This is a genomic window from Gorillibacterium massiliense, assembly GCF_000455485.1.
In the GTDB taxonomy this organism is placed as follows: Bacteria; Bacillota; Bacilli; order Paenibacillales; family NBRC-103111; genus Gorillibacterium; species Gorillibacterium massiliense.
Genome location: NZ_CBQR020000140.1, coordinates 1 through 57,671, shown reverse-complemented (window position 1 = coordinate 57,671; position 57,671 = coordinate 1). Strand labels below are relative to the sequence as shown.

52 protein-coding genes are annotated in these 57,671 nt (G+C 50.6%); 13 read left to right on the top strand and 39 right to left on the bottom strand.

All coding sequences use genetic code 11. The features are described from left to right. Positions 1–45: 45 nt before the first annotated feature. Positions 46–1,545 carry an LCP family glycopolymer transferase gene (locus TJ79_RS18430; RefSeq protein WP_052339731.1) on the top strand — a complete coding sequence of 500 codons (1,500 nt, stop codon included), beginning with the start codon at positions 46–48 and terminating at the stop codon, positions 1,543–1,545. A 62-nt stretch (positions 1,546–1,607) separates the two neighbouring features. Here TJ79_RS18430 and TJ79_RS18425 read toward each other — a convergent pair whose 3' ends face one another. The 19 genes from TJ79_RS18425 to TJ79_RS18340 all read right to left on the bottom strand — a co-directional run bounded on the left by TJ79_RS18425 (position 1,608) and on the right by TJ79_RS18340 (position 21,242). Continuing rightward, entirely contained in the window at positions 1,608–3,908 is a 2,301-nt protein-coding gene (locus TJ79_RS18425) for a GH36-type glycosyl hydrolase domain-containing protein (protein WP_040951810.1), read from the bottom strand. Between the two features lie 271 nt (positions 3,909–4,179). Continuing rightward, positions 4,180–4,845 (bottom strand): nitroreductase family protein, encoded by a 666-nt coding sequence (locus TJ79_RS18420; RefSeq protein WP_040951809.1) that lies wholly within the window; start codon positions 4,843–4,845, stop codon positions 4,180–4,182. 222 nt (positions 4,846–5,067) lie between these two features. Further along, complete coding sequence (locus tag TJ79_RS18415) at positions 5,068–5,514, bottom strand: RrF2 family transcriptional regulator (RefSeq protein ID WP_040951808.1); 447 nt, start codon at positions 5,512–5,514, stop codon at positions 5,068–5,070. Positions 5,515–5,672: 158 nt separating this feature from the next. Then, a complete protein-coding gene (locus TJ79_RS27335; RefSeq protein ID WP_155987950.1) occupies positions 5,673–5,771 on the bottom strand; it encodes a sporulation protein YjcZ in 99 nt (32 codons plus the stop codon). Between the two features lie 157 nt (positions 5,772–5,928). Continuing rightward, on the bottom strand, positions 5,929–7,032 hold the full coding sequence (locus TJ79_RS18410) for a phosphodiester glycosidase family protein (RefSeq protein WP_040951807.1): 1,104 nt from the start codon (positions 7,030–7,032) through the stop codon (positions 5,929–5,931). After that, positions 7,022–7,507, bottom strand: coding sequence for a hypothetical protein (locus TJ79_RS18405; RefSeq protein WP_040951806.1), 486 nt, complete (start codon positions 7,505–7,507; stop codon positions 7,022–7,024). Before TJ79_RS18405 ends, TJ79_RS18410 begins: the two co-directional genes overlap by 11 nt. A gap of 156 nt (positions 7,508–7,663) precedes the next feature. Further along, complete coding sequence (locus TJ79_RS18400; protein WP_040951805.1) at positions 7,664–8,644, bottom strand: ABC transporter permease; 981 nt, start codon at positions 8,642–8,644, stop codon at positions 7,664–7,666. Continuing rightward, positions 8,614–9,477, bottom strand: coding sequence for an ABC transporter permease subunit (locus tag TJ79_RS18395; RefSeq protein ID WP_040951804.1), 864 nt, complete (start codon positions 9,475–9,477; stop codon positions 8,614–8,616). The genes TJ79_RS18400 and TJ79_RS18395 overlap by 31 nt, the downstream gene beginning before the upstream one ends. A 165-nt stretch (positions 9,478–9,642) precedes the next feature. Continuing rightward, the gene (locus tag TJ79_RS18390) at positions 9,643–10,548 is read right to left on the bottom strand and encodes an Rpn family recombination-promoting nuclease/putative transposase (RefSeq protein WP_040951803.1); all 906 of its coding nucleotides are present in this window, start codon (positions 10,546–10,548) and stop codon (positions 9,643–9,645) included. Positions 10,549–10,643: 95 nt separating this feature from the next. Next, positions 10,644–11,435 (bottom strand): hypothetical protein, encoded by a 792-nt coding sequence (locus TJ79_RS18385; RefSeq protein WP_040951802.1) that lies wholly within the window; start codon positions 11,433–11,435, stop codon positions 10,644–10,646. Positions 11,436–11,587: 152 nt separating this feature from the next. Next, complete coding sequence (gene opp4C, locus TJ79_RS18380; RefSeq protein WP_081756993.1) at positions 11,588–12,502, bottom strand: oligopeptide ABC transporter permease; 915 nt, start codon at positions 12,500–12,502, stop codon at positions 11,588–11,590. Further along, positions 12,499–13,470, bottom strand: a complete 972-nt coding sequence (locus TJ79_RS18375; protein ID WP_040951801.1) for an ABC transporter permease — start codon at positions 13,468–13,470, stop codon at positions 12,499–12,501. Before TJ79_RS18375 ends, opp4C begins: the two co-directional genes overlap by 4 nt. Positions 13,471–13,488: 18 nt before the next feature. Beyond that, the gene (locus TJ79_RS18370) at positions 13,489–14,484 is read right to left on the bottom strand and encodes an ABC transporter ATP-binding protein (protein ID WP_052339730.1); all 996 of its coding nucleotides are present in this window, start codon (positions 14,482–14,484) and stop codon (positions 13,489–13,491) included. Then, entirely contained in the window at positions 14,471–15,490 is a 1,020-nt protein-coding gene (locus TJ79_RS18365; protein ID WP_040951800.1) for an ABC transporter ATP-binding protein, read from the bottom strand. The genes TJ79_RS18370 and TJ79_RS18365 overlap by 14 nt, the downstream gene beginning before the upstream one ends. A 45-nt stretch (positions 15,491–15,535) precedes the next feature. Next, a complete protein-coding gene (locus TJ79_RS18360; protein WP_040951799.1) occupies positions 15,536–17,179 on the bottom strand; it encodes an ABC transporter substrate-binding protein in 1,644 nt (547 codons plus the stop codon). 102 nt (positions 17,180–17,281) lie between these two features. Next, a complete protein-coding gene (locus TJ79_RS18355) occupies positions 17,282–18,085 on the bottom strand; it encodes a DUF1684 domain-containing protein (RefSeq protein WP_040951798.1) in 804 nt (267 codons plus the stop codon). Beyond that, positions 18,085–18,948 carry an alpha/beta fold hydrolase gene (locus TJ79_RS18350; RefSeq protein WP_040951797.1) on the bottom strand — a complete coding sequence of 288 codons (864 nt, stop codon included), beginning with the start codon at positions 18,946–18,948 and terminating at the stop codon, positions 18,085–18,087. Before TJ79_RS18350 ends, TJ79_RS18355 begins: the two co-directional genes overlap by 1 nt. Before the next feature lie 167 nt (positions 18,949–19,115). Beyond that, on the bottom strand, positions 19,116–19,565 hold the full coding sequence (locus TJ79_RS18345; RefSeq protein ID WP_040951796.1) for an SRPBCC family protein: 450 nt from the start codon (positions 19,563–19,565) through the stop codon (positions 19,116–19,118). 39 nt (positions 19,566–19,604) lie between these two features. Beyond that, positions 19,605–21,242 (bottom strand): FAD-binding protein, encoded by a 1,638-nt coding sequence (locus TJ79_RS18340; protein ID WP_040951795.1) that lies wholly within the window; start codon positions 21,240–21,242, stop codon positions 19,605–19,607. 275 nt (positions 21,243–21,517) lie between these two features. Between TJ79_RS18340 and TJ79_RS18335 the strand changes: the two genes are divergently transcribed. Further along, positions 21,518–22,150: a TetR/AcrR family transcriptional regulator gene (locus tag TJ79_RS18335; protein ID WP_040951794.1), complete on the top strand. Its 633-nt coding sequence runs from the start codon at positions 21,518–21,520 to the stop codon at positions 22,148–22,150. A gap of 66 nt (positions 22,151–22,216) precedes the next feature. Here TJ79_RS18335 and TJ79_RS18330 read toward each other — a convergent pair whose 3' ends face one another. The 6 genes from TJ79_RS18330 to TJ79_RS18305 all read right to left on the bottom strand — a co-directional run bounded on the left by TJ79_RS18330 (position 22,217) and on the right by TJ79_RS18305 (position 28,586). Then, positions 22,217–23,962: an SGNH/GDSL hydrolase family protein gene (locus tag TJ79_RS18330; RefSeq protein ID WP_040951793.1), complete on the bottom strand. Its 1,746-nt coding sequence runs from the start codon at positions 23,960–23,962 to the stop codon at positions 22,217–22,219. 99 nt (positions 23,963–24,061) lie between these two features. Further along, positions 24,062–24,253 carry a hypothetical protein gene (locus TJ79_RS18325; protein WP_040951792.1) on the bottom strand — a complete coding sequence of 64 codons (192 nt, stop codon included), beginning with the start codon at positions 24,251–24,253 and terminating at the stop codon, positions 24,062–24,064. A 125-nt stretch (positions 24,254–24,378) separates the two neighbouring features. Next, positions 24,379–25,908, bottom strand: coding sequence for an alkyl hydroperoxide reductase subunit F (gene ahpF / locus TJ79_RS18320; protein ID WP_040951791.1), 1,530 nt, complete (start codon positions 25,906–25,908; stop codon positions 24,379–24,381). A 12-nt stretch (positions 25,909–25,920) separates the two neighbouring features. Further along, entirely contained in the window at positions 25,921–26,484 is a 564-nt protein-coding gene (gene ahpC / locus TJ79_RS18315) for an alkyl hydroperoxide reductase subunit C (RefSeq protein WP_040951790.1), read from the bottom strand. Positions 26,485–26,662: 178 nt separating this feature from the next. Next, the gene (locus tag TJ79_RS18310) at positions 26,663–27,625 is read right to left on the bottom strand and encodes an amidohydrolase family protein (RefSeq protein ID WP_040951789.1); all 963 of its coding nucleotides are present in this window, start codon (positions 27,623–27,625) and stop codon (positions 26,663–26,665) included. 16 nt (positions 27,626–27,641) lie between these two features. Continuing rightward, positions 27,642–28,586, bottom strand: coding sequence for an SDR family NAD(P)-dependent oxidoreductase (locus TJ79_RS18305; protein WP_040951788.1), 945 nt, complete (start codon positions 28,584–28,586; stop codon positions 27,642–27,644). A 142-nt stretch (positions 28,587–28,728) separates the two neighbouring features. On the opposite strand from TJ79_RS18305, the gene TJ79_RS18300 reads away from it, so the two are divergent. Further along, positions 28,729–29,124: a VOC family protein gene (locus TJ79_RS18300; RefSeq protein ID WP_040951787.1), complete on the top strand. Its 396-nt coding sequence runs from the start codon at positions 28,729–28,731 to the stop codon at positions 29,122–29,124. A 71-nt stretch (positions 29,125–29,195) separates the two neighbouring features. On the opposite strand, the gene TJ79_RS26830 is transcribed toward TJ79_RS18300, so the two are convergent. After that, positions 29,196–29,615 carry a DUF1259 domain-containing protein gene (locus TJ79_RS26830; RefSeq protein WP_081756992.1) on the bottom strand — a complete coding sequence of 140 codons (420 nt, stop codon included), beginning with the start codon at positions 29,613–29,615 and terminating at the stop codon, positions 29,196–29,198. 49 nt (positions 29,616–29,664) lie between these two features. After that, positions 29,665–30,084 carry a DUF1259 domain-containing protein gene (locus tag TJ79_RS18295; protein WP_040951786.1) on the bottom strand — a complete coding sequence of 140 codons (420 nt, stop codon included), beginning with the start codon at positions 30,082–30,084 and terminating at the stop codon, positions 29,665–29,667. Between the two features lie 221 nt (positions 30,085–30,305). On the opposite strand from TJ79_RS18295, the gene TJ79_RS18290 reads away from it, so the two are divergent. Beyond that, the gene (locus TJ79_RS18290) at positions 30,306–31,121 is read left to right on the top strand and encodes a DUF2935 domain-containing protein (protein ID WP_040951785.1); all 816 of its coding nucleotides are present in this window, start codon (positions 30,306–30,308) and stop codon (positions 31,119–31,121) included. Positions 31,122–31,479: 358 nt separating this feature from the next. On the opposite strand, the gene TJ79_RS18285 is transcribed toward TJ79_RS18290, so the two are convergent. Genes TJ79_RS18285 through TJ79_RS18270 form a run of 4 tightly spaced genes read right to left on the bottom strand, consistent with a single transcriptional unit; the run spans position 31,480 to position 34,136 of the window. After that, positions 31,480–31,830 (bottom strand): thioredoxin family protein, encoded by a 351-nt coding sequence (locus TJ79_RS18285; RefSeq protein ID WP_040951784.1) that lies wholly within the window; start codon positions 31,828–31,830, stop codon positions 31,480–31,482. Positions 31,831–31,869: 39 nt separating this feature from the next. Next, the gene (locus TJ79_RS18280; RefSeq protein ID WP_040951783.1) at positions 31,870–32,658 is read right to left on the bottom strand and encodes an SDR family oxidoreductase; all 789 of its coding nucleotides are present in this window, start codon (positions 32,656–32,658) and stop codon (positions 31,870–31,872) included. 36 nt (positions 32,659–32,694) lie between these two features. Then, positions 32,695–33,465, bottom strand: coding sequence for a DODA-type extradiol aromatic ring-opening family dioxygenase (locus TJ79_RS18275; protein ID WP_040951782.1), 771 nt, complete (start codon positions 33,463–33,465; stop codon positions 32,695–32,697). Then, a complete protein-coding gene (locus tag TJ79_RS18270; protein WP_040951781.1) occupies positions 33,462–34,136 on the bottom strand; it encodes an alpha/beta hydrolase in 675 nt (224 codons plus the stop codon). Before TJ79_RS18270 ends, TJ79_RS18275 begins: the two co-directional genes overlap by 4 nt. 211 nt (positions 34,137–34,347) lie before the next feature. Between TJ79_RS18270 and TJ79_RS18265 the strand changes: the two genes are divergently transcribed. Further along, positions 34,348–34,899 carry a helix-turn-helix domain-containing protein gene (locus TJ79_RS18265; RefSeq protein ID WP_040951780.1) on the top strand — a complete coding sequence of 184 codons (552 nt, stop codon included), beginning with the start codon at positions 34,348–34,350 and terminating at the stop codon, positions 34,897–34,899. An 81-nt stretch (positions 34,900–34,980) separates the two neighbouring features. On the opposite strand, the gene TJ79_RS18260 is transcribed toward TJ79_RS18265, so the two are convergent. Further along, complete coding sequence (locus tag TJ79_RS18260) at positions 34,981–36,330, bottom strand: purple acid phosphatase family protein (protein WP_040951779.1); 1,350 nt, start codon at positions 36,328–36,330, stop codon at positions 34,981–34,983. 341 nt (positions 36,331–36,671) lie between these two features. Here TJ79_RS18260 and mscL point away from each other — a divergent pair, with 341 nt between their 5' ends. Further along, on the top strand, positions 36,672–37,058 hold the full coding sequence (gene mscL, locus TJ79_RS18255) for a large conductance mechanosensitive channel protein MscL (RefSeq protein WP_040951778.1): 387 nt from the start codon (positions 36,672–36,674) through the stop codon (positions 37,056–37,058). Positions 37,059–37,134: 76 nt separating this feature from the next. On the opposite strand, the gene TJ79_RS18250 is transcribed toward mscL, so the two are convergent. Continuing rightward, a complete protein-coding gene (locus tag TJ79_RS18250) occupies positions 37,135–37,671 on the bottom strand; it encodes a CarD family transcriptional regulator (protein ID WP_040951777.1) in 537 nt (178 codons plus the stop codon). Positions 37,672–38,030: 359 nt separating this feature from the next. Here TJ79_RS18250 and TJ79_RS26115 point away from each other — a divergent pair, with 359 nt between their 5' ends. Then, positions 38,031–39,488 carry a M23 family metallopeptidase gene (locus tag TJ79_RS26115; protein ID WP_052339729.1) on the top strand — a complete coding sequence of 486 codons (1,458 nt, stop codon included), beginning with the start codon at positions 38,031–38,033 and terminating at the stop codon, positions 39,486–39,488. Positions 39,489–39,650: 162 nt separating this feature from the next. Here the strand turns inward: TJ79_RS26115 and TJ79_RS18240 are convergent, their stop codons facing one another. Beyond that, entirely contained in the window at positions 39,651–40,016 is a 366-nt protein-coding gene (locus tag TJ79_RS18240; RefSeq protein WP_040951776.1) for a DUF423 domain-containing protein, read from the bottom strand. Between the two features lie 322 nt (positions 40,017–40,338). Here TJ79_RS18240 and TJ79_RS18235 point away from each other — a divergent pair, with 322 nt between their 5' ends. Continuing rightward, positions 40,339–40,530, top strand: coding sequence for a hypothetical protein (locus TJ79_RS18235; RefSeq protein WP_040951775.1), 192 nt, complete (start codon positions 40,339–40,341; stop codon positions 40,528–40,530). A 10-nt stretch (positions 40,531–40,540) separates the two neighbouring features. On the opposite strand, the gene TJ79_RS18230 is transcribed toward TJ79_RS18235, so the two are convergent. Further along, entirely contained in the window at positions 40,541–40,801 is a 261-nt protein-coding gene (locus TJ79_RS18230; protein ID WP_040951774.1) for a hypothetical protein, read from the bottom strand. 389 nt (positions 40,802–41,190) lie between these two features. Here TJ79_RS18230 and TJ79_RS18225 point away from each other — a divergent pair, with 389 nt between their 5' ends. From TJ79_RS18225 to TJ79_RS18210, 4 genes are all read left to right on the top strand, one after another. Then, entirely contained in the window at positions 41,191–42,102 is a 912-nt protein-coding gene (locus tag TJ79_RS18225; protein WP_040951773.1) for an ABC transporter permease, read from the top strand. 31 nt (positions 42,103–42,133) lie between these two features. Beyond that, the gene (locus TJ79_RS18220; protein ID WP_040951772.1) at positions 42,134–43,009 is read left to right on the top strand and encodes a carbohydrate ABC transporter permease; all 876 of its coding nucleotides are present in this window, start codon (positions 42,134–42,136) and stop codon (positions 43,007–43,009) included. Positions 43,010–43,140: 131 nt separating this feature from the next. Continuing rightward, a complete protein-coding gene (locus tag TJ79_RS18215) occupies positions 43,141–44,733 on the top strand; it encodes an extracellular solute-binding protein (protein ID WP_040951771.1) in 1,593 nt (530 codons plus the stop codon). 127 nt (positions 44,734–44,860) lie between these two features. Next, positions 44,861–47,191, top strand: coding sequence for an AraC family transcriptional regulator (locus TJ79_RS18210; protein WP_040951770.1), 2,331 nt, complete (start codon positions 44,861–44,863; stop codon positions 47,189–47,191). 176 nt (positions 47,192–47,367) lie between these two features. Here TJ79_RS18210 and TJ79_RS18205 read toward each other — a convergent pair whose 3' ends face one another. The 4 genes from TJ79_RS18205 to TJ79_RS26110 form a co-directional block, all read right to left on the bottom strand. Beyond that, complete coding sequence (locus TJ79_RS18205) at positions 47,368–49,140, bottom strand: CocE/NonD family hydrolase (protein ID WP_081756991.1); 1,773 nt, start codon at positions 49,138–49,140, stop codon at positions 47,368–47,370. 23 nt (positions 49,141–49,163) lie between these two features. Beyond that, positions 49,164–51,512 (bottom strand): glycoside hydrolase family 95 protein, encoded by a 2,349-nt coding sequence (locus TJ79_RS18200; protein WP_081756990.1) that lies wholly within the window; start codon positions 51,510–51,512, stop codon positions 49,164–49,166. Between the two features lie 72 nt (positions 51,513–51,584). Next, positions 51,585–54,221: a glycoside hydrolase family 3 protein gene (locus TJ79_RS18195; RefSeq protein ID WP_040951769.1), complete on the bottom strand. Its 2,637-nt coding sequence runs from the start codon at positions 54,219–54,221 to the stop codon at positions 51,585–51,587. Positions 54,222–54,318: 97 nt separating this feature from the next. Beyond that, on the bottom strand, positions 54,319–55,149 hold the full coding sequence (locus TJ79_RS26110) for an AraC family transcriptional regulator (protein WP_052339728.1): 831 nt from the start codon (positions 55,147–55,149) through the stop codon (positions 54,319–54,321). 620 nt (positions 55,150–55,769) lie between these two features. Here TJ79_RS26110 and TJ79_RS18185 point away from each other — a divergent pair. Then, positions 55,770–57,671 (top strand): DUF11 domain-containing protein (locus TJ79_RS18185; RefSeq protein ID WP_040951768.1); only part of this gene is annotated, 1,902 nt, incomplete at its 3' end.

The window sequence follows — 57,671 nt, the reverse complement described above, 5'->3', positions numbered from 1 at the left end:
ATAGCCAATATTCAATACCGTATGCCATTAGCGAAGGAGTCTTTCATGTATTGTACGAATTGCGGATCTTTCATCCAGGACAATCAACGATTTTGCGGAAAATGCGGGGAGCCGGTAAAGCCAAACAGCCAAACCGGATATATTCGGCCGTCGAATCCCCCTGCCCCTAATCTGGCGGAAAATACAATATCCGACAAGGATCTCGCACTCTTTGTCGGGAAGAAATCCGCTCTCTATCTGAACAAATGGAAGAATAACAGCGAGTGGAATTGGCCGGCCTTTTTGTTTGATTTTTACTGGATGCTATACCGGAAGATGTATCTTTACGCGCTTCTTTCCGTACTGATCGTCTCAGCTTGGTCTATGTTTGTCGCTCTCCTGATCAGCGTCATTACACCGTTATATGTGAATATCATTCTTATCCCGGTGCTCATCCTCATCCCCAAGATCGCGACGGGAGTTCTTGCCAACAAGCTGTATCTTCACCATGCCAAAAGAAAAATAGCCGGACTCCGTTCCAACAGGCTTGAGGAAAAGGTTCAAGATAACTTAATCATCATGAAAGGAGGCACCAATATCGTTCTGGTCCTCCTGATCATGATCGGACCGTATCTTTTAGGTTTTCTGCTGGTAGCCCTCATATACTATTTCAACTTTACCAAATCTCTCGATAGCGCTTCATCGACTACCTATCCCCCCATCGCTATGCAAACGCCCGACCCTCAGACGGCAAGTCCCCCTGAGGCACAAAATATAGGAACGTTCAACGTTTTGCTGTTAGGCGGCGATGCAAGGAAAAGCGCGCCTCTGTCCAGTTCGGACAGTATGATCGTTGCATCCATTGCCCCTGCTACGAACCAAGTCCATCTGTTCTCGATCCTCCGTGACACCTATGTGGACATGCCTGGTATATATCAGGGGACTATCGGCGAAGCCATAGCCGCTGGGGACTTCGATCTTACTATCCAAACGGCGGAAAACTTGACGGGTCTCTCCATACCTTATTACCTCTATACAGATTTTGACGGATTCGTTAATCTGATCGATAAGCTCGGAGGCATTGACCTCGAAGTGGAAAAGGACATGGACTATGTCGATTTTCACGACTTACCCGAATACGATATCCAACTGGAAGAAGGCTACCAGCATTTGGACGGAGCGGCGGCTTTGCAATATGTGCGATTCCGCCATGATGCCATGGGCGATTTTGCCCGGGTAGAGCGGCAGCAAAACTTGTTGCATGCGCTAGCGCAAAAGATAATAACGAATACCACAATCATGGATCTGCCGGGAATAATAAACGCCATCAAGCCGTGCTTTCAAACAAACTTCAGCCTCGACGATCTACTATACCTGGCCCAATTCAGCTTGAAAATCGATCCTGACAGCATCAGCAGCACGCAGCTTCCACCCATGGATAACTTGCAGCAACAATCCGTGAATGGAAAAAGTGTCCTGGAGGTCATCGCCCCAGAAGAACTGCAAACGTATGTGAAAACGATATTGGAAACGGTATTGGAAGAGGTTTATCCTGAATCCATCTAATTCAAAAAGGGACGTCCCGTTTCCAAACAGGACGCCCTTCTTTCTTTTTGTATCGCTCATTCTTACGGGTGGATTATGGCTTCAACGTTGAAGATTCGGCCTTCTTCATAGGGGAGATGCAGCCCGTACCAAGGGCTGCCGTCTACCATAAGGGTCACCGCTCCGCGCTCCAAGCCATCCGGGTTGAGCACCCGAATCTCGTATCGAGCCTTACGGAAGACGCGAGAAACCGTGTGTTCCCTCCATTCTGCCGGAATGCACGGATCGATTACGAGTCCTTCCACCGTTGCCCGGATGCCCAACACGTAATCCAGCGTCGTCCACAGCATCCATCCTACCGTACCGGTGGAGTTGTGATGACTGGAGCGGCCGAAATTCGGGGAATCCTGCAGGCCGAAGTAATAATTCGGCAGGAAAATCGGCACCTGCAGGTTTTGCTCCGGGGGATTTTCCGGATTGGTCGGCAGAGTCCGAAGGATCGTCCGCAGAGCCTGCGTCCCCCGCCCCGCCTGACAATCTGCAAAAGATTTGAACATGGAGGCGTGGCAGTACACGGAGCCGTTCTCCGTCGTCCCCGCCAGCTTGATACTGATTCGTCCCCATTTCGGATTCCAATCGGAAAAGGCAGGCGCCAGCAGCAGCGGACCGGCAGGTGTATCCAAGCGATCCATGGCGGCCAAACATACGGCAAGCCGATCCTCTCGTGCCGCACCGCACATGATCGCCCACGTTTGCGTATTGAGAAACAGCTTGCCTTCCTCATCTCGGTCCGTGCCAAACGCCTCGCCGTTGTCATCAAAACCAGCTACATACCAGGCTCCGTCCCAGCAAGTTCCGTTAATTGCTTGGTCCAGCCGATCTGCGATCTCCTCCAGCTTCACCGCATTTTCCTCGTCACCGCGCAAACGACATAGGGGAACAAGCTGCAAAATGCCATACTTCAGCGCCATCGTGCTCCAAGCCGACTCGCCTCTGCCCAACCGGCCCGGCCCGTTGATCGGATCGTTCCAGTCTCCATGACCCATCAAACACAAGCCGTGAGCGCCGGTATCTTCCGACATATAGCGCACGGCCATCAGCAAATGCTCATAGATGGTTGCCGTTTCCGGCGAGTTTTTGAAACCGACCTGCTTGTCCAGCCAGCTCGCATTTCCCGCCTGATGAATGAGAGCGATGAGGCAGATGATCAGCCAAACGGGACCGTCTTTATGGGTAAGCAAGCAAAGCTTCTGAGGTGGCGAGCCGTCGGTCATGATCCACTGCTGGATAAAACCGCTTGTCTCCTGCCGCTGCAGAACGGAAGTCATATAGCCAAAAGCCCCTTCGGGATCAATCATGGCATAGCCGAGCGCATCCTGAAGCTGATTGCGGATCGGACAATAGACGGACATCCGGTTCGTGCGGGTCTGCATGACGATTTGCTTTTTCAGCCAGAAGTTCATGAAAGCATTCAGGGATTCATCCGGCGTTGTGACCGTAAAAGCGCCGGCCACCTCCGCCCAGAAATCCTCCACTTCCCGCAGTTGCTCGTCCGCTCCCCGCCTCAGGAAAATCTCACGAATCTCTCTGACTTCTTCCGTCGTGCGTGCGCAGCCCATCACCAGATTTACCGCTTCTTGCCGCCCTGGCGCAAGCTCGAACCTGTGAGCAAAGGCTCCGACGGGGTTTTCCCCCTCCGATTGGGCGCTCACGCATCCGCCGCGTTCGACAGCTTGCGGCAAAACGCGGGTATCGTCTCCACCAAAGAATCGCTGCTCGCTGCATTCATACGAATCCGCCGACCGATCGGAAAACAGGTAAACCAGATTGGCATGATTGTCGTTTTTCTCCTTGTCCTCATAAAACACATGGTACGGAAAAGAGAAACTGGTGATCGCCTGAGCCTTTTCGTCAAAGCGGCAGAGGCTGCCCATCACCCCGCCGTTTTCAAAAGAGAATACCGAGAATAACGACAGCCGCCTAGGCACAGCGGATAAATTGCTGATAGTAACCGTCCATACTTCGCGCATCCCTTCTCGAGGGACGAAAATCCTTGCTGTGAAATCGATTCCATAAGAGACGGAATGAATCCCGCTCCAGCCTAGAGAATGGCTGCACGTAAAGTCCGAAACCGGACTGCCCAGCGGTTGAACAGCCGGACACCAGATTTCTCCGGTATCATGGTCCAATAAATAAAAATACTTATAGCCTTCGCGATTATAGACGCGATGCTTGGGATAAAAAGCCGTACTCGGACCTTGGCCCGTTTGCGATACTTCCGTGTAATAGGAATCGTTGAACAGATAATTGAACCAACGGGCAGGCGTTTTTGGCGTCGTGATTACAAACCGTTTACCGTTCTCTTGAAAAGCTCCGAAACGCATAACCGAACTCCCATCTGGCAATAATTGCCGTGGTTAATGATATACGCCACTTTCCTTGAATGGCGTTGTTTTCATAGTAGGCGCTCCTCCCTGATCGGTCAATTTACTGTTTTTCAAATCGGGTTAATAAAAATGACAAAACCTGCTTTCTGACGCGTTACTCTACACGATATTCCGCTCCTGAGCTCCCCCTTTCCTTTTTTGCATGAAAAAAGACCCCGGAATCAAGCGGATGATCCGCTCACCTCCGGAGTCTTTCGGTTGTGTCGACTTATTTTGCCGGCATTTCGTTAAAAAAGGCAAGGTCCTCAATGGGGAGACGCGTCGTCGGGCGGCCCGGTTTAGCGGCTTTACCCAGGGCAATCAGCATAACGGGGAGATAACGATCGCTGATGTTGAAGGCTTCCTTCAGCAGCGCTTCATCGTAACCACCCATGGGCACCGTATCGTAGCCATGAGCGCGGGCCACGAGCATGAGCTGTTGAGAAACGAGACCGCCATCGATGTAAACGATCCGGTCGAGCCTCTCTTGTGGCAAAGAGCCATAAAGCGCGATGCTGCGTTCCGCGAAGGATTTAGCGATATCCTCCGGCATGAATCCTTGCTTCATCGTTTCCTCGTAGATTTCATTCGCTTTCAGATATCCTTCCCTGTCACCCAAAACGACGATAACAGCTGCTGCTTCGGATACCTGGGATTGATTGTTAGCGATAGGTTGCAGCTTGGCTTTCAATTCCTCCGTCTCGATCACGAGAAAACGCCATGGCTGCATATTCGACGAGGATGGGGCAAGAGCGGCTTCCGCAAGAATCTCCTTTATTTCCTCATGGGACAAACGGACGGACTTGTCGTAGCTCCGTACCGAATGGCGGCCGCGAACGACTTCCGTAAACGATGGAGCTTCTGCCCGGACTTGCTCTGAAGCGGATACTATCATTATTAACTCCTCCTTAAAATGGGGTTGCACTAAAAGCTTTTACCAAATGAAAGCCCTTTACTGTTGATAATATCGCACAGTTAAAGCAAAAAAATACCAAAGCTCGAAAACCATACCGACGAATTCACACCATTCCGACTGAATAAGTCAGGCAGAAACTGTTGCTATTATTGCACAGTATATGCCCTCTGCCATTCTCTGTCAACCGGTTTGTAGCCTTCATTAAACGGAGACTTTCAACCGTTCGATCAAGTCAGCAATGGTGATCTTGGCCAATACCTCGCGCATACGGTCGTCCATCTCTTGCGTGATTTCCTCAAACACCGACTTCATGCTTACGCCAAAGGGATGATCTCCCGCTGTTTCCGTTATGCCCAAGCAAATCCTGCTGCCCGCCCGGAACACGTCATATACTTCCGCGAGCTGGATCGAATCGGGCGACCTCCTCAGCCGATACCCGCCATCTCGCCCTTCCCGCGTCTCGATAAAGCCTTCTTTGGCAAGGACGGCAAGAACCCGGCGCAGTAAAGACGGCTCAGTCTGCAAATAACCAGCGATTTCCACGCTCGGGCACGTCGTGCATACCCTTTCCCGCGATAAAAACACAATAGCCTGCACAGCCAATCCAAACCATTTGGGGTGCTGACTGGAGGTACAATGTTCGTTCATCGCTTTTCCCCCTCTCAGGCAAACGTGATGCGCTTTCAACTGATTATTCTACCGAAATCCATCTCAGTCTGCAATCTTAGCCATGCAATAAAAAAATTCCTCGCCTCTCCTGATCGATCGGCGGGGAATTTTCAATTTGCTACTCATCTGCATTTAGGTCAAATGAACATCGTGGTGCTCAAAATAATGACCAGCAAGACGAACAACACAAGGACGAATGCACTGTTCCTGGCGGAACCATCAACCGGATATGACATAGTAAGATCTCCTTTCGTCCAAAAGTTAGTATAGAGTATGTGCAAAATAGAAGAGCGACTGGATGAATGAACAATTGTGGCAAAAAAGGCAAAAAAAAGCTGCGCCAGCGAAATCGATCGCTTGGTACAGCCTGATACCTATTTCCTCATATAAGCTTTACGGCAGCACCACGAAGTTGGAAACCACTTTCCGTTGCTTGCCGTCTGATGGGGTATTCAGCACTTTGCCGTTGTAAACGAAGGTGCTGGAGCCGCCTCCATCCAGGTTATAAGCATCTACGACATTCCACTCCAGCAGCTTCGTCTGCGCTTCCTCGAGGGTAATGCCTGAGCTGCTCGACGATCTGCCGTCGATGACGATAAACAGCATGTCCCCATTGGAAAAGTGGCCGATGAGCGTGCGCGGCTCTTTCTTGTTTTTCCACTTCGTCGGGATCGTTTGCTTCTTTCCGCCCTTAAGCAGAGTCGGAATGAAGGTAGCGCCTTGCTGCACACCCATCTCTTTGATTTGTTCCCGGGTGGTGACGTCGCCCCCTACCAGATGCCCGTTCTTATTAATGCCGATGAAGCTCAAGTCGGTCTGGTAAAAGGTTTTGATCTCACCATCCACAACGGTGATGCCCATCGGATACAAGAGGCCGTTTTGGGTGGCAAAGCCGCCTGCATTAATCGCCAGCACTCCACCGGTACGAGCTGCAGCAGCACTGGTTACTTCACCTTTAGCGCCAATTTTATCACCGGCCAGCACCAGCTTGACTGCGCTGGGATCGCTCAGCTTCACTTTCGCCATATACCCGCGGTATCCAGCCTCTTTCAGCGAAAAGACTTTGATGGTGGCACGGTTCCCAAAGGTTTGCCCGATGGGCTTGCCCAAAATTTTGGAAAGCACAGTGTCCAGAACGTCGCCTGTTTCCTTGGTCTGCTTCGAGCTGGAGGTTACAATTTCATCCACGGCTGACTTCTGAGCGGCATCCAAGGCGCTTTCCTGCTTAGCATTTGCTCCGAGCGCAACCAGTACCGACTTTATATCCGCAAGCTGCTGCTTGGACTTACCCGCAGATGAATCCATGCTGGTATAGGATTCCGCTACGCCTGATAATGGGGTATTCAATTGCTCGGCTTGTCCACTCTGGGTTTGAAGATCAAGCTGGGCGCTCTGATAACTAGGCTGCAGTTTATCGCCGTTATTGGCAAAGCCTGTCCACATTCCTGCAAGAAGGGCTAAAATCAGCAACGGCGGAAGAATCCATCTAGTAAACACGGACCGCTGCCTCCAACTTCGTAATCAGTTTGCGGAGCTCGGTCAGTTGGTTGCTGAGATCGGTGATCCGGCTATTCAATGCCTTCTTCGTATCAGCCGTCTTGCTAAGGGAGTCGCCGGCAAGGGACATTTCCTCTTTCACAGCTGTAAGCTCGTTCTCTACTGCAGCAAACTGCTTATCCAGCGCCTCTGCCTGGGTCTTCTGCGTGTCGAGAGCCGTTTGCAAAGCCGTGAGCTTTTCGTTCAAGTCTTTCATCTGCGTTTCGTTCGTATCGGCCACCCGGTCCAGCTTCGTCTGAATATCTTCGACATAATTTTTGGCGAGGGTATATCCGCCATATCCAATAGCGAGCCAAATCAACAGAACCGTCAACAATGCGGCCCAACGCGGCACCCGCTTTTTCCTCGGCTTTTCTTTCACATCTTTTGTCGTCCGGGCCAGCTCGTAATCTGCATCATAAGATAAATCATTCATTGATTGTACTTCTTCCTTTCCTCTTTTAAAACTAACCGATGAGGCCGTCTGTATGCTCGATATCTTTACATAATCACGTTCGCACACATGGCTATATACGCAAAAAAAACCGCATTTGTTGCGGTTTTCGTCGAAATAAACTTTCGGATTCGCGAATTAGATATGCGGAGCGCGGCTGTTCTGAGACTGCTGAAACCCCGTCTGCAAGAAATGAAGGCCAAGAATGAGCAATACATAGCCTAGCAGCGGGAAAAGAAATATCCACTGATGAAACACCAAATTCGTCCGGCCTGCACCGATCAATCCCGCCCATTCAAACGTAATCGGAAACGGGTTACCCTCCCCGACAAAAGGAACGGTGACTGACGTAATATCGCCTTTATACAAAAGGGTCCCGCCCACAAAAACATAGAAAATGCCCAATTGGCCGATCAGCGATAATGTCAGAATGCATTCGTTTAAAAATACCACGGCGAGGTTTTCCCGAATGGAAGGAACAATATGTTTAAAAATGAGCCTGCGTTTCCCGGCCCCTAATAGTTTTGCAGCCAGAAAAAACTCTTTGTTCGTCAGTTCCGCCGTTCTTTCCTGTATAACCGAAGCCACTCCGCGCACACCGAGCAGAGTCAAAACCGCGCCTAATAGGATAGCCAGAGATACGGGACGGATATCTGGATCAATAATCCCGACAATTTGCGTATTCAAATGAATCATCACGAAATACACAATAATGAAAACGGGCAGCGCATTTATGATCCCGATGGATGATTTCTTTCGTTTTTGTTTCTTCCTGCCTTTGAGCCCCGCGAACATGCCGATTAACCCGCCAATCACAACCCGTGCCGCCGCTATGAGCAGCATGGAAAAAAACGTAACCTTCGCCCCATAAAGCATGCTGCTGAGCAGATCGTTTCCCGTTTTATCCGTGCCAAAAGGATGTTGCAAACTGGGCGGAAGAGGTGGCACAATCAGCGTCATCCCTTTATCGCCCTCAACGTATTGAATACCTGGCCGGTAATCTTTTGCATAGGGGGCAAACCAACTGCCTCCGATAGCGGCAATCAGCATGACCAGCACGATCAAACTGCCGAGCCACAGCCGTATATTCACTTTGTTGTTAGTTTTTTCAGCCCCCAAATCGAGAACCTCCCAACCCCATAGACGCAGACATACATTCCGAATAAAACAAATAGGCCATTGGCAATCAGGCTAAACTGCGCCCCTTTTTGAAACAGCAGGCGAGTTATGCCGCTCAGGTTGTACAAATACTCAATGATGAACAAGCTGCTGAAGATAATCCCGATGAGCTTCGGTAATTCAGCCCGAAGAGCAGGCAGCAGATTCGGTACGACATGATCGAAGTAAATGCGTGTCCTACCTATTCCCTTCGCCTTCGCCACCATAATAAAATCTTCCGATACTATTTGCTGCATGCTCACCATGAGCTGCCGAAGCAAATAAAGAAAAGGAACGATCGTAATCGAAAGAACCGGAAGCAATACCGCCTTGGTATGGCCAAAAGAGGCAATCGCAATATGGATTCCAAACTGCCGGTGCAAATAAACGGCAAAAAGCTGCAGCATGACGATGATCACAAAATCAGGTAATACCGAAAGCAGCAGGATCCCTTCCTGCAGCAGACGAAGCCTCCATCTGAGGATCATCACACTCGCAATCACACTCAACCAAATGCCAAGCACGACCGCCGTCACGATGTAGGAAAGGGACACTCCCGCATAAGTCCAAGCTTCCGAGAGGAAATGGTGTTCATTTTTCCCATAGGTATAGATAAAAGAATCTCCAGAGCCTAGCCCTTTGAGATAGTCCAGACATGCGGTTAATGCAGAGTGCCATTGCAGCTCAATCCCATTTTTCTTAGCTACGATCAAAATTGGCAGGGAGGAGATCAAAAAAACAAGCACGAAAAGGGCCAAAACGGCGGCCGCGCCGGTCGTTATTTTTTTTGTCATGACTACCACCTAGGGATGGGATGCAAGCAACAAATGCAGATTGTCTAGCAATTAAAAGCTATATTACACCTGTACGGGAGATCGATCAATGGCCTGTCTCATAGGAACGCGACAAAAAAAGGGGCGCCAGCTTCAACCGGCACTCCTTCGGGACCATGCAAATGGTTAGTTTTCTTTAAGTTTTCTAATCTCAGCTTCCGTCAATCCTGTCGCCTTCGCTATTCGTTCAATCTCCAGATTCATTTCAAGCAATTCTCTGGCGATTTCGCGTTTTGCCGCTTCTTTGCCTTCATCTCGGCCTTCGGCTATACCTTCTTCCCTACCCTTTGCCAAGCCGAATTCCATACCCTTTGCCGCTTCTTCACTCATTGCCTTTATCTTCGCGAAAAAGGAGGCTTCATCATGCAGATACTTTTGCCTTGCTTCGTACATCAGCCGGGCCTCTGAATCCTGACTCAAGAAGCGCAGCGTCTCCATTGCTTTTCCCAGCCCCGGTTCATTCATTTTCAGCACCTCCCAGTTTGACGTATCCTCGCTTTTCAAGAACAGCAGCCAATTTGCCAAACCTTCATGTGTCGGTGGCGTGTCCGCCAACTTAGGCAATTCCAGAAAATGCACCTCGATATCATCACAAAGCGATATACCCGTTCGATCTTCCCGCAGATGAAACACATTATGATACTCATCGTTGGGCAAAAAGGAATAGTTCAAAATATTGATAGTGACACACTTGTTGAGCTTCTGATAGTCATCGCCTTCCTCAAGCTGAGTAGCATAACGCTTGCTCCAGTAGAACAGCGTTCGTTTCTCCATTTGGTATTTGTTGAATAGCTGCATTTCAATATCGATCAGCTTGCCTGACGCCGTTTTGGCGTATATGTCGAATATCGATTGCTTATCTTGGGGAGCATCCTTATCCGTATACGGATTCATCAGAATGATTTCGGTCAAAGGCGGCTCTCCAGCCTCTGCAAATACCCGATTGAGGAAGTGCATTAGAACATCCTTGTTATTCTCGCTGCCAAAAATCCGCTTAAACACAAAATCAACTCGCGGATCAAGCAATTCCATTCAGCCAACTCCTCACCATTATATCACGTCTCGCCAAATCCCAGTATTTGTAACCACCCCCAATATTGGCAGTACCGCTGCCAGCCCCGCGCCACTCAATTTGGAAAATCAACCTCCGCAGCAAGGCCGTAGCAGATCCAATAAATCCGATCCGATACGGGGTTCGGCAAATGGTGAACGCTTCGCTTAACCACCTCTCGGAAGCCCGACTTTTCAATCAAACGCAGCACTTTCTGCATAGAATCCATTTTTTCCTCAGAACGCAGCAGAAGCACGTAGTTGCGGTTTATATAAGCGATAACCGAGTGGTTTGGCATATGATCAGCCGCCATATCCGGCATTAAAAACTGGCATTCAACAGGATGCCGATAATCCGTAAATAGCTCAATCGTGCATGATTTGCACGTTGGACTCGGCAAACAAAGGCGCGGCTGCTGCCAACCCATCAGGGAGAGATTCCGGTATGCGCGTTCCTTCAGCTTCTCCTCTGTCAGCTCTGGATAAAGTCTCAGCATGTCCCGACTGACCGCTTTTGCGCTTTCGCATTGGATATCAAGAAAAACAACCCGCAATCCCGGCAAAAAGGGATCCGATATAAGCTCCCTATCTCGTTCCGCCTCGTAAACATAACTTTCCTCTCTTATTGCAGGAAAAAGGTAAGCGAGATCCGGCTTCCATTCCTTATCCTCTTTTTGGGCCATTCCCGCGGTATGCCATATTCCGTTCAAATCGTCCATCGACATGTTCATTTCCTCGCTTGATTTATAAGTACGGTACATATTTCGAAGACTCACTTGCAGCTTATCCGCCGGATCGCGCAGGTTTACCTGGATATCCAGGAGATAGGGGGCCTTCTCCTTCCTCTTAATATTGAAACTATCGTTCATCCTCGCTTGACTCCTCATTAGTTCCCTCCTTTGATTTAAAAACAAATACCCCGACTAGACGTCACGACGTCGGGTCGGGGTGTGCTACACCACTGTTCACTTATAGTTTAACGCATCCGAAGAAAATTTGGAATAAATTTCTATTATTCTTTTTACTTCCTCGATCTAGGATCCATTGCATCCCTGAGCGCATCCCCAATAAAATTGACGGACAGCACGCTCAAAATAATCATAACCCCCGGAGGCAGCCATAACCACGGCTGTGAAGTCAGCACCGTAAGGGATTGCGCGCTGGCCAGCATATTCCCCCAGCTTGCTGTCGGCGGCTGCACGCCGAGACCCAGGAAACTCAAAGCAGCCTCATCCAATATCGCGCCTGCTACTCCGGAGGTCGCATAAATCAAAATAGGCGCTATTGTATTCGGCAAAATATGCAGGAAGATGATCCGGGGAACGCTAAAGCCCATGGTGACACCGGCTTTCACGTATTCGGTTTCCTTAATGGACAGGACATTTCCTCGCACCAGCCGTGCCAAACTGGGCCAACCTAAGAGACCCAGAATCAAAATAATATTCTTGAGTCCCGGTCCGACGATAGCGGATACGACTAGGATCAACATGATGTAAGGAAAGGACATGAAGATATCGGTCACCCGCATGATGACCCCATCCAGCCATCCTCCATAATACCCGGAAACCAGTCCAAGGATCGTCCCGATAATCGACGAGATAAGAATCGCGCCAAGACCGACGGATAAAGAAACCCTGGCTGCATAGATGACCCGGGACAGCTCATCCCGTCCGACTTGATCCGTACCCAGCAAATGATGGCCATTAGGAGCGGCGCTAAAGCTGTCTGTAATCGTATTCGGCGCATAAGGCGCAATCAGCGGAGCGAAAATCGCGCAAATCGCCAGGAGGACCATAACGATAAGTCCCGCAACGGCAAGCTTATGCCTCCTAAAGCGGCGAATGAATAAACGGAACGGAGTCCCGTCAGCTCCCGTTACGATTTCATTGGCGAGCTCCGTTTCAACTACGTGATTTGATTCAGGGATTTGGTTCATTTGCCCGCCGCCCCCTGATAGCTATTTTTAATTCTCGGGTCCACGAGAGCATAGGCGATATCCGTAAGCAGGTTCGCTGCAATGACGATAAATGCCGCTACCAGATTGAGCCCCATAATCATGGAGTAATCCCGGCTCATGATCGAAGACATCGTCAACTGCCCGATACCCGGCCAGGAAAAGATCTGCTCGATCACGACGGCTCCCCCGAACAGAATCGGAATCTCCATCCCCAGAACGGTCACAATAGGAATCAAGGCATTGCGCATGGCATGCCGGTTCACCACCAGAAACTCCGCCAATCCTTTGGCCCGGGCTGTCCGTAAAAATTCCTGCCCTAAAATCTCAAGCATGCTGGAACGAACATACCGGATGGTTCTTCCCGCCACATTAGCTGTAAGCACCAGTACAGGCAGGATCAGATGCACCAGCACATCCGCCGCACCGCCGTTTCCGCCGAGCTCTTTGTAGCCGCTGGAGGGAAGAATCTTAAAATGCAGGGAGAAAACATAGATCAGACCGAGAGCCAGAAAAAAGTTCGGAATGGATATCCCGAGAAACGACCCCGTCACGGCAAAATAGTCCAGCTTGGAATACTGCTTCGAGGCGCTCAGCACCCCCAGTGGAATCGCAATGAGCAGACCGAGAATCAACGCCGTCCCCATCAATAGCAGCGTTGGCCCCAAATGGCCCCAAATCGCCTTTCCAACGGGCTGATACGTGATCATGGAATAGCCTAAACTGCCGTGAAAAAGGTTCCCCAGCCAGTGGAGATATTGCTCGTAGGCCGGAGCGTTAAGCCCCAGCTCTACGCGCTTGGCCTCAAGAGCCGCCGCCGGAAGCTTCGGGTTCACCAGCATATCCACCGGATTACCAGGAGCCATACGCATAATAATGAAGTTCAGGATCGTCACTCCGAAAAAGACCGGTAGTGCGATTAAAATACGGCGAATCACATAATTAAACAAGCGCGCACACCCCGGTTCTTAATCAATAGGGAAAAAGCAAGCAACCGAGTGACGGCCGTCTGTCAGCTTCGGCTCCTGCTCCCGGCATTCGGCACGGGCATAAGGACAGCGCGTATGAAACCGGCAGCCTGCGGGTGGGTTCGCCGGACTTGGCACATCCCCCTGCAGCACGATTTTCTCCCGGTTTCTCGCACGGGGATCCACTACTGGGTAAGCATCCAGCAACGCCCTCGTGTATGGATGCCGCGGATGCTCAAACAACTCTTGAGTCGTCCCGATCTCCACGATCTTCCCCAGGTACATGACCGCGAGTCGATCGCTTATATAACGCACGGCGCCTAGTCCGTGGGCAATGAACAGATAAGTCAGGTTCAATTCTTCCTGCAAATCTTTCAAAAGATTCAATACCTGAGCTTGAATCGACACGTCGAGAGCGGAAACCGGCTCATCACAAACAATGAGCTTTGGCTTAAGGGACAAGGCCCTGGCGATTCCGATTCTCTGCCTTTGTCCGCCGGAAAATTCATGAGGAAACCGGTTGTGGCTGTTCTTCGGCAGACCGACCATATCCAGCAGTCTGTCGATTTCCTTGGAAATCATCGCGTTCGGCACGATCCGATGTACCCTTAAAGGCTCAGCCAACAGCTCCGATACGCGCTTCCGGGGATTTAAGGAGGAGTAAGGATCTTGAAAAACGATTTGGAGCTGAGACCTCAAGCGGCTCATTTCTCCAGCGGAATGGCTGGCGATGTCTTTTCCGTCAAAAAGAATGCGTCCAGCCGTCGGCTTTTCCAAGCCTACGACGGATCGGCCAATGGTCGACTTCCCGCAACCGGATTCTCCTACAAGTCCGAGAGTTTCCCCTGGAAAAAGCGAGAGATCCACACCATCGACCGCTTTTACATGCTCAACGGCTCTACCCAATATTCCTCTGTGAATCGGATAATACTTGGTCAAACGGTCCAACACGAGCAGAGGCGCGGTTGTAAGGGGTTCAGCTTCAAGATTCATCATGGGTCCCCTCCTCGCTCCGGTTCAGATTCCCATCTGCCGATTTCCCGACTTCCCAGCAGCGAACCCATTGGCCTTCCTGCTTTTCCTCAAGAGGGGGAAGATGGCCGCGGCAGTGCTCCGTCGCCAGATGGCAGCGGTTATAGAACCGGCAGCCCGGCAACGATTGATATCGAGTTGGAACCGCCCCAGGTATGGATTCGAGCTGTTCCCCAGCCCCGATGTCTAAACGGGGAATCGACTTCAACAGCCCCCGGGTATACGGATGCTTCGGTTCGTCAAACAGCGTGTACACGTCCGTATCTTCCACGATTTGCCCGGCGTACATGACCAAAACGCGGTCGGCCATCTCCGCTACCACACCCAAATCATGGGTGATCAGCAAGATGGCCGTGCCCGCTTCCTCGCACAGTTCTTTCATCAGTTGCAAAATTTGCGCCTGAACGGTTACATCAAGAGCAGTCGTCGGTTCATCGGCAATGAGAATTTGCGGTCTGCAAGAAAGGGCCATGGCAATCATGACCCTCTGTCTCATCCCCCCGGACAAAGCGAAAGGATACTCCTTCATAATCGCTTCCGGCCGAGGCAAACCTACTTTCCGCAGCATCTTGACGGCTGTTGCACGGGCTTCTTTTTTATCCTGCTTCAAATGAAGTTGAATGGCCTCGCACAGCTGGTAGCCGATGGTAAACACCGGGTTTAGCGACGTCATGGGTTCTTGGAATACCATGGATATCCGATTCCCGCGGATGTCTCTCATCTGCCGCTCATCCAGCTGTAAAATATCCGTTCCATCCAGGAGGATTTGTCCGCCGTCGATACGGCTGCCTTTTCCCAAGAGCCGCATAATCGAGAGTGCCGTGACACTTTTCCCGCTGCCCGACTCTCCCACGATGGCCAACGTTTCCCCCGGTTTCACGCTGAAGCTGATATTGTCTACACTGATGATTTTTCCTTGGTCCGTATCAAAAGCCGTTTGCAAGTGGTTGACGGAGAGCAAAGCTTCCATCCCTACCACCACCTTCATAATCGAATTACCGCTAACGCAGTTGTATTATTTTACATCCCATTCGTTAACGTTGATGAACATGCCGAAGTCCTTCGGCTTAGCGCCAGTCACTTTATTGCTCATGGCACCCAGCGCTTTCGTTGCATAAATAGATGGCATCGGAACGTCTTGCGCGACGATCTCTTGCAGCTTATTGTAGTCTTCCGTAAGCTTGGCTTCATCGGTCGCGGATTGCAGCGCCGTAAGGAGTGTTTCGATATCCGCGTTCTTGTAGCCGCTCGGATTGCCTTCATGCAGGAAGTAAGCCACGTCCGGCAGCGGATTAACCGGAGACAGCGAAACGGTCAGAACGCCTAAGTCATAATCCATTTTTACCAACTTATCAATCAGCGTGGCCAGATCCAGCATTTGAATCTTCACGTTCACGCCGACTGCACGAAGATTTTCTGCCATAATGTTCGCAGCTTGTTCAAGTGTACTATCACCGGAAAGAACAGACAAGTTGAGGGTTTTTCCAGCGTTCCAGCCGGATTCCTGCAGCAGGCTCTTGGCTTTATCCGGATCATAGGCTACCGGCTTCAGATTTGAATTCACATATTTGCTGTAACTGGTCAAGAAGCCGTCCACTACTTCGCCCGAGCCCTTCAGCAGATTTTTCACGATCAACTCGCGATTGATGGCGTAGGAGATCGCTTGTCTTTGCTTGGCATCCGGCACCGTTTTTTCATTGATGTACATGAACTGGGTGGCAACAGCAGGACCATCATTGGTTGTAAAGTTTTTAAGCCCCTTTACCTTCTCGTAGTCCGAGATCGGAATCACGCCGAAGGAAGGAATGTTCATATCAATCTCGCCGCTTTGCAGTTGGGTGGTAATCGCCGTACCTTGGAGTACTTTGAAGTTCAACTGATCCAGTTTAGGCGCACCTTTAAAATAATCCTTGTTCGCTTCCATCTGCACATAATGATCCCGGTCATAGCTCACCAGCTTGAAAGGACCGTCCGTCAACGTCGGCTTTTGCATGAAGTCGCTCTTGTTGATGTCTTCTGGAGCAATATCTTTCAGAGCGGACTGAGGAACCGTAAGCAAGTACCGGCCAATGGAATCCTGGAAAATGGTCAGCGTCGTCGGCGCCTTCGTTTTCAGCTCCAAGGTGTGGTCGTCTACTTTTTTCACGCCGGAAATATCCGTCTTGCCTTCCGGCAGGTATCCGGAATCATCCAAGCCTTCAATGATGGCAAACATATAGGCAAAGCCGGAAGCGACTTTCGAGTTAGCCATCAGCTTCAATGTGAAAATAACGTCGTCGGCCGTAACGGGAGTCCCGTCCGTCCACTTGGCATTCGGGTTCAATTTTACGGTAAACGTCGTATTGTCTGTTGTGGTAATGGAATCCGCCAGCATCGGTTTGAAGGTCAGATCCTCATCCAGGTCGACCAAAGGCAGGAACATCAAGCCCGATACATAGGAAGAAACTTGTCCTACCGGAGACAAAGGATTCAGGGCGTTTGGTGAATACGTTACCCCGATGTTGACGACTTTTTTGCCGTTTGCAGGCGCATTGGTGGCACCAGCCGCGCCGGTTGCTTCCGAATTATCCTTCGATCCGCCGCATGCCGACAAAACCATCAAGGCTGCCGCAAGGACGAATACGAATGTCTTTTTCCAGGTGAATCGAACTGCTTTCATATGCTCCTACCCCCGTCTATTTAATTCCTACTATTCTTATACGATTTAATTTATGTTTAAATATGATGCATTCAGATAAGGTTGTCAAATGGAAGATTATGCCTATCCTTGGTAAATGACCTGCTTCTCTCCGGCCGGAATGTCAAAAGGCAACCGATTACCGGCAGGGGGCAGCGGACAATTGAAATGATAGGAGAATGCACAAGGCGGAAGAAAGGCACGGTTAAAGTCCAATATGGCCCTGCCATCCGGTGTAAGCGACACAACAACCATCCTGCCCGTTCCATAGGTTATCTTACCATTGGTCTTGTCGCCGAACACGATAATGAGCGCTCCGTCGGAAGAGAAAGGAGTGAGCGTAAACTCGGTACCATTTCGGACAAACCTTATGTCGCCGGGAGACTCATGATGGCGCTCTATGCCAGCCTGATCCGAAGTGTGGGTAAATGCCGCTGTCCGATTCTCTTTTTCAGGCTCTATGACCCATTTCGCTTCTATTACCCACTCCGGGTCATACGGATACGCGGAAATCCCCTCGTAGCGCCCTATGGCTTCCGATTGGGAATCATATAAGGCAAGTAAATAATCCGAGCCTGGCTGCGCAGTGGCGGTAGCCGTCAATGTCGGCGAAAATCTCACCAGCGTGTGATCGATGCTTAATCTTGCCGTACCATCTAGCGTTTTTCCGTCCACCGTTATGCCATCGGCTGCCGTCGCCGTCAAGATCAACCCGGGTTCGCCGGCATGCATTGGCGCCCACAAGCCTGGGAGGCCTTCTACCTGCATCGGTTCCTGAATAGCGTAGAGCCCGATCAAGGCTAAATCCCCTTGAGGTCCGGCAACGGCTGTCTGCCGTTCTCTTCTCCATTGTTCAAACGCTTCTTTTTCTGCCGACTCGACCCTCATCAGGACTCCTCCCCGGCGAGGAAATCCACAACCGTCTGAATAAACGCTGCATGCTCTTCGATAAACGGCATATGACCGCTATACTCGAATACGGTGAGCTGCGAATGAGGCAGCAACCGGTGCATCTCCTCCGCTTGGGAAACCGGCGTAATCCAGTCATGCCGTGCTGCAACAATCAAAGTCGGAACCTGCACCTCAGGCAGCTTCGGGCGAACATCATAGTTCGGAATGAAATGCTTAAACGTGTAATTCGCAACCTCCATGGAGCCGATAGGCCGGTTCCCCGTTTCCTGCATGACCGTTTCATTTTGAATATGAAAATAGAGAGGGTAGCAGATATCCCACCAGCGAATGAGGTGCGGTTCATCTTCGATGCGTCCCTCGAATAACTCAGGAATCACGCGCAGCTGCTCTTCCGTGGCCACATGACTTGCGAACTCCAGCGCCGCCGGATAAAACTCCCGGCTGGGAGCCGTACACACAAGCAGCAGCTTGTCCAAAGAATCCGGGTATCGTGTCGCAAACACCTGCGCCACCATCCCGCCGAAGGAATGGCCGAGCAGATGAATTTTTTCAAAGCCAAGATAAATCCGCAGTGCCTCAATATCGTCCGCTAACTGCTCGAGCGTACAAGTCGCCGGGTCCACCCGCTCCGACTGGCCGTTGCAGCGCTGATCCAAATAAACAATCTGCAGTTCTTCAGTAAGTGGAGTCAACCACGGTTTGAAATCAGAATGATCACTGCCCGGCCCGCCATGAACGGCAAACAGCACCGACCGCTTCACCATACGGTCTCCATTCGGGACATAGCCCGAGCCTTCTATATCAAAGTAAATCCGGGTTCCGTTCAATGGTGCAAACATTCGTCCACTCTACTTTCTTATGGGATGCGCATTGAGCGATGATTACCATTATCCATTTCTGATTCCCAATGTCAAATATTTGCCGGCCCTTTGAATCAAAAAAGAGAGCATCAGTTCTTCTGATACTCTCTCGAAAGATATTTTAATTATTGGTACAGCAGTCAAGTTTAACCTTGCTCGATTTCAACGATTTTGCTTGCGATTGCTTTCGTCAGCTCCTCCGCGGTCTTGGGCACGAAGCTTTTCAGAATCGTGTTGATCATCGGCCCCATGGCGCCTTTAGCGGTAATCTCGAGGTTCCCTGTCATTTGTGTCTGGTTATCGCCGAGTGCCTCTGCTTCAAAATAACCGTTACCGGAGAAGTTGTCCGACAGTCCTGTCAAATCGAAGGTCACTTTTGTTGGTTCAATCCAATTGGTAATATCGATTTTCAGCTTGACCGTCTTCTTCATGAAGCCAAGATCGCCCTTGAACGCCCAAGTCGATTGACGCTCATTCAAGATTTCATGCTCAATGTACCCGGGAACCAAAGGCGCCCACTTGTTCATATCGCTGACAAAATTCCAAATGTTATGGATTGAGACGGGGATCTCTATTGTATGCGTGCCACTTGGCATATTTCCTCACTCTTCCTTTTGTGTAGTCGTGTTGTTGCCTTAGATGGTTTTGGATTCCGATTTGCCAACCGCGATTCCGGCCAAATAGCCAAACGTCATCGCCGGTCCGATCGTTCCGCCTGCGCTGAGATAAGCCTGTCCCATCACGCCCATCGCCGCATTGCCCGCAGCATACAAGCCCGGGATTGGTTTGCCACGCAGGTTGATGACTTGTCCGTTCTCATCGATTTTGGGTCCGCCGCTTGTGCCAAGGGATCCGAAATAAATCGGGAGAGCATAGAAGGGAGCTTTTTCAATCGGTCCCAGATTAGCTTCCGGACTTCCTCCCCCACCGGTAAAGTTCTCGAAAAAGGTTGTTCCGCGATGGAAATCCGGATCGACTCCCTTTTTCGCATTTTCGTTAAAGCGTTGTACCGTTGCTTCCAGGTTGTCGGCATCTACGCCGATTTTCGCTGCCAAATCCCGGATCGAATCGGCACGATCCACCCAATCCGGCGTATCTTCTCCGGGCATCATCGTGATGATCATGGTGCTGTCCTTCAACTGTTGATCGAAGATCATCCAAACCGGAGGTTCATTCGGCCATTCAAGGGCCACCGGATCAAATTCGTAAAAAGATTTTGGCAAATCGTTGTAGGTCACGCCTTCATGAACGAAACGCTTGCCATGTTTGTTCACAATGATACTGTTGGGACCGAAGCGTCCTCCTCCGAGCTGGTTCATCACCCTGTCTTCATATTCGAAGGTCGGATCCTGCATAGCCGGATACCACCATGCTTCGCTCATGTTTCCAAGAGCGGCTCCTGCTTCCATTGCCATGATCAAGCCATCTCCGTCATTGCCTGCCGGCGATAGCGGATGGGTAATTTCACCCTTCAAGAACGTTTTCACCAGCTCTTTATTCCATTCGAAACCGCCGGAAGCAAGAACGACCCCTTTGCGTGTGCCGATGTATACCTTCTTACCCTTCTGTTCGGCAACAACTCCGATGACTTCGCCTTCATCACTTAGCACCAGTTCTTTGCCGGGTGTTCCCAGCCAAGTCTCGATTCCCCGGTCAAGTACACCTTTGAACATCGAAGCGATTAACGCCCGACCCATCGTAACGATGTTATTCTCCATCCGCTCCGCAATTTTCGCGAAATCGACGCCGCCGATGGCTCCGCCTTCCTCTAGTGTTAGCGGCGGGAAAATAGGATTCTGACGAATCTTCTCGCCCCATTCGCCGATTTCATTCATATCGTAGGGCATGGGGTCAAGGGAACGGCCGCTCTTCGCCCCAGGCAGATTGCCGTAATAGGACGGATAGGACATAGGAACGGCGAATTTCAACGGCGTATGTTCATGCAGATAATCAATCATTTTATAGCCATTATCGACATATACCTCAAGCAGCTTGGGATTGGGCTCTTTTCCGCCCGTTATGCGCCGGATATAGGTAAGGGCATCCTCACGAGTATCTCCGGCTCCCTTTTCCTGCATGTAACGATTGAGCGGAATCCATGGAATCCCTCCGGAAAAGGCGGTTGTTCCGCCAAGTTGATGGGCTTTTTCCAGAATCAACACTTTTGCACCTTGATCAGCTGCCATAATGGCGGCAACGAGTGCAGCGCCTCCGCTTCCCATTACGACAACATCGACTTCATGATCCCACTGTACAGGTTTCTTCGCTGGCATAGTGCATCTCCATTCTGGCTAATTTTCGTGTTACGTGCTATTCTTTCCAATCTTGATAGAAGAAAGCGCTACCATTAGAGTGGAAATTTTTTTCAGGCTCCCGATTCGATAGCCATTGTTCTTTTAAAATAATGATAGTCTTACTATCATTATTGATTATATAATAGCAAACTCCGATTTTCTTTACAAATCATTATCGTTTTATTGTCGCGAAAATGATGGAACGATATAATACGGGGAATAAAACAATAGAAGCCAAGTGAGAGGATCGCCCTATGAGACCCGAAGCAAGACAGCAGCGGATGCAACTCGTCATTAATGCTGCCGAGCATGTGTTTACCCATAAAGGAATTGAAAAGACCACGATGCAGGATATTGCCAACCAAGCAAATATCGGCGTGGCGACAGTATTTCGTTTTTTCCCAAAAAAAGAAAAGCTGGTCGTTGCGGTGGCAACCCAAACACTCGAAGCTGTACTCCAAAGTTTTCAATCCATCGCAACCATGCCGTTATCGTGCATCCAAAAGATAGGGTTGCTCTTTGACAACTTCATTTCTCTGCTGGAGCAAAAGGACAGTTCAAGCGTAAAGTTGCTGGAAAATTTCGAAAGCTATGCCGCTCAATTCACGGAGCCTCTTGAAGACATCGGACTCTTCAATTCTGTCTACCGGCAAATCTCCAGCGTATTTTCTTCCATTATTCAACAAGGTATTCAGGATGGATCGGTTCGCCCTGATCTTCCGATCGAGAAAACGTTAACTACCATCATGAACACATTCGGCATTCTCGCCAGAAAACTATCCCTGCAAAAAAATATTCTTGTCGTTGAGCCCGACCTGAACCCTGAGGAACAGTTGGCCATCCTTAAACACATTTTGCTCAGCTATTTGAGTAACAAGGACGCCTAAAAAACTTGAGATGGAACAAAAAAGCAGCCCCGCAGAGGGACCTCTGCGACAGCTGCTTCATGATTCTTACAAGACATAGCCAAAACCCAAGATGGTAAACCGCTTATCTTCGTTTCCGGATGCCATCTTGATCTCCACCGTATGATCTCTGGAAACATCCTCGTTATACAAAAGCACGGGGTTGCAATGTGTCCAGTTGTTCTCATGGGGATCGGCGACCTTCGTCAACTGTCCGTCCACCCATATATCGGCACTGCCGAAATCACTGCTCCCGGAATCTTTATAAACGAGAATGAGGCTTTTGCTGCGGATCGTCATTTTAAAGCTTCCGCTTCCAGAATCGGCCGTATGCATCCAGTTATGGGGGAATTGCGGCGAACCGAAAGGCTGGTCGTCCATTTCCACCATCTGCAGATCCGTGTCGATCTCAGAAAAACCGCCGGCGTCAATCCGTGCCAGGCTTTCGTACTGGCTGCGGTCCAGCAAATGCATGCCAACAAAATCATTGCCGATGACAGGCGGCTTATCGGTGATAATGTCCTCCATATCCATGGCAGCTCGGTCTGTTTCCGCGAACAGATATGCGAGACAATCAGCCATAACCGTATGGCCGTCATTGGTCGGATGATAGATATCGTAGAAAAACTGCCGTTTGGACACGATGTTCCCTTCAGCCTTGGACAAGCGGAACTGCTCTACCACCGCATCTTTGACGCTTACCATCGGGAGATCATAATGCCAACCTACAGGCGAAAGCCGATCCTGTAAATTCCAATCATTCACAAAAACGCTGAATAACAAAATGACAGCCGGCTTCTTAGCAGCAGACAGAATGTTCAAGACCAAGCTTTCGTAGCAGTTTCCCTTCGTTTCGTCGCCTTCGTCATTCACCGCGAATTCAACGACCACGATATCCGGCTGAACCGCTCCATCCCGTAAAATATCCCGCTCATAGCGGACGATCCCCAGCTCAGATGGCGTACCGCCTACACCGGCTTTAACAAAGTGAATAGGAGCCTCGCCCATTCCGCCGAACATTTGGTGAAAGAGCGAGTATGATCTGTACGCGTAACAATTCGTATGTATGGGTTTTGAGCCAGCCCCCTGGGTGATGGAACCACCAATGTAGGCGAGGGTTACCTCTTCGCCTCTTTTTGCTTTTTCGATGGCCGCTTTCAATCTCTTGTTGTTTCCTTTACTCAGCAGCGATTTGGCAATCATCGCTTGATACTCTTCCGAATCGAAAGCCACTGGCGGCTCAATCTCAATATCAGGCACTTTATAGGCATCATGAAGATAGAGAACGACATTAACCGTTGCCAGCATGCCGGCACCCTCGAATTCAAAAGCGAACTTACCGGGAACATCGTCATCCGGGGACTCAGCGTAATCCTTCAGATTTAGGATGACTTCCGTGCCATCCCCCGGACAAACGGCCCGCATCCGGGAACCCGATTCGAACGTGCTCGTTTTCCCCCAGTTCTCCATTACAAAATCGACGGATGAAGCTTGCTCTCCATGGACTTTCACCGTTACACCAATGCTGTGTACCAGTCTGCGAAACCCGCTGCAAGTCTTCAGGAGGTCGAGAATTTCTTCGTCTGCGACTCCGCCGGTGAATTTCGCCTTGTCGGCAAGCCGCCCATTATCCAGATAAATTTCTTGGGAGTGTATCCCGTTGCCGCGGGAAGTCGCTTCGATAATCGATTCCAACATAATGAAAATGGCGCTGCGCTTCTCCACCGGATCTTTTGGCGCCACGGGGCCTCTGCTGCCCAGCCCGCCCAGGCTCTCGCAATCCCTCTCAGCCATATGCAAACCAACCTTTCGCGATCAGTGCAAAACTCAAAATTCTTATGTAGAAAAAACAAGCCTGCTCGTATCGAGCAAGCTCGTTGGCTATTGATTCCTCTATCGGTTCCTTGGCGTTTTCTTCATTCGGGTATACATAAAAAGCGCAGCAAGGATCATGCCAATCATGCCGAAGCTGCTTGCCGATTCAGCATCCATGCCTGCCAAAAGGCATATGCTACTCACAAACGTTCTTGCAATCAGTGCAACCGCGATCAGCATAATCGGGCGCCAAATATTGAATCCTCTCATCTCGCAACACCCCTGAATGTAAGCTATCGATTGCCATTATACCATACAAGGATCGGAAAAACGGAATAAAAAACCGGTGAGTGCCTATTTCCGCACGCTCACCGGTTGACCATCATCTTTTTAGCTTAATTTCGGATCAGATAATCGAATGCTCCCAGGGCAGCGGTAGCGCCGGAACCCATGGAAATAATAATTTGTTTATAAGCGCTATTGGTACAATCGCCGGCCGCAAACACACCGGGCAAAGTGGTAGCACCGTGACGATCGACGACAATTTCGCCGAAACGGGTACGTTCAACCGTGTCACCCAGCCAATCCGTATTCGGCACAAGTCCGATTTGGACAAATACGCCTTGCAGCTCAACATGCTGAACAACGCCGGTATCCCGTTCGATAAACGAAATCCCGTTCACCTTATCAGTCCCATGAATCTCCTTGGTTTGGACATTCTTGTGCACCGTTACATTGGGCAAGCTGTAGAGACGATCCTGGAGGACAGCGTCGGCTTTCAGCTCCGGCATAAACTCCAGTACGGTAACATGCTTCACGACGCCGGCGAGGTCAATCGCCGCTTCGATGCCAGAATTGCCGCCGCCGATAACCGCAACGTGTTTCCCCGCAAACAGGGGACCATCGCAATGGGGGCAGTAAGCAACGCCTTTATTCTTGAACTCCGCCTCACCAGGCACTCCCACGTTGCGCCAACGGGCGCCTGTAGAAAGAATGACGGTTTTGCTCTTGAGAACCGCTCCGCTTTCGAGTTCGACCTCGATGAAGTCTTTCTTTTCCAAACCTTTGGCACGCTGTACCTTCATCACGTCGATATCGTACTCTTTTACGTGTTCTTCAAGACTGGCAGCAAGCTTGGGCCCTTCGGTATGTTTTACGCTTATGAAGTTCTCAATGCCCAGAGTATCCAAGATTTGACCACCGAATCGTTCAGCCACAATGCCGGTGCGGATGCCTTTGCGCGCCGCATAGATCGCAGCGCTTGCGCCTGCCGGGCCGCCGCCGACAACCAGAACATCATAAGGTTCCTTATTGGCGAGCTCCGATCCGTCAGATGCCGACCCCAGCTTGGCGAGAATTTCTTCGAGGGCCATGCGGCCGCTGCTGAAAAACTCACCATTCAGGAAAACTGCCGGGACAGCCATAACGTTTTTGCTTTCCACTTCCGCTTTAAACGCAGCCCCGTCAATCATGGTGTGAGTGATGCCCGGATTCAAAATGCTCATCACGTTGAGCGCCTGCACAACATCGGGACAGTTATGGCAGCTTAAGCTGATGTACGTTTCAAAATGATACTCGCCGCGAATAGCTTTAATCTGCTCGATGACGTTCTGTTCTACTTTTGGGGGTCTGCCGCTTACTTGCAACAGAGCCAAAATCAAAGAAGTAAACTCATGCCCGAGAGGGATACCGGCAAACGCTACACCGGTATCTTCCCCCACGCGATTCACGCTGAAGCTTGGCGTTTTGGGCAAAGTAGTTCTCTCTACATGAATTCGAGGAGACATGCCGGCAATTTCATCCACCAAGGCCAGCATTTCCACGGATACGCTATCGGATCCTGCACTCACTTTGAGCTGAACGTCACCCTCCATAAGCTGCAGGTATTGGGCTAATTGCGCTTTTATTTCGGCATCTAACGCCATACAGATCGCTCCTTAAATCTTTCCTACAAGATCAAGACTCGGCTTCAAAGTAGCTGCGCCTTCCTGCCATTTTGCCGGGCAAACTTCGCCAGGATGATTCCGAACATATTGGGCTGCTTTGATTTTACCTACCAGGATACTGGCATCGCGGCCGATCCCGCCAGCGCTGATTTCAATGGATTGGATGACTCCATCCGGATCGATGATGAAGGTACCGCGATCGGCAGCCCCTTCGGCTTCGATCAATACATTGAAGTTGCGGGAAATGGTGTGGGAAGGATCGCCGATCATGATATACGTGATTTTCCCGATGGCTTCCGAGTGGTCGTGCCATGCCTTATGGGTGAAATGGGTATCCGTGGATACGGAGTACACTTCAACGCCAAGTCCCTTCAACGTTTCATATTGATTTTGCAAATCCTCGAGTTCTGTTGGGCAAACGAATGTAAAGTCAGCCGGATAGAAGCAAACGACGCTCCATTTGCCTTTAAAATTCTCCTCGGTGACATCGATGAATTTTCCGTTGTGATAAGCCGATGCTTTGAACGGCAGTACTTCGCTTCCAATGAGAGACATAATCTTTTTTCCTCCTCAGCATGGTTTGAGAACCGGGTCGGCATTTTTACGGACCTACATATAGCATTCCATAATTCGCCTCTATTAATTCCCGTTCGCTATATATTATATGATATCATAGCCAGCAATTTGGTTCATGAAGCAATAATGAAGTCAAAGTGAAAGCTTTATGAAGGTCTCATGAAGGTTTGATGAAGAGATAGGATTCTAAAGATAGACCGGTTTCCCGAATCACATTTAGTTCATCGGCCGTCATCAGGCCGGACTTATGTAAGTTCATATATTCATGCGAAACGCTTTGATTGAAAATCAACAAATCATCCGTATTAATCGTCACCGGGATTCCAAAGTCATAAAGGGCACGGATCGGATGGCTGCTGTAACTCTCCGCCACTCCGAGCATGATGTTGCTGGTCGGGCAAACATTGAGCTGAATCCGGTGATCGGCCAGCCATCGCATGATTTGCGGAGATTTTGTCGCCGCAATGCCATGGTGAACCTCCTGCAGCTCCAATTCTTCCACCGCTTCCATCACATCATCTGCGCTGCCGAATTCTCCGACATGAGCTTTTAAGATCAGCCCCGCGTCATTGGCGCGCTGGTAAAGCTTTTTGAAGCGTTGAATGGGTTGGGCAAATTCATCACAGCAAATATCGACAGAGCGAAACCAATTATACGAGAGGATTTCCTCAATCCTTTCATAAGCCTCGTCGACGTTACATGCCCGGTCAAAAGCCAACTCCGGCAAAAATCGAGCTTCTGGAGCAAACCGACGATGTAGCTCGTCGATCGTTCGCGAAAAAGACTCCATCGTTCCCAACGAGTGAATTTCATCGATCCCGAAACTGAGCGCAAGGACGTCTATATGATCTTCAGCCGCTTGCGCAAAAGAGGCTTCAATACGTTTCAAATAACCCTGAATGCCGGGGCAATGACTCTTCACATGATCTACATACCAGCTTTGCATTTCACTCAGCGATTTGAAGACCGCCGTCGGCGGCTCTATATTCACCTTCGCCCACGAGCCGATATATTGCAGGGTTCCTCCCCGACCAGCATGGTTGTGCAAATCGCTTTTCGATATGCTTTGCAAATCTGCCAGCGATTCGTTCATCAAAGAATCGATAAAAGACCGTTTCATGCAGGGCCCCCAAGTCTCAATTGTTTCGCCTAATCAGCTCTTCGCCCATTGACCATATCTTCTCGATCGTTTGCCTATCCGTCGCATATTGCGGGTATGTGCTTGAACCAAATATGTTCTTTAATTGCTCAAAGCCTTTTTCGCTTATAGATGGCTGGACGATTTCCCGCTTATGGTTGATGAGGCAGCCCGTTTCCTGACTGAATTCATCCGAAGTGCAAATGTGATAATAATTTTCCGCCATACCGGCGGGTGAAGGGTTAGTCAAATTTTGGAGCCACGCCAGCCCCTTCCACAAAGGACTCAGCTTTCGCATTGTTTCTTTTGACAACCTTATGCGGTTAATTTGAAGAGCATTGACTTTAATTCCCCGGCTTTTGAATTGTTCCGCCATTTTGAAGGTCAACAGCAACAGCGCCATTTTCGAATCTCCATACATCTTGTAAGAACTGTAGCGCCGCGTTCCCTGATATTCTCCCCGCAGATTATCGAAGTCGATTTTTCTTTTCGGATCGAAGAAGTTTTTGATGTTCGTCGTACAAGCCGCAAGCACCCGCGGATCAAGGGATCGTTCAAGATGATCAGCCAGCAATTGAGTCATGAGCATGGGACCGAATGCATTCGTTGCAAAGGAAATTTCAATATGTTCGGGGCTGAGCTTATACTCTTTCTCTCCATGGTTTAGATAGGCGGCATTGTGAATCAAAATGTCCAAATGCGGGTACTTATTAATGTAGGCTGAATAAAAAGCTCGAATAGACTCAAAGGAAGAAACATCGATTTTCATAAGATCCACATGAGGATTGTTAGATTCGGTCTTGATCTGACGCTGTACCGCCTCGCTGATCTCCATGTTGCGGCAGGCCATGACGACATGATATCCTTCGGTCGCAAACCGGAGAGCCGCCGCTTTGCCGATGCCCGAATTTGCCCCCGTAATGACAACGACTTTGTCTTTCATACCATACAAAGCCCCCTATGAATGAAATCGCCATCCCATTGCCATTTTACCAGATTATTCATGATTTAAATCGAGTAGAATGGAAATCATAGTGAAAGAATGATATAAGAAGAGATGAAAGCCAAAATCAAAGGAGGCCATCATGGGAAGAGTCGTTCATTTCGAGATTCATGTCGATGATATGGAACGCGCCAAAAGATTTTACGGAGAAATTTTCGGATGGACGTTTGAGGATTGGAGCGATTATGCGGGCATGCCCTATTTTGGAGCCGTGACCGGCGATGAAAAAGAGATGGGAATCAACGGAGCCTTAATGAAGCGCCAAGGCCCGTCACCGCAACCAGGCCAGGCCCTGAATAGTTTTGCCTGTACGTTAGGAGTAGGCGACTACGATGCGACGGAAGCCAAAATCCTCGCTCTTGGAGGCAAGCTCGCATTGCCGAAGTATGCGCTGCCCGGTATGGCTTGGCAAGGGTACTACATTGACACAGAAGGCAACACCTTCGGCATTCATCAACCGGATAAAAACGCGAAATAGGGTTTTCCTTTTCACACACATAGACAAAAACCCGACCGCCTTCGGTCGGGTTTTTCATGTGGAAGCGAACATTAACCTAAGAAAGCTATAGAACGTTTTACTTTCCTTGCGAATTCAACGGGATTATCGATTGACTCCCAGTGGATATACATAAGACGTGGATTCTCGTTCAGCCAGTGATTGTGGACTGCTGTTACGATAATCCTATTTTTGCGAAGATTTGTCAGCAAGCGATTGACTTGGTTTTGGAAAAGAGCCGTCTCCCCTAAACAGAGTGCGCGGCCTGAACGATCCAGCGATTCAAACGAGAAAAGTTGATAACGAACCAAAGGAGATGTGGTACGTCTTCGTAAAATAGAAGCGTTAAATTTCCTGTTTCTAGTCACAAAACAAACCGGGCCTTTTGTAATTGTGTGCTCCGTTCCACCTAAAATGGCTGAAAATTGGTTACATAGTCTTGTAAAAGCAGGACTTGCTTTCGCTGTTTCCATAGGAGTTCATCCTTTCAATAATTAATAACAACATCATCGCACAACTGCATTAACCCAAAAATGCAATGGATTCTTTGGTTTTTCTAGCAAACACAACAGGATTCTCAATGGCTTCCCAATGCATATACATCAAGCGCGGGTCTTCTTTTAACCAGTGATTATGAAGGGCGGTCACGGTTATCCCCCGTTTACGGAGATTCGATATCAAATGATTCACTTGATTTTGATGTAAGGCAGTCTCGCCTAAACATAACGCACGGCACGACTCATCAAGAGACTCAAAAGAAAACATTTGCATTTGAACCAAAGGAGAGCGCGTTTTTCTTCCCAAAATCGTCGCTGGTAGGTTTGTCATCCGCATGACAAAACAAACTGGACCTTCATCAACTTCCGATACTCCACCTAGGATTTTTCCAAATTGGGTACACAGCCTTTTGAACCTTGGGCTTACCTTTACTTGTTCAGCCATATAAATCCTCCTCAAATCATATTCAAAACATCCTATGATCAAAGAAGAATAGTGTAATAGACAAATTACTAGAATTAACAAAAATGATCAAAGAATCTAATAGGGAGTCTAGTTATTATCGATCTGAAAAAGTACATCGCGTATTAGATGGGTATATGAAAATGCGCTCTCACATAGGGTGATAAAGGAATAGGAAGTCATCTGAAAAGGGAGTTGTAAAAATGGCGGAATTGGGCTTTGAGGACGGCGCTCTCTTTGAGCTCCGATTTTGGTTGCAGGTTTTGGGGGATCATGCGAGGTTTATTCGGGATGGGCTAGCCTCAGATGAGGCTGCGGAAATATCAAGAGCACAGCAGTTCATTCAAGGCTTTGACAAGATGTTGGATTCGGCGCGGCTGGACCTGGATAGTAAGAGCATCGCTGCCTTGCTGCAATCTGTCAATCCATGGACTTCGCAATTGCGCGCCTATAAACTTCATTTGCTGCAACGGTCGCTAACGGGGAAAATCACCATCCATTTGTCCCAGACGTTTTTGAATCATATGGTCAATGAGATCGACGAAGCGATGGTTGTATTTGCGGCACTGACAAACGTCCGACTCCCTCCTCCAGGACCGGTTGTTCATCAGCATTTACTATGGCTTCAAGATGCAGTCGGCCACGCGGGTATCTTGGCAGGCGAATTTGATCTGGTAGAGCAGAGCTGGAGAAACAGGAGCGAGGAATTCGAAGGCCATTTTCAGAACTATTATCTTAAAGCGATCGAGCTTGCGGGTTACATGCGTACTGCCTTGACCGATTTCCCTGCTTTGCGAAGGTTCAATCAGGAAGCCAATTCCGTTATGCTTCTTTTCATGAAATTTTTATTGGAGGTGCAGGAGCTCACGGCTGGAAAAGAATTACTGGGCACGATAACAGAGTTGATGCCGGATCATATGTACCGGGAAGAGTGCTATTATTTGACTAAACTCTCTCAAGCAGCCGCAGGTTTACCCCGTCCAGATTGTGATCCTGGCAAACCTAGAGCTGTGAACTAATCTAGCCTATAAAATGAAAAAGCACCGGTTAAGGTGCAGTTCATTCTGTGGTTTTGCTAATATCTGTGCCACCATGACTCAACAATTTGATGGGCGACGGTCGGGTTATACCCTTTTCCAATAAGATAAGATACGGCGGCCGCTTCCCGCAAAGCATGTTCAACTGATATGGTTTGAGCCTCGACCAACCCATTTCTAACCCACGGTTCGACCACCGTTAATGTTTCATGCATCAATTGGTGGGGATGGTGGGATTGCATTGGATAATAAGGATATGGCGTTGCCAAAGTGATATCATCCTTTCCGGTTATAGATATACTCCAGCGTATGCCTATACGTCTTTTTGTTGAGCCCAATTTTAGAAAGCCGCGTCGCTACCAGCCACATTGTCATAGATTCTGCTCATTTTCTCGTCGAAAAGATCCATGTGCACAATTCGTGCCTCGCGAATATATTCCTTTCCCTCGACAAAAAGCAAAATAACAGGCACCGTAAATATGGAGAACCGGCCGGCGACTTCTTGTACATCTTGCGCGTCTATCGCCCCAAGCTCAATCTTGGGATATTTCATCATCAGTTGCTGGACTTTCGGTTGTAAGGCATGGCAGACACTACAATCCCGCTGGGATATATAAAGAAGCGCTAATGGATGACGCGCGATAAATTCATCCGCTGACTCCACACTAGTTATAGTTTCGAATTCTCTCATAAGCTCCTCCTTTGATCGGGTAATCCTTGGATTAGCAGATCATAGCGCTTTGACCATCCCGCCATCCACAAGCAACGTTTGCCCGGTCATATAGGTGTTGGCATAGGAACCATAGAAGACAACAACCCGCGCGAACTCCTCGGGGATTCCCATTCGGCCAAGCGGGATCTGCCCTACAGCTTCCGCTTGTATGTCCTCAAACGAGCGATCCCGGTCAATTGCCCTCCGGCGATCCAGTTCAATAATCCGATCTGTCGCGATTCTACCCGGGGCAATCGTGTTAATCAAAATCTCATCCTTAGCGAACTCCAACGCCAAGCTCTTGGTCAGTGCTTGAACACCCGCTCTAAACACGTTTGATAAAAGAAGCCCGTCAATCGGTTGCTTCACGGAAGACGATGCCACATTCACAATTCTTCCTCCGCCTGCAGACTGTAAAAAGGGAAGCGCTTCGCGAATCAATCGAATCGTACTTAAGAGCGTCAACTCGAACCCTCGTGTCCAGTCCTCGTCTTTCAAATCGGAGAAATATCCGCTTTCAGGTCCTCCCGCATTGGTCACCACAACATCCAATCCGCCGTTTTCAGCGGCAGTCTTCCGAATCGCGTTGCAGATATCCTCGTTGTTCCTAACATCCATTTGGATAATCGAAACTTTATTCCCGGTGATGGACTGTATGTCTTCCCTTGTTTGTTGAAGCTGTTCCAGATTTCGGCTTGCGATGGTTACGCGCGCTCCCTCCCTGGCAAATTCAAGAGCGCTTGCCTTGCCAAGACCTTTACTTCCCGCCGCCACAAAAACGGATTTCCCTACGAGTCCCAAGTTCATACCATACACCCTTTACCCTAATCTCGCCCACTATCCTTAATCAAACTGCCAACAACTTAAACTTAATGTGCCCAATTGATAGCTTTGATGCAATAATTTGGCTTGCCGGGTCTTGTCTCCTGTCCCCATGGCGAGGAGAAGAGGGATGAAATGTTCGTTTGTCGGCACGGCATCTTGAGCAAAAGGAGCCTCTTCCCTGTAGGCAAACAACGCCTTTAAATCCCAAGCTTCCAGCTTACCCTTAATCCAAAGATCGAAGGATTTCGACCAAGTCTCCGGTTGGTCCGCTCCCCATTTCAATCTTCGCAAGTTATGAACGATGCCCCCGCTGCCGATGATCAGAATGTCCTTCTCCCGAAGCTCGGAGAGGGCTTTGCCAATCTGATATTGCTGTTCATTCGTCAAATACCGGTTAACGGATAACGCAACGACCGGAATATCAGCATTGGGATAGATCAGCTTGAGAACGGCCCAAGCTCCGTGATCCAGTCCTCTCTCTTCATCCATTACACTATGAATGCCTTGTTGCTTAAAGAGTGATTGAATCTCATCACTGATCGAACGATCACCTTTTGCCGGATAGGTCATCTGGTACAGCTCATCCTGAAAGCCTGAAAAGTCATAAATCGTAGAATACGTATCAACCTTGCTGATCGCTTGCGTCGTATGCTCCCAATGAGCGGAAAAAAGGACAATAGCTCGAGGCTTCGGGATGCTAGCCGCAAAGTTTTTTAGAAAAGCGGTGTATTCGTGCTGTTCCAAAACAAGGGATGGTGCTCCATGGGCAAAAAAGTAAGACGGTATCATAGCGGCATTCGCTCCTTTGTGTGATATAGATCCGTATCCTGTACGAGCCAAGCGAGAAAATCCCGTTGATTCTCTTCCGATACGGTGTGATCAGTCGGGTATGTTTTAAATGTGCAGTTCGGAGTCTGTTGACGGAAATAGGCTGCTGTCTCATGGCCAATGTGAATCGGAAATACGGAATCGTATTCTCCGTGGGAGAGAAACACCGATACGTCGGCCACGCTTTTCTGCAGGTGGTACTCCTTTTTCACAAAATCCGGCACATAGCCGTTTAATGCAACAATTCCTTTTAATTGATCTCCCATCGTAAGGGCAAGCGTCATCGATAAGATCGCCCCTTGACTAAAGCCGAGAAAATAACGCCGCTTCGCATCGATCGGGTATTTTTCCGTAGCATAGTGGACAAACGCTTCCAATTGTTGAACCGCTCGATCAAACACCTCACGAACCGGATTGCCTAAGCTTTTCAGCTCGTAATATTGAAACCCCGCACCTAATGGAAGATCGCCGCGAATTCCGACAATAATAAAATCATTGGCTATCGGTTCAACCAAACCAAACATGTTTTTCTCGTTAGATCCTTTGCCGTGAAGCGTGAAGATCGTCGGGTATTTTTTATCGGGATCGATATGGGAAGGCAATCGAATGTCATATTCGTAAGCCGGCTTCATAGTGAGTCTCCTTTCAAATTCCATAAGCTAAAAATATTATTCCCAAAACAAACTGCATTCGCATTATTGTCAGCATCCAAAATTTTATAAGAAATATTAAATAATTATTTATATAAATAATTTTAGCGATCTTGCACTAGCATGTCAACAGAAAAATTGTTAATATCAAATTAAGTTCTGTATTAATAATATTCCTTGAGGTGAATCTTTAATGGACATCGGCTCCACTATTCGGGCAATCCGTAAACGCAAAAACATTACCATCGCTCAAATCTGCGAAAAAACGGGGCTTTCCCAAGGATTTATGAGCCAGGTTGAAACCAATAAAACTTCGCCATCCATCGTAACACTTGAAAGTATTGCCGCAGCTCTAAATGTACCCTTGTCCTACTTATTGCTAAAAAAAGAAGAGCGCATGAGCATCGTCCGAAAAGATGAGCGCAAATCAACAACAAGCGGTACGGATCAATTAAAAGTAGAACACTTGAGCTCTACGAAAAACATGAGGATGATGCTTGTCGAGTTTCCTCCTGGAACGTCAACCGGTACAGTCCCACATGCACATGAGGGAGAAGAAGTGCATGTAGTCATCAAAGGCACTGTTCAAGTTACTCAGGGGGAAGATACGGCTGAACTCTCGGAAGGCGATTCCTTTAGTTGGAATGCTTGCTCCCCTCACTTGGTGAGAAATTTGAGTGACGATCAGGCTATTGTACTCATCACCCTGTATACCGAAACCGAGCATGGGCTGGATTATCTATAAAGGAACTTATAGGGCGGAGAAGTTCCATTTACAGCAAAAAGCCGACCTCGTGGTCGGCTTTCGTTATGGTGCACGTATTTCTTACTTCGTAATTGCAAACGTGTCATAAAGCGCATCGGGACCGTCTTTTGAAACCGTAAAAGTCTTAAAAATCAACGAATCCTGCGATACCGTGACTCCGGTGTACATTTGTTTTCGGGGTTGTCCGTATTTGAGCAAAAAGGATAGGTCCACTCCCTTTGTCGTGTTGTAAAACTTTGGCCCCGCTGAATCGTTGACTAAATAAAGAGTTCCTTTCCCCTTTTTTACTGACGTTGAGTTGGCATTCACGCCAGAAACGGTTTTCCCTCCGTAGATAAATCCTCTGTCGAAGGTATGGTTATGCCCCTGTAAAACCGCGTCAATGGAGAGTTCATCAAAAACAGGTGCGAGCTTCTTTCTGTAATACAATGTCTCGGCCGAACTGGCATAGCCGCCGCTGGAGTACAGGGCTTTGTGCAGGATGACAATATTCCATTTTTTATGACTTGCGGCAACCTCATTTCGAAGCATTTCAATTTGTTGGTCCACAAAATGATTGGCGGCTGTTCGGACGGCGCTATCTTTTGACGTCAGTTGTGCATAGGTCTTTTCGGTGGATAAAACCGTAAAATGTGCGTCACCGTAATCGAAAGAGTAGACGTAATCCGGCAAACCGGCTGTATTCTTGGGAAAATTGAAATGATCGCTATAATGATGCGGACCCGTGTCGGTTTCATGGTTGCCGATGGCAGGAACGATGGTCAAATTGGTAGTAGCTTTAGCACCATACCGGAAGAACTGATCCCAAAGGTTCTCGGAGCTCCCCCTATCCACAAGGTCTCCGGAAACGGTAAAAAACTTGGCATCGGGATATTTAGCATAAGCATGCTCAGAGGTTGCCTTCCACAACGCAAAATCGCTGCTTGATGCGCTTTGAGGGTCAGTCATATAGAGGAATGAAAAATCCCCTGAAGAATTCCCCGTTACAAACGAGCCCACTTGACTCCAATTCGCCGCGTTCCCATCTCCGCACCGGTAAAAATACTTGGTGTTTGGCTTAAGTCCGGCGACGACCGCCTTGTGAACGTCGAAGGTAAAGAGATTTTTGGCCGCATTCATGTCTTTCGCAATCGGAAAATATGCATACCGTCCGGTAACCATCTGACTCGATCCGGTCACCTTCACTTTAGGCTGATTTGCTTCCCACACTTCCAGTACCGTTGCGGATTTCGTTTTGTTTTTCGTAACCCAGGTGAACGCCTTTGCCGTCAGGGGATCTTTGGTGAAGGTCATGGAAATATCAACCGGCAGGTTGACATTTGCTCCAGCTGCACTTGATTTAGGACTGAAAAAGGGTAGTAACAAACAAGAAACAACACCAGCCCATACGATGCCTTTTATGGATTTCATCCTGTCATTCCTCCTTCAAAGACTGGAACTTACAAGCCGCTTGTTATGCCGATTGTTGCCAATTATGTAGATAAGAAATTGTCTCGAAAGAACAAGCTGATCTTATCTTAAAGCGCATGCGCTGGAAAAGCAAAACCCACAACCCATGCGGTTGTAAATTTAATATTTGTTACCACAGTGCTTGGAAGAGATCTGTCTCCCCTAAACAGAGCGCACGACCTGAACGATCTAGAAAGCTTCTCCTGTCACCTTTTAGCCGCAAGCCATGTAAGCCCGGTTTTTTTGTTCCAAACCTTTTGATTATGCTATACTACCGATAATACAAGCAAGGGGGATATTTTATGTGGAAAGAGTTCAAAGCTTTTGCACTGAAGGGCAATGTGCTTGACCTCGCTATAGGGGTTATCATCGGTGGCGCCTTCGGAAAAATCGTCTCATCTTTAGTCGGCGACATCATTATGCCGTTATTCTTGATCATTGGCGGGGGCGTCGACCTAAAAGATCTTACATTTACATATGGGAACAGTACTTTAAATTACGGAGTTTTCCTTCAGACCGTTATCGACTTCTTCATTATTTCCTTCTCCATCTTCTTGTTCGTTAAGGGGTTAAGCAAATTAAAACGAAAAGAAGAAGCAAAACCGGATGTACCTCCAGCACCAACGAAAGAAGAGGTATTGCTCACGGAAATTAGAGATTTGTTGAAACAAAACAAAGAGGCGCGTTGAATTTTTGAGCAATAGCAGTCTTACATAAAAAGGCGCAAGAATGGAGATCCATTCTTGCGCCTTTTTCCCACCGTTTTTAGCGGACAGAGTCGACTTCTATTTTGTGGTTGATCGCACCAACTCTTGAGTCAATATAGTCCGGCACTTTCTCTTTTGGAATACGAAGGGAAGCCGAAAGCTCGCCAAACAACAAGTCCTCTGCCCGCTTCATATATCCCTCCTCTAAAGTCCTAATCTTCTTATTTTGATCCTCCAGCTCCCGCTTTTTTGCATGGATGGACATCGCAAGTTGAATTAAATCCTCGCAATTGTGCGTCATGATGGATGCCTCATAATGTGCCGTCAGCTCGCGCGTCTCCCGGCTGTTATAGACCTCCGCATGTATTGAAGGAATCCTGTCAATAAGCCTCTCCGCTGCTTCCTTTGATAAGATCGGACGCATAAAGATCTTGTTATTTTCGACAGGTGTAGAGATTTCGTAGTCTTGAAACAGCGGCTTGAGAATATAATAGAGTTCATCTTGGCCGGAGTTTGAGATATCGAGGGGTTTAATATCCGTAATTCTACAGACTCCCGTATCCCCATAAAAGATCAAATCCCCTAATTGAAACATCCCATGTTCTCTCCTCGCTTAGCTATTTAGACCCGTGCTTCGTACAAAAAAACAGCCTATATATCTATTTTGAACTTTTTTTCGGGTTCAAGTAAGTGAAAATTTATGTAAAATACACCTTGATTCTACTTTTCACCAATAATTATACTGTTAAAAAACATCGCCTACATAAGGCGAAGCTCATCCCGATTTAAGGCCGGGCGGCAGGCATTTTCGATTGCTGCCATTCACCTATGATATCGATTCAACTATTTCCCAATATTTATATTAAACTGCGCATACATAATACGGTAAAATAAAGATAGGAAAGTAGAGAGCCGCAGGTAAAAACCTTCCCATTAGGAGGAGAAATAGGCGAGATGAACTTGGAGAAAAGATCGGCCCGGAAGCGGCCACCTCGTAAATCTGCTATTGGATATTGGATTGGTCTAGCCATACTGAGTCTACTGGCGTGTGCGGCTGTCGTCATATGGTATTGGCCATCGGAAAAAGCACCGGAGCTTAGCAGCCCTGTTACGACGGTTGAACCCCAAATCGTAACTGCCAGTCCTAGTCCCAGTGCCAGCCCCACGCCTGAGGTAAAAAAACGGGAGCTGATCGATTTTCACATGGACAGCCTGACCGAGGGCTGGGCCCAATACAGCGACGGCATCGTGAAGACGTCGGATGGAGGTTTGAATTGGATTGCAGCCGAATCCGATACTCCGACATCGGCTCCAACTTCAACGCCGACTGATGATACCACCGCAACAGTGAATTGGATGAGCGGCAAAGAGCAAAACCCGCTTGTCATCCATGTTCTAGACAGTGATTATAAGGTGCGAAAATCGCAGTTCTTAACCCATAATGTAGGATGGGTGCAGCTTGAAAAGGTGGAAGGTGTCGAGGCTACACTGTGGGTAACGGTTGATGGCGGTGTTACTTGGCATGATAAAGTGATGGAGGAAATCGCGAAGGAAATCGATGCGGAACGGTTACGGCTGGAGACAGCCAGCAAAGAGGCCATCTTATACAAGGACTCGGATACGGCACAGAAGGTTATGGAGGAAGATTGGGCGATTTTACCCGAATCGGCATCTCCGGGAGATGTCGTGCTTGTTCGGCATGATCAGCCGGGAGAAGTTACGTGGGAAGGAAAAACCTATACGCTGCAGCCTTTCGGCACAGGCTACTTCACCTATTTGCCGTTGTCCCTAGGGGTCAAACCCGGCAGCTATCCGATCGGTGGCCGCACCCTTACCATTAAGCCAAAAAAATTCGAGACCCAATATTTAAAAGTCACCAAGCAAATGGAAAGCATGAAGCAAGATACGGCACGCATTGCAGCGGACCAGAAAAAAATCGATAAAGCACGCAGCCAGTCTCAGGATAAGTTTCTTTTCAGCACGAACTTCATTAAACCAATTGAGGGGATATTAACAACCCCCTATGGCTATACCCGTTATGTGAATGGCAAGTGGGACAGTACTCATCGGGCTCTAGATCTGGCCGCCGATGAAGGCACGCCGATCAAAGCGACAAATGATGGCATTGTTGCTTTGGCGGAACCTCTGTACTTGACCGGTAATTCGATCTATATCGACCACGGCATGGGCTTGTTTTCCCAATATGCGCATTTGTCCAAGCTAAACGTGAAGGCCGGCGACCATGTGAAGCAAGGCGATATCATCGGCCTTGTCGGCACAACAGGCTTCTCCACCGGCCCCCATCTGCATTTCACCTTTTGGGCACATAATGTACCGGTGAATCCGGATCTGTTTTTCGGTACGACTCCGTTTCAATGGGGAGCGGGAGAGGATGGTGCAGTGGCACAATAAGACTGCTCGAGCTTTCTATTCTGCCACTGCGAAAACGGCTGCACACCCTGATTGCCCATGATCGGAGAAAGTAAACGCAACCTATAATAAAATGCAGGAAAGCGACCTGTTGGGGTCGCTTTTTTTCGTGTTGATTAATGCCTATCGTGTTCCGGCGAATCTCTAAAGAACACCCACCGCAATTAATACCCACCCGATCATAAAAGAAAGCCCGCCGAGTGGTGTAACGGGACCAAGAAACCGTGCTTTTGTTGCCACACTTAACACGTATAAGCTTCCCGAAAACAAAACAATCCCTGCTGTCAAAAACCAGCCCCCCGTAACGATCAATCCGGCTTCCGGAAACTGATGGACAAGCAAGCCGACCAGAATTAATCCCAATGCATGCGCAATATGATAGTGCACGCCGGTTTCATATACCTTCAGCTTGTCCGGCGTTATTTTGCTTTTCAATGCGTGGGCGCCAAATGCACCGATCGCAACCGCCACCATCATCAAAATACTGCCAAGAGCGATAAACATCTGCATATAGAAAATTTCACCTCGCTTTTAATTTCGCACATTTATCATACCATGATGGAGCAAGGGAAGGAGTTATTCTGGCATTGCAATTGCAATCCCACCTGGGACTTCGATTAATAGCTTCATAAATAACATAACAAAACTCGACCCGATAAACACCCAAGTCGAGTCCTTTATAAGATCATCGAGCCCCTGTCCGATGTTACCATCGAAGATCATTCGCGACTGTGAAAAACTCCCCAAATTTGGGAGTGTACCGTATATAATCCATAAAAGTAACACAATCTACTCGCGTCTACTTTTAACCATAAAGGAGGAGGTGTTATCCATGGGAAAACAGCAGAACCGAGCGTCCAAAGCAGAAGTGCAGACGACCAAATTGAATAAAATGCCTGTACCAAACGAAAATGATACGGAATTTTCCGCTGAGGAAGCAGCCAAAGCCTTTGAACAAAACAGCGTAACAGTAGATGGTGAAACGGAATTAGAGAATAATCGGGCTTTGAAAAATTTTAAATAGATACTGAAAATCAGACTTTGATGAATTTGCCGTAAAACATTACTTCATCGACCTCGTCGGCACCATCAGATGCCATGTGAGTACCATGCAAACACCCAGCCCGCATGCGGACTGGGTATTCGGCTTTGCCGAATACAACTATGTTATTGGCCTCCTGTGAAATCGCCTCAACGCTGCTCAAAATCGTATACCAGCGGGACTCATGATGCGGATGCTGAAACGATCTGCTTCGATAGGCGCAAGCAAAACGGCAAATTTTCTTGTATCCCACGATCTCCCCTTCGTAGAATAGGTGCCAGCCCCCTTCATCAAACCATCTTTCACCTCCGCTCTCAAGATTGATCCGCGCGTTTCTGATTGCATCGGCGACTTTCCCGCTCCCTTACCACCGAATGGATAAAAACGCTTTCATATCGCGGCTTTGACGCATTTTCAGACTAATAAAGCAACAAAATCATAGAAATTGAAACCTCGAATTTCTTAGCAAATGGAATAAAATCACCGAAACGTGAAGTTTAAAATCGTATCTCCGGATGCTAACGTGAAGATGTAAACGGATTCATGACAGCGAGTTCACTTTCGCGACAGTGAAGAAACACCGGATACAAAATACAGAGAAACGGCTACATCAGCAGCCTATGAACGGAGAGTGATGAAACCTTGTTACGCGAACTGACCAAACACCGAGTGCTTTACCTGATGACCATCCCGGCCATGATTCTTCTTTTATTGTTCAACTACTTCCCGATGGCGGGCATTATAATCGCCTTCAAGAACTTCAACTTGAGCAACGGGATTTTCGCAAGTCCGTGGATGCACCCCTTTTACGAGAACTTCCGATATTTCTTCACTTCCGACAACTGGGTCAGCGTCACGCGCAACACGATTCTGCTTAACCTGTTGTTCATCTTCGTCGGCACGATTGTGAACGTCGCTCTGGCGATCATGTTCAATGAAATCCGGGTCACCTGGTTTCAACGAACGGCACAATCGCTGGCGCTGCTGCCTTACTTCATTTCCTGGATCGTCGTCGGGGTGTTCGCTTACAACATCCTGAGCTACGAGCATGGCATGCTTAGCGAGCTGCTTGTAAAGCTCGGCATGGACAAAGTCGACTGGTATTCCAAACCGACCGCATGGCCGTTCCTGATTTTGCTTATTTCCATCTGGAAGGGCGTCGGCTACAACAGCATCATCTATTTAGCCACGCTGACCGGCATCGACCATACGCTTTATGAATCCGCACGTATCGACGGTGCGACGAGAATGCAGCAAATCCGATATATCACGGTTCCGCTGCTTCGTCCGACCATCATCGTCCTGACGCTGCTCGCGATCGGCCGCATCATGAATTCGGACTTCGGCATGTTCTACTCGCTCGTCGGCGACAATGCGCAGCTTTACTCGACGGTAGACGTAATCGACACCTTCGTATTCCGCAGTTTGAAAGGCTCCGGAGATATGGGCATGGCGGCCGCCGCCAGCTTCTATCAGTCCGTGCTAGCATTCGTGCTCGTATACGTCAGCAACCGCGTTGCCCGCAAATACGAGAGCGGATCCGCCCTGTTTTAAATCGACATCAAACCTTACTGGAGGTGCACATATGAACGACCGGTCAACGGCGGGCCAGATCGCCCTATACGTCTTCGTCGCTGCAATTTCTCTACTCTGCATCATCCCGTTCATCATCATTTTATCCAGCTCCATGACGCGGGAATCGGACATTCTGGTACACGGCTACAACTTCTTCCCTAGACATTTCGACTTCAACGCTTATCACTTTCTGTTTCAACGGAAGAATGTCATCCTGAATGGCTACAAGATTACCACGCTGGTGACCCTCATAGGTACGGTCCTCAGCCTGGCGATCTGCGCCATGATCGCTTATCCGATCTCGCTTCGCAGGCTGAAATACCGCCGCTTCATCTCGGGTTTCGTCTTGATGACGCTGCTCTTCAACGGCGGGATGGTGCCTTGGTACATCATCAACGTCAAATACTTGCACCTACACAACAATCTATGGGCGCTCATCCTCCCTTCTCTAGTGAACGGCTTCAATATCTTTCTGATGCGCAACTACTTCGCCTCGATTCCGGAGGAAATGCATGAATCTGCCAAAATCGACGGTGCCGGTGAGCTGCGGACGCTTACGTCCATCATCTTGCCGCTGTCGGTACCGGTGTTCGCATCGGTCGGACTCTTCATCGGCCTTGCTTATTGGAACGATTGGTGGCTCGGTCTCATGCTGATCGACAAAGCCGAGCTGCAGCCATTGCAATTGCTGTTGCGGACAATCGTCTCTAATGTCGATTACTTAGCAAACTCCAGCGTCCTGTCGACGAGCGTCGACCAGATGGTACCGAAGGAGGGCGTGAAAATGGCGACGACGATCGTCACCATCGGGCCGATCATTTTCCTCTATCCGTTTCTGCAACGTTATTTCGTCAAAGGTCTCATGATGGGCGCGGTCAAAGGCTGATCCGCCCGGAGACCTCCCACCGGATGGGTGCGAACGGGCTTTGATGTGCCGTTCTGCCCCATTCCGTAAGGAAGGCTTGATCGGCATATGCCGTTCAGCATATATTGATATTACTGACAGGGGGATTTTGCATGGCAAAGAGCACGAAACGCATTGCAGCCGGATTGGCTGCCGCAGTGATCGCCGTATCGCTTGCCGCTTGCAGCAACAATAACAAGAACAGCAGCGACAACTCATCAAGCCCAGCCGGCACGAACGCAACAAATGGCAGTACCACTCAGGGCGAGAAATTGAAACCGGTTACGCTGCGCTTCTACTTCCCAGGCGACAAGCCGCAAGCGACGGACGAAGTATGGCAATATGTCTCCGAGCTGACGAAAGATACGCTGAACGCCAAATTCGAAGTCAACTTCGTCAACTGGAATGACTTCAAGAACAAGATGAAACTGCTGCAATCGTCCGGCGACAACTATGACCTGAACTTCGACGGCAACTGGCTGGACTTCCCGAATGCGATGAACCGCGGCGGCTATCTCGACATCACGGATCTTCTGCCGAAATACGCGCCGACGCTTTACAAGCAATATACCGACAACAACCTGCTCGACCCGATCAAAGTAGACGGCCGCGTCTACGCTGCTCCGTGGACGATCAAAAAGACAAGCAAGCCGATCGTCTGGTATCGCGGCGACCTAGCCAAAAAAGGCGGCTACACCAAGGACAAGGTCGAAACGACCGAAGATCTCGACGCAATGCTGCACGCGCTTAAAAAAGCCCAGCCTGACATCCTGCCAATCTCGTTCCGTCCGGACAACTGGTTCGGCGACGTTAGCCGCGTATTCCAAGAAAAATACGGCTATGAGGATTTGAACTTCCACGGTCTTGTCGTGAAAATCGACGATCCGGAACATAAAGTCATTCCGTGGGAACAGACTGAAGCGTTTAAGGAATATGTCACTTATATGAAGAAATGGAACGACGACGGCATCATTCCGAAAAACCTGCTCGCGACCAAAGGCACGGAAGGCGACTTCGGCGCCGGCACGATGGGCTCGGCGATCAACCAGATCGACGGCGGTATCTTGGAAAATCCGAACACGTTCAAACCGCAGGTAGCGGCACAAGGCGCCGTGAAGACATGGTCCGAGTTCTATCCAGACGCCAAGTGGATTCTCGAGTCTCCGCTCGGCAACGCTGTCGCCATCAACAAAAGCGCAGCCAACCCCGAAAGAGCACTCATGTTCCTTGAGCAACTGACGACGAATGAAAAATTGTACGACGCCGTCATGTATGGTATCGTAGACAAAACGTATAAGCAGGACGGTCGCAAAGTGTCCTACATGGAAGGTCAAGGTAACGGCAATCCATCGAACTACCTCGACTGGGCCGGCCAATGGGGCTTCTGGCGCAAAGAGTTCCAAAAAGAAGACGACTCGCGCACGGCGAACTACTTTAAGCAATACGACCAATTCATCAATCGTCCGAACAACATCAATTCGACGGTCAACTACTTCATACCGGATCAAACGAACATCAAGACGGAAAGCGCGAAGCGCGAACAAGTACTGAGCGAACGCGGCTTGTTGCTCATGACCGGCATCAACATCAAAGACGTCGAAAGTGGCGTAGCCGATTTCATCGCCAAAGAAAAGGACGCCGGCACGGACAAAATCGTGACCGACGTACAAAAGCAACTCGATGCCTACATGGCTAGCCAGAAGTAATCTTAACGTTTCCGACGTTCATGAATAGAAGCGATCGCGAATGACAACATTTTCAATGGCCATTCGCGATCCTTTTTGTCTATACTGGTGATCGTGGAAGCGCTTATTCCTGAAGAGGAGGCAGCCGATGTTCGCGATAGTCAAATTCAAGCTCGATTCTTTATTCGCCCGTACTCTCTTGTCGTTCACGATTTTATTGATGATCGTGATCGTCACGATCACTCTGATCTTTTCTAATTTGTACTCCAAGACGCTGTACAATCAGCTCTCCGACGAGCAAGTGAAAAGCCTGGAAATGCTCAGTGAAAATATCGACAACCTGTTCAAGGAAATGGATCAGATCTACCTGAATCTCGAGATCAACATGGATTTCGATCTATTCATGTCTTCCCGTTACGTCGATGATCTCATCACGAACAAAGCGCGTATTCAGATCGGCAACATACGCCCAATCAACCCGTACATCCACTCGATCTTCGCCTACAATTCTGTTACACGCGAGAGCATCGTCGAGGGCGAGCCCGGCTTCGACGTCGACGGCTTTCTAAAACGGGACGGCTCATTCCAGAAAAGCGTCAAAGGCCCTCGTGCGATATACTTGACTCGCTTGAAAGAAACGGAAGCGCCAAAAAACTTCCTGACCGATAAAAAGGCAAGTTACGTCATCAGCATGGAATATACGAACCGCAGCCTAAACGGTGAGCAACAGACCGTCATCATCAATCTGGATGACACACTGCTCGTTCGCGATTACTTGTCCAAGACCGGCGACCAGCTCTTGCTGGCCGATGAGAACGGCACGCAAATCGCCCACAGCAATATCGACCAGATTGGCCTGAGCGTCGAAGATCGCACTTCGTTCGACAATATGCTTCGAGAAGGCGCCGATTCCGGCGTGCAGCACGGAAAGGATGACGGCGGGCAGTTGCTCACGGTGTTCGTTCAGAACAAGACGACCGGCTGGTATCTGCTCAGCTCTACCCCGTATCGGAGCCTCGTCAAGCCGATCCAGGACAAACGAAACGGCCTACTCGCCGTCTGCCTGTCGATTCTCGTGCTCTGTATCATTCTGACGTTCTTCATCTCGAAGAAGCTGTACAACCCGGTGTCCCGGCTGACCGAGCTGTTCAAGCGATCGCAGTTCAACGTAGGGGACGGAGCTTCGAACGACATTGCCCTCATTAGCCGAGTGTACGCGGAGACGCTGCAGCACATGCAATCCCTCGAGGACAAAAACCGAGATAACATTCAATTGATGAAGGAAAGCTATTTGCGACGGAAGCTGACGATGGTCGAGTCGGACGAATCCGATGCAAAGACGAGCGGCGACGATCTGAAATTGAACGTCAATTTCGACCGGCTGCTGCTCTGCGTTATAAAAATAGACGGCTACTCGCAATTGGACGGCCAGAGTATGACGCTGTACGAATCCGTACTGTTCCAGAGCGTCACGGAGCTGCTGGACGATGAGTTCCGGTACGAGGCACTCCAAATGCCGAAGGGCGAAATCGTCCTGCTGATCAACGAAGCGGAAGGCGCCGACGACGGCTTTGCGCAATTGCTGGCCAAGCTGGCCGGCGTCAAGGATTCCATTGCCATCACGATCGGCATTACCGTAACGATCGGCGTCAGCGAGCCCGTCTTCGCACGGGGCGATCTTCCGCATGCTTACGCTCAGGCGCTGGAAATGGTGCAGCAGCGGTTCGTGCTCGGCATCAACCGGATCATCTACCCCGAATATGCGGAGCGAACGCTCGCAAGAAGCTACGACCTCCCGATCGAGATCGAGGAGAAGCTGACCACCGCGATCAAGCGCAATGACCGGGAACGATTCGCCGAAAGCCTGGAAAACATGACCCGCCTGCTAAGGGGGTACGTGTACGCGGATGCGAACCAGGCGCTGTTCCACGTCCTTCTCGTCTGCATCACGCAGATGAACCAGATGATCAACGACGAGAACAAGAAAGTCGGCATGAAATTTGGGGAGCTGAACTTGATCTTCACCGAGATGGAGACCCTTGGCCAAGTGAAGGATTGGCTGCTGAAGCAGTTCGACGAATACCGTAAAAGCCTCGAAAGCATTCAGCATTTGAAGGAAAACAAGTTCTACCGCAAAATCGAGGAAGCGATTCAGTACATTAAGACCAACTACTCCGACAGCAATCTCAGCGTCGAAGCGCTGGCCGAGGTGGCCGGCTATACGCCGAACTATTTTTCCAAGCTATTCAAGGAAATGACCGGCATTAATTCAGGGGAATACATTCGCAAAATCCGGATTGGCAAAGCGAAGGAACTGCTTCAAAACCACGATTACAAAGTGAGCGACGTGGCGGAAATATGCGGCTATATTAACAGCAGCCACTTTTACTCCGCGTTCAAGAAGGATGTCGGCATGACCCCTTCCGCCTATCGGGAATTTGCGCTGGCGGAGAAGGAGGCTCGCAAGGAAGAGCACTGACCTTGATCACGCGGCTCGGAAATATGAAAAGGCCCATGGGAATAACCATTCCCATGGGCCTTTTTTTGTCGTTGACGAGGCAGCAGTCTAATCGTCAAATCGCTACGATAAGCTGGACTCACCTCACCTCGTCTTACCGCTTCCGTCACAGCAACGCGACTGTCGTGCGTATGTCGTTAATCCGCGATCGGCAGCTCGATCAGCGACGGATACGCCCCGCCGCCATATATCGTCTGTTCCGCCTTGCGCGTTTTCGCCTGCTCAGCCCATGGACCGAAAACGTTCGGATGCGCCGGGTAAGCGGGAAAATTGGACGACGAAATATCTACGCGAAGTCGCGAGCCTTGGCGTACTTTCCAGGCGATCGGCCAGAGCTCGATATCGAGCGTCTCCTCCGTGCTGGGCTCGTACTGCCGCGGTGAGACCGCGCCGTTCCGATACGCGAGGGTGGCGATGCCGTCGGCGATGTTGTAGGCATCTCCGTTCGGTAACATCTCGCTAATCTTCACAGTGAAAGCCGTGTCCTCAGCCGTCGAGGCGACGCGCAGCGCGATACGAATCGTTCCGGCGATCAATAGATCGCCGCCGATAGGCTCGGATACGAACGATAGGACATCATCCCGCCAGCCGACCGGCGACTGCTTCACGCAGGCAGCTTTCGGTAAATACGGGGAATCGCCGAACACCGACAGCAAGCCGCTGCCGCCTACGGTCGCGACCGGGCTGTCCGGATCGTAGACGTAACCGGCACCAAACGCCGTCTGCGGCGGCTCCGCGGCGAGCTTGCCTCCCTCACTGAGATAATAGCGGACCGCTTTGCTCTCCGGCGGCCAATTCGACCAGGCGCGCCAGCCATCGCCGCCGATGACGTATGCGTCCGTCACGCCGACTGCTTCGGGGAACGGCTCGTTTTTGAGCGTGGCGTTGAACCATTCGATGACTGCGCGGTGTCCGCCGTTCGAGCCGTCCACGACGCCGTTCGGATACGTCATGTCGCCTGCAGGCGCAAGCGAATGCACCCAAGGTCCGACGACAAACCGGCTGCGTTCCCGCACTTCCGGCCGCAGCTGCCGGTACGAATCGAACATCATATCGATCGCGATATCGTGCCAGCCGCCGACCATGCACACCGGCACGTTCACTTTGGCCGGCATTTCCCGGAGCTGCGCCCACGGCTCTTCATTCCAAAGCGGGTCCGAGGGCGACGGATTTTGCAGGAATGACCTGTACCACTGCACTTCCTTACCGAGCATCTCCCTGTCCATCTCAATCGCTGGCCGGAACCAGTACGCCCTGTCCGCGACTTCGTTCATGTCTGCGCCATTCCAATCGACTCCCGCATTCGTCAGCGACCACGACGTATAAATGTCGGGACGGAACATGCCGTTCATATAGATGAACCGATGCTGGTCGGTGCCCATGACGCACAGGTACATCGTCTTCACTTCCGGCGGCAGCGCGTCGGCGACGATCCATTGGGCGAACGACAGATAGGAGCCGCCGTACAGGCCGATGTTGCCATTCACCCACGGCTGCCGCTTCAACCATGCTAACGTATCCAGTCCGTCCTGCCGTTCGTTCACGAACGGCACCCATTCGCCTTCGGAATTGCCGCGACCGCGGCATTCCTGGCAGACGACCGCGAAGCCGTAGCGAGCGAGCTGAACAAGCGCAGGATCAGGATTGTAGCCGCCGTCGACGTACGGATTGCGCACGAGAATCGCCGGCCAGGGACCGACGCCTTCCGGCAGCCAGACGTGTGTCGTCAGATGAACACCGTCGCCCATCTTCACACGTTCCACATGATAAGGTCCGAGCTCGTTAGGCGGAGGAGGCAGCGGGTCGTCCCGGAGCGGTCTGAACACGTTATTCGGATTGATATTGGGGTTTGGACGTATCGAATTTATCGGATTCGTCGGATTCAAGTTCGTCGTATTTATCGGACTCATCACAAAGCTTCTCCTTTCGCCGGTTAGGATCGTTCGGAACGGCGCAGCACGTAGGTCGTCCCCGTGCTTGCTTGCCAGCGGATACGGCCCGCGCCGTCCGTCAAAGCTTCGACGGCTGCGCCGTCCTCGGCTGCAACATCGACGACGACGTCCCCGCATACGCGCACGACGCATTCGCCGTCCCGTGACGCGCGAACGCGTGCTTCGCGGAGCGCGCCGCCACCCCACGTTATGCCGACCGTCCAGCCGCCCCGCGCGCGCAAGCCATCAATCTCGCCTTCGCTCCACGCGATCGGCAGGGCAGGCAGCAAGCTTAGCTCACCCGTATGACTTTGTAGCAGCATCTCTGAGATGCCCGCTGCGCCGCCAAAATTGCCATCAATCTGGAACGGCGGGTGATTATCGAGCATATTCGGCAACGTCGAACGCGCCAGCAGCGCCTGCACGTTCTCACGTGCCTTTTCGCCGTCCTCGAGTCTCGCCCACAAGTTGATGATCCACGCCCGGCTCCAGCCAGTGTGTCCGCCACCGTTCGCGAGCCGCCGTTCAAGCGTCACCCGCGCGGCTTGCGTCCATTGCGGCGTCGTTTCGGGTGACCAACCTGTGCCGGGATGAAGCGCGAACAGGTGCGAAACGTGCCGATGTCCCGGCTCGGCTTCCTCGTAATCTTCCAACCATTCCAGCAGTTGGCCGTGCTTGCCGATTTCCGGCTGCGGCAACCGTGCGCGCAGCGTTTCCAGGCGTTTCGCGAAGTCATCGTCAACGCCCAGAATGCCGGCAGATTTGATGCATGCGGTGAACAGCTCATTCAAAATTTGACTGTCCATTGCCGGCCCCGCACACAGAATGCCCGGTTTACCGTTCGGTAGCAAGTACGTGTTTTCCGGCGATACAGACGGCACGGTGACGACGCGACCATCGGGCAGCTCCGTCAAGAAATGCTCGAAGAAGACGGCCGCTTCCCGCATTGTCGGATACGCCCGTTCCAGGAAAGCGCGATCGAGTCCGTAGGCGTAATGCTCCCACAGGTGCAGGCTGAGCCAGGCGGCGCCCAGCGTCCAGTACGTCGCGGGCATATACAAATCCTGCGGCGCGGTATCCGCCCACAGGTCAGTATTGTGGTGGGCGACGAACCCTTCCTCGATACCGTACATCGTCCGTGCGGTATGCCGGCCAGGCTCGCGCATCCGCTCGAGCAGGTCGAAAAGCGGCTCGTGACATTCGGCCAGGTTGCCGTTTTCAGCAGCCCAGTAGTTCATCTCGGTATTGATGTTGATCGTATATTTGCTATCCGACGGTGGCAATATGCGGTCATTCCAGATGCCCTGCAGAGTAGCCGGCATCGAGCCGGGACGGCTGCTGGCCACGAGCAAATAACGGCCGTACTGATAATAGAGCGCTACCAGCCCCGTATCCTCTGCCCCATCGCGAACGCGATCCAGACGTATGTTCGTCGGCAGCGCGGTCGCGCCCTCATCCGCGGCTCCGAGTCTGATCGAGACGCGCTCCATAAGCGAGCGCACGTCATTCACATGCCGCTCGCGCAGTGCATAATAGGCTGTCCCGATCGCTTTATCCGCAGCCAAAAGCGCCTGCGCCTCAGGATCTGCATACCGGAACGAGGTCGCCGCAGTCAATACGAGCGTGACACTGTCGGCGCGGTCAACGAGCAGATATTCGCCGACGAGGGAAACGCTACCCCCTTCGGCGGTGGCGCTCAGCGCTGTACGGAAGTCGACGCCTCCCGTTCCTCCGCCGTTGCCTCTCATCACAATCGTCCGCGCGCCCGCCTTGACGATCTCGTCGTAGTAGCGGTTCTCCGGCCCACGCGTCAGCCGAGCCGAGAAGCTGATCGCACCGGGACGATCTGCCGTCAACCGGATGACGATCGCCTCGTCCTGGAAGCTCGCGAATATTTCGCGCTTGAACAGGATGCCGTCCGCCCGGTAGCGTACCGCCACGATACCGGTCATAACGTCGAGCTCGCGTTCGTAATCGGACGTTTCCGCGCCATGGCGGAACGTCAGGCTCAAATCGCCGAGCGGCACGTAATGGCGCTGCGTTTCGGGAACGCCGGACAGCGCGAGCAGCGACAGCCGCTGCGCCTCCTCCGCGTTGCCTTCTAACAGCAAGCGGCGGATTGTTTCCAGATGAGCGAACGCGTCCGGGTTGTTGCGATCCCGCGGGCCACCGTACCAGAGGCTGTCTTCGTTCAGCGCCAGCTTCTCCTCCGCGGGGCCACCGTAAATCATGGCCCCCAAACGGCCATTACCGATTGGCAGCGCCTCGTTCCATTCCGCGGCGGGTGCCGCGTAGGTAAGCTTGAAGGCGGCATCGCTTTGCCGCTCCTTATTGCCGTTGCTGCTGTTCATACAGTCGAACCCCTCTCGAATGATGGTAGTGATAAAAGAGAACCGTTACAGCGATGGCGTCCCGATCAACCCTCAGACAAGCTCGAAGTCTTGCGATACGGCGATCTTGTCGGAGCTCGAACCGATCATGAACCGGAATACGCCAGGCTCGACGACCCACTGCAAATCCCGACCGAGCAGCCGCAAATCTTTGCCTGTCAAGGTGAAAGAGACGGTTGACTTCTCGCCGGCTTTTAGACGGATGCGCTTGAATGCGCGCAAATCTTTGTCCGGTCGCGCGATCGAGCTAACCAGATCGCCGACGTACAGCTGCACGACTTCGTCACCGTCGCGGCTTCCCGTGTTCGTTATGTCGACTGACACCCGGATTTCGGGGTCCGGCAATCCCCGTGCTACGTCAACCCGCAAGCCATCGTAACCGAACGTTGTATAGCTAAGCCCGTGTCCGAACGCATAGAGTGGTGCATTGTCGCCTTCGACGTAAAAGCGGGAGCCGCCTCTTCTGCGGTTGTAATAGACTGGAATTTGGCCGAGCGTCCGCGGGAACGAAATCGGCAGCCGACCCGCCGGATTGTAGTCGCCAAACAGCACGTCGGCCATCGCTTCGCCGCCCCGCTCGCCGGGATACCAGGCTTCGATGATAGCGGGAATATGGTCCGCCTCCCAGCCCATCGTAATCGGGCGGCCGTTCTGGAGCACGAGCACGACCGGCGTACCGGTCTCGTAAACCGCCTTTAACAATTCGAGCTGCCCGCCCGGCAAGTCGAGACTGGAACGGTCGACACCTTCCCCGCATGTTCGGCGGTCATCCCCGAGGGCGACGATGGCTACGTCCGAACGGCGCGCCAGCTCGACCGCTTCCCGAATGCTGGCTGTCTCGTGATTCCACCCCAGCATGATGGATACGCCGTTTGTATCCTTGCAATATTCGAGACGAATGTCGTAGCTGCGTCCAGCTTCCAGATGGATGGGCACAATCACGTTCGCGCTCTTGTCCTTGCCCCAGCCGTCGACGATCAGCTCGCCATCAAGCCACAGCCGCATGCTGTCCGCGCTGACGGTGCCGATATGGCCGCTTACGTCATGATTCGGTACGAGCTTGCCCGTCCAGCGGACGGAAAAGTGGAACGACGGGACGCGCTGATCCGGCTTCGCGATTACCCAGTTGAAGTCGATGGACGGGTCGAGACGCGTCAACACCGGCTCGCCGGCCAGATCCGGGTTATCGAAGTATTCGCCTTGCAGCCCGTCGTTGCCGAATCCGTCTACGAAGCTGCCGATCGGAATAGCGTCCAGCTCGTCTTCAAGAATGCCCGACCCTTTGGCGTACGACACGGTCGTCCCCGCCGATACGCTATTGCGTATGCCCTGCAGCAGCGTCACCGGTTCGAACCCTTCGACATGCGGCGTATAGTCGCCAAGACGCGCGACGTCCGCGCTCGGTCCAATGACCGCGATATGCCGCAGCGACTTGCTCAGCGGCAGCGTGCCGGCTTCATTTTTCAGCAGCACGATGCTTTGGCGGGCCGCCTCGAGGGCAACTTGGCCGTGTTCGGTGCTGCGAACGACGCGCCTAGACAGCATTGGGTCGATGTACGGCTTCTCGAACAAGCCGAGCATGAACTTGACCCGCAGCACACGGGAAACGGCTTCGTCCACGGTCGCTTCCACGATCTCACCGCTTTCTACCATCTGGACGATCGCGTTCTGATAGACGTCGTGCGGGTAATCGTAATATTGCATGTCGCAGCCTGCCTCAAGCGCCTGACGAATCGCATCCTGCTCCGTTGCCGCCGTGAAGTGCGAACGCTGTAGGCGCGAGATCGCACCGAGGTCCGATCGCACGAAGCCCGGCATGTCCCACTTGCCTCTCAGCACGCCGGTAAGCAGGCTTTCGTCGGACGCACAAGGCACGCCGTCGATCGAATTGTAAGAGCACATCGCGTTGACCGCGCCGCCCTCGACGAAAGCGTCTTCAAATACCGGCATGTAGTACGTCTCGATCTCATTGACTCCGAGCGATGTCGCCGACTGGTTCAAACCACTCTCGGGAACGCCATGTACGGCAAAATGCTTCGGCTCGGCAACGATCGTATGATCGGTAGCGAGGGATTCACCCTGCAGCCCTTTGACCATCCCGACAGCCATCCGTCCGGCCAGATGCGTGTCTTCGCCGTACGTCTCCTCGATGCGGCCCCAACGCGGCTCGCGGGCAAGATCGAGCACCGGCCCGAAGCTCTCGTGAATGCCGAAGCTCCTTGTCTCGGCGGCGATCGCTTTGCCGATCGACTCTGCGACGGCCGGATTCCAGGAGGACGCGGTTGTAATCGCATGGGGGAAAATGGTGCAGCCCGGACGAACCAGCCCGTGAAGAGCTTCCTCACTGAATAGCATCGGAATGCCGAGACGAGTGCTCTCAACGGCGTAACGCTGCAGCTCGTTGTTCACTTCAGACGTACCGTACAGATCGTGAATGCAGCCGATGCCCTCCTCGCCGATCACTTCCTTCACTTTGTCCCACTCGATCGTAGCGTCGTTCGCCATGACGGTATCCATATGCGGGTGCGAGGCGCTCATGAACGACGTGCCGAAATATTGATCCAGTTGACGTACTTTTTCCTTGATGGTCATGCGGCCCAGCAAATCCGCGATTCGCTCTTCTACAGGCGCTTGCGGGTTGCGGTACAATGCCGATTTCTCCTCTGACATGGGCGAAGACCTCCCCTTACGGTTATATGATTTGGAACTATCTTTACTATAAAAAAAGAACCCCCGACAGTTCCTGTCAGAGGTTGCGAACGATCCGTCATTTTTTGTTGCGAAACTGCGAGGGGGTCAGGCCGCTTACTTTTTTGAAGATGCGGTTAAACGTCTCGATACTGTTGAAGCCCGCCTGAAAGGCGATGTCCGTCACGGATTCCCCGTGACTGCTCTGCAGCAGCGACATCGCGATGTTCGCGCGGAATTCGTTGACGTAATCCACGAATCCGGCACCCGTCGCTTCCTTGAAAAAGCGGGAAAAATACGTGGGGCTGAAGCCCGCTAAATCCGCGGCTTGCTGCAGCGTAATATCGGAAGCGTAATCTCGCTCGATGTATGCCATCACATTGCGCAGCCGTTCCAGCTGTTCGAGCTGCCGGGTCCGCTCTTGCTGCGAGTAGGCTTCCATCGGCACAGTGCGGATAATGGCCGCGCCCAGGTCGTGAATGCGGGCTTTGATGACGAGTTCGAATCCTTCGCCACCCTCGCCCCATTCGTGCAAAATCGCGCTGATAATCGACTCCAGTTTCCCGTGCAACTCATCTTCCGTGGTGAGCAGCGGCGACGTAAACCGGCGGCCGAAGACGCTATCGGAATAGCCGCCGAAGACGGACTTGCCGATCTGGAGAATGATCTTGCCGCAGCCTGCCGGATTCGGGTAAAGGCGGTGGACGGCGCATGAGCTAATCAGCAATATATCCCGGCTCTTCAGAGCGTACGCATCGTCATTGATGGCGATACACATTTGACCTTCGAGAATGTAGACGATCTCGATTTCCTCGTGCCAGTGCGAAGCCGTGCCGGCTTCCTCATGACCGACAATAATTTTCAGCGGATTGTTCGTCTTCAGCGCGATTTTCTCATGCCAAGGGTTCACTGAGGTATTCTCCTAAGATCGACGTCAATGACCCCAGTGTAGCCTAATTGCAAACGGGTCACAAGGGAACGGGACAGAATGGCTAGTAGGTTTCTGATGATGCTTTCGATGCAGTTTATTAGCTTAATAAATTGGCCGATGCCATGTTGTGTTATGAGCAGCAATAGCCACGAACATCGCGGTTTTTCTTTTTTAATTGAACCCAACTAGGATAAGTGCCAGGCATAAAATAAAAATGGATAAATATGGCACAAATAGTTAAGCACATCTCCATATGCGAGCCGTATTGTTCACTTTTTTTGTCTTTTTTTAATGAGTACTACTTTAGTAGGATTACAATCTCCTATAATTCGCTCTATGATGCCTTGTAGAGTCGAATAGTAGGAGTTTTTTTGCGTGGAGAAAGGAAGGATTATGTTGCGGAATTTCAAGAATATCGGTAATTCAAAAACATAGTCGCTTGTCTGTTGGTGTTTGTGCTGGTGACCAGCTTGAGACGATTCCAAAGCTTGTATTAGTCGACTCCAACGGCCAATTTTTAAACTACCCCATCTATTCTAATCAGAGGTATTGATAAAGTATTGGAGGGTATATACCACATTGAAAAAGGCGGAATGATAATGGAGAGTAAAAGAAAACGGTCTAAAACAACTATGAGTTTACGAAAAATACTATTATTCCTAATTATGCTTTCTATAGTATTTCCTTTCACTGGGAAAGCTTTTGCAGCTTCTCAACCGGCACTTGTTATTACTGCAAGCCCCAACGTATCGCTGCCCAGCGGCCCTCCCGGCACCGTAACGCTCTCTGCGAGCGCGTCTTTAAGTGGGGGAGCCGCCCCTACAGGCAGTATTCAGTTTACAATAACTGGTCCCAGCGGCTTTTCATTTACTCAAACCACATCTGTCTCCGGGAATGGGATATATACTGCATCAATCACTCTTCCCACCACTGGACCGATAGTCGGCACGTATACCTGGACTGTACGCTATGGCGGGGATTCAAACAACGCTGCTGCCAGTGATCAAGGCGGCCCCACGGTCCAAACAATCGTGAACGCCGCTGAGCCAACCCTTGTAGTCAACGCCAACCCAACCTCCGTCACGATCGGGCCTTCTTCCCAAAGGCTCGGGGCTTCCGCGAATTTAGCCGCCGGGTATTACCCGACCGGTACGATTACGTTCAGACTGTTAGCTCCCGATGGAGCCACCACTGTTGATACCGAGACAGTCACAGTTAATGGAAATGGAACGTATACAACTCCAACAGGGTTCACTCTTCCCAGCACTGGATCGGTAGCCGGCACGTATACGTGGACTGCAAGCTATGGCGGGGACTCAAACAACGCTGCCGCCAGTGATCAAGGCGGCCCCGCGGCCCAAACTGTCGTGAGCGCCGCGGGGCCAACTCTTGTAGTCAGCGCCAACCCAACCTCCGTCACGATCGGGTCTTCTTCCCAAGTGCTCAAGGCTTCCGCGAATTTAGCCGCCGGGTATTACCCGACCGGTACGATTACGTTCAGACTGTTAGCTCCCGATGGAGCCACCACTGTTGATACCGAGACAGTCACAGTTAATGGAAATGGAACGTATACAACTCCAACAGGGTTCACTCTTCCCAGCACTGGATCGGTAGCCGGCACCTATCAATGGGATGTATCTTACTCTGGCGATCCAAACAACAACTCTGTCTCATCTCACAGCGACTGTTCTGTAACAGTACCCCAACAGGCAGACCTCTCCATCACAAATACTGTGAGTAGCGCAACGCCGAATGTTGGAGACACGATAACCTTCACCGTCACTGTCACAAATAATGGGCCTGATCTTGCAACAGCTGTGGAAGTAACCGATTTGCTACCAGCCGGTCTCACATTAGTTTCTGCAGCGCCAAGTCAAGGAACCTACATATCGGCAACAGGCGCTTGGACTGTCGGAACAGTTACAACAGCTTCGCCTGCATCTCTCACGCTCCGAGCTACGGTTGTCTCACCGGCTGCGCATACAAACACAGCGACGATATCGCACGCTGACCAGCTCGACCCAAACACTGTCAACAATACGTCATCGGCAACCGTTACTCCCCAACAGGCAGACCTCATCATCACAAATACTGTGAGCAGCGCAACGCTGAATGTTGGAGACACGATAACTTTCACCGTCACTGTCGCAAATAATGGACCTGACAGTGCAACTGGTGTTACCGTAACAGATTTGCTGCCAGCCGGTCTCACATTTGTTTCTGCAACATCAAGTCAAGGATCCTATAACTCCGCAACAGGAGCTTGGACTGTCGGAACAGTCACACCAGCTTCGGCTGCCTCTCTCACGCTCCAAGCTACGGTTGTCTCACCAACTGCGAAAACAAACACAGCGACTATATCGCACGCTGACCAGTTTGACCCAAACCCAGGCAACAATACATCATCGGCAACTGTAACTGTAGCTCCCCAACATGCGGACCTCTCCGTCACAAATACTGTGAGCAGCGTAACGCCGAATGTTGGAGACACGATAACTTTC

Bases quoted from the DNA above. Each gene is read 5' to 3' on its own strand.
- TJ79_RS18345 (WP_040951796.1), bottom strand. From the start codon at position 19,565: ATGCCAAGTGGCACGCATACAATAGAGATCCCCGTCTCAATCCATAAC.
- TJ79_RS18295 (WP_040951786.1), bottom strand. From the start codon at position 30,084: ATGGCTGAACAAGTAAAGGTAAGCCCAAGGTTCAAAAGGCTGTGTACC.
- TJ79_RS18325 (WP_040951792.1), bottom strand. From the start codon at position 24,253: ATGAGAGGATTCAATATTTGGCGCCCGATTATGCTGATCGCGGTTGCA.
- TJ79_RS18205 (WP_081756991.1), bottom strand. From the start codon at position 49,140: ATGAGTCCGATAAATACGACGAACTTGAATCCGACGAATCCGATAAAT.
- TJ79_RS26115 (WP_052339729.1), top strand. From the start codon at position 38,031: ATGAACTTGGAGAAAAGATCGGCCCGGAAGCGGCCACCTCGTAAATCT.
- TJ79_RS18425 (WP_040951810.1), bottom strand. From the start codon at position 3,908: ATGCGTTTCGGAGCTTTTCAAGAGAACGGTAAACGGTTTGTAATCACG.
- TJ79_RS18290 (WP_040951785.1), top strand. From the start codon at position 30,306: ATGGCGGAATTGGGCTTTGAGGACGGCGCTCTCTTTGAGCTCCGATTT.
- ahpF (WP_040951791.1), bottom strand. From the start codon at position 25,908: ATGGCGTTAGATGCCGAAATAAAAGCGCAATTAGCCCAATACCTGCAG.
- TJ79_RS18340 (WP_040951795.1), bottom strand. From the start codon at position 21,242: ATGCCAGCGAAGAAACCTGTACAGTGGGATCATGAAGTCGATGTTGTC.
- TJ79_RS18350 (WP_040951797.1), bottom strand. From the start codon at position 18,948: ATGTTTGCACCATTGAACGGAACCCGGATTTACTTTGATATAGAAGGC.
- opp4C (WP_081756993.1), bottom strand. From the start codon at position 12,502: ATGAACCAAATCCCTGAATCAAATCACGTAGTTGAAACGGAGCTCGCC.
- TJ79_RS26830 (WP_081756992.1), bottom strand. From the start codon at position 29,615: ATGGAAACAGCGAAAGCAAGTCCTGCTTTTACAAGACTATGTAACCAA.
- TJ79_RS18395 (WP_040951804.1), bottom strand. From the start codon at position 9,477: ATGACAAAAAAAATAACGACCGGCGCGGCCGCCGTTTTGGCCCTTTTC.
- TJ79_RS18235 (WP_040951775.1), top strand. From the start codon at position 40,339: ATGGGAAAACAGCAGAACCGAGCGTCCAAAGCAGAAGTGCAGACGACC.
- TJ79_RS18265 (WP_040951780.1), top strand. From the start codon at position 34,348: ATGGACATCGGCTCCACTATTCGGGCAATCCGTAAACGCAAAAACATT.
- TJ79_RS18390 (WP_040951803.1), bottom strand. From the start codon at position 10,548: ATGGAATTGCTTGATCCGCGAGTTGATTTTGTGTTTAAGCGGATTTTT.
- mscL (WP_040951778.1), top strand. From the start codon at position 36,672: ATGTGGAAAGAGTTCAAAGCTTTTGCACTGAAGGGCAATGTGCTTGAC.
- TJ79_RS18415 (WP_040951808.1), bottom strand. From the start codon at position 5,514: ATGAACGAACATTGTACCTCCAGTCAGCACCCCAAATGGTTTGGATTG.
- TJ79_RS18200 (WP_081756990.1), bottom strand. From the start codon at position 51,512: ATGAACAGCAGCAACGGCAATAAGGAGCGGCAAAGCGATGCCGCCTTC.
- TJ79_RS18430 (WP_052339731.1), top strand. From the start codon at position 46: ATGTATTGTACGAATTGCGGATCTTTCATCCAGGACAATCAACGATTT.
- TJ79_RS18365 (WP_040951800.1), bottom strand. From the start codon at position 15,490: ATGGAAGCTTTGCTCTCCGTCAACCACTTGCAAACGGCTTTTGATACG.
- ahpC (WP_040951790.1), bottom strand. From the start codon at position 26,484: ATGTCTCTCATTGGAAGCGAAGTACTGCCGTTCAAAGCATCGGCTTAT.
- TJ79_RS18305 (WP_040951788.1), bottom strand. From the start codon at position 28,586: ATGAAAGACAAAGTCGTTGTCATTACGGGGGCAAATTCGGGCATCGGC.
- TJ79_RS18405 (WP_040951806.1), bottom strand. From the start codon at position 7,507: ATGAATGATTTATCTTATGATGCAGATTACGAGCTGGCCCGGACGACA.
- TJ79_RS18360 (WP_040951799.1), bottom strand. From the start codon at position 17,179: ATGAAAGCAGTTCGATTCACCTGGAAAAAGACATTCGTATTCGTCCTT.
- TJ79_RS18260 (WP_040951779.1), bottom strand. From the start codon at position 36,330: ATGAAATCCATAAAAGGCATCGTATGGGCTGGTGTTGTTTCTTGTTTG.
- TJ79_RS18275 (WP_040951782.1), bottom strand. From the start codon at position 33,465: ATGATACCGTCTTACTTTTTTGCCCATGGAGCACCATCCCTTGTTTTG.
- TJ79_RS18270 (WP_040951781.1), bottom strand. From the start codon at position 34,136: ATGAAGCCGGCTTACGAATATGACATTCGATTGCCTTCCCATATCGAT.
- TJ79_RS27335 (WP_155987950.1), bottom strand. From the start codon at position 5,771: ATGTCATATCCGGTTGATGGTTCCGCCAGGAACAGTGCATTCGTCCTT.
- TJ79_RS18195 (WP_040951769.1), bottom strand. From the start codon at position 54,221: ATGTCAGAGGAGAAATCGGCATTGTACCGCAACCCGCAAGCGCCTGTA.
- TJ79_RS18240 (WP_040951776.1), bottom strand. From the start codon at position 40,016: ATGCAGATGTTTATCGCTCTTGGCAGTATTTTGATGATGGTGGCGGTT.
- TJ79_RS18285 (WP_040951784.1), bottom strand. From the start codon at position 31,830: ATGAGAGAATTCGAAACTATAACTAGTGTGGAGTCAGCGGATGAATTT.
- TJ79_RS18300 (WP_040951787.1), top strand. From the start codon at position 28,729: ATGGGAAGAGTCGTTCATTTCGAGATTCATGTCGATGATATGGAACGC.
- TJ79_RS18355 (WP_040951798.1), bottom strand. From the start codon at position 18,085: ATGAGGGTCGAGTCGGCAGAAAAAGAAGCGTTTGAACAATGGAGAAGA.
- TJ79_RS18250 (WP_040951777.1), bottom strand. From the start codon at position 37,671: ATGTTTCAATTAGGGGATTTGATCTTTTATGGGGATACGGGAGTCTGT.
- TJ79_RS18210 (WP_040951770.1), top strand. From the start codon at position 44,861: ATGTTCGCGATAGTCAAATTCAAGCTCGATTCTTTATTCGCCCGTACT.
- TJ79_RS18370 (WP_052339730.1), bottom strand. From the start codon at position 14,484: ATGATGAATCTTGAAGCTGAACCCCTTACAACCGCGCCTCTGCTCGTG.
- TJ79_RS18220 (WP_040951772.1), top strand. From the start codon at position 42,134: ATGAACGACCGGTCAACGGCGGGCCAGATCGCCCTATACGTCTTCGTC.
- TJ79_RS18280 (WP_040951783.1), bottom strand. From the start codon at position 32,658: ATGAACTTGGGACTCGTAGGGAAATCCGTTTTTGTGGCGGCGGGAAGT.
- TJ79_RS18385 (WP_040951802.1), bottom strand. From the start codon at position 11,435: ATGAACGATAGTTTCAATATTAAGAGGAAGGAGAAGGCCCCCTATCTC.
- TJ79_RS18420 (WP_040951809.1), bottom strand. From the start codon at position 4,845: ATGATAGTATCCGCTTCAGAGCAAGTCCGGGCAGAAGCTCCATCGTTT.
- TJ79_RS18310 (WP_040951789.1), bottom strand. From the start codon at position 27,625: ATGAAACGGTCTTTTATCGATTCTTTGATGAACGAATCGCTGGCAGAT.
- TJ79_RS18330 (WP_040951793.1), bottom strand. From the start codon at position 23,962: ATGGCTGAGAGGGATTGCGAGAGCCTGGGCGGGCTGGGCAGCAGAGGC.
- TJ79_RS18335 (WP_040951794.1), top strand. From the start codon at position 21,518: ATGAGACCCGAAGCAAGACAGCAGCGGATGCAACTCGTCATTAATGCT.
- TJ79_RS18215 (WP_040951771.1), top strand. From the start codon at position 43,141: ATGGCAAAGAGCACGAAACGCATTGCAGCCGGATTGGCTGCCGCAGTG.